The sequence below is a fragment of the Holdemania filiformis DSM 12042 genome (genome assembly GCF_000157995.1).
Lineage (GTDB): Bacteria > Bacillota_I > Bacilli_A > Erysipelotrichales > Erysipelotrichaceae > Holdemania > Holdemania filiformis.
The window spans coordinates 268,576-324,211 of record NZ_GG657557.1; the positions used below are offsets into that span (position 1 = coordinate 268,576).

General features: G+C 51.1%; 57 protein-coding genes and 1 tRNA gene. 54 read left to right on the plus strand and 4 right to left on the minus strand.

Features of this window, described 5'->3' with window-relative positions:
• The first annotated feature begins 329 nt into the window (after positions 1–329).
• From HOLDEFILI_RS10165 to HOLDEFILI_RS10220, 12 genes are all read left to right on the plus strand, one after another.
• Complete coding sequence (locus tag HOLDEFILI_RS10165; protein ID WP_002589060.1) at positions 330–875, plus strand: MT-A70 family methyltransferase; 546 nt, start codon at positions 330–332, stop codon at positions 873–875.
• Positions 876–889: 14 nt separating this feature from the next.
• Positions 890–1,345 carry a PrgI family protein gene (locus HOLDEFILI_RS10170; protein ID WP_002589059.1) on the plus strand — a complete coding sequence of 152 codons (456 nt, stop codon included), beginning with the start codon at positions 890–892 and terminating at the stop codon, positions 1,343–1,345.
• Positions 1,302–3,701 (plus strand): VirB4-like conjugal transfer ATPase, CD1110 family, encoded by a 2,400-nt coding sequence (locus HOLDEFILI_RS10175; protein WP_006059580.1) that lies wholly within the window; start codon positions 1,302–1,304, stop codon positions 3,699–3,701. Before HOLDEFILI_RS10170 ends, HOLDEFILI_RS10175 begins: the two co-directional genes overlap by 44 nt.
• A 2-nt stretch (positions 3,702–3,703) precedes the next feature.
• Positions 3,704–4,078 carry a DUF3851 family protein gene (locus HOLDEFILI_RS10180; protein WP_002569211.1) on the plus strand — a complete coding sequence of 125 codons (375 nt, stop codon included), beginning with the start codon at positions 3,704–3,706 and terminating at the stop codon, positions 4,076–4,078.
• A complete protein-coding gene (locus HOLDEFILI_RS10185; protein WP_039864656.1) occupies positions 4,071–5,780 on the plus strand; it encodes a CHAP domain-containing protein in 1,710 nt (569 codons plus the stop codon). Before HOLDEFILI_RS10180 ends, HOLDEFILI_RS10185 begins: the two co-directional genes overlap by 8 nt.
• A gap of 29 nt (positions 5,781–5,809) precedes the next feature.
• Positions 5,810–6,061 carry a DUF4315 family protein gene (locus tag HOLDEFILI_RS10190; protein ID WP_006059582.1) on the plus strand — a complete coding sequence of 84 codons (252 nt, stop codon included), beginning with the start codon at positions 5,810–5,812 and terminating at the stop codon, positions 6,059–6,061.
• Positions 6,051–6,803, plus strand: a complete 753-nt coding sequence (locus HOLDEFILI_RS10195) for a DUF4366 domain-containing protein (RefSeq protein WP_006059583.1) — start codon at positions 6,051–6,053, stop codon at positions 6,801–6,803. The genes HOLDEFILI_RS10190 and HOLDEFILI_RS10195 overlap by 11 nt, the downstream gene beginning before the upstream one ends.
• Before the next feature lie 147 nt (positions 6,804–6,950).
• Positions 6,951–7,658, plus strand: a complete 708-nt coding sequence (locus tag HOLDEFILI_RS10200) for a hypothetical protein (RefSeq protein WP_006059584.1) — start codon at positions 6,951–6,953, stop codon at positions 7,656–7,658.
• Positions 7,639–9,738, plus strand: coding sequence for a type IA DNA topoisomerase (locus HOLDEFILI_RS10205; protein WP_006059585.1), 2,100 nt, complete (start codon positions 7,639–7,641; stop codon positions 9,736–9,738). Before HOLDEFILI_RS10200 ends, HOLDEFILI_RS10205 begins: the two co-directional genes overlap by 20 nt.
• Positions 9,735–10,013, plus strand: coding sequence for a hypothetical protein (locus HOLDEFILI_RS10210; RefSeq protein ID WP_006059586.1), 279 nt, complete (start codon positions 9,735–9,737; stop codon positions 10,011–10,013). The genes HOLDEFILI_RS10205 and HOLDEFILI_RS10210 overlap by 4 nt, the downstream gene beginning before the upstream one ends.
• Before the next feature lie 6 nt (positions 10,014–10,019).
• Entirely contained in the window at positions 10,020–13,070 is a 3,051-nt protein-coding gene (locus HOLDEFILI_RS10215) for an LPD28 domain-containing protein (RefSeq protein ID WP_006059587.1), read from the plus strand.
• Between the two features lies 1 nt (position 13,071).
• Complete coding sequence (locus HOLDEFILI_RS10220) at positions 13,072–13,287, plus strand: transposon-transfer assisting family protein (RefSeq protein ID WP_002576226.1); 216 nt, start codon at positions 13,072–13,074, stop codon at positions 13,285–13,287.
• Between the two features lie 96 nt (positions 13,288–13,383).
• Here the strand turns inward: HOLDEFILI_RS10220 and HOLDEFILI_RS20255 are convergent, their stop codons facing one another.
• Complete coding sequence (locus HOLDEFILI_RS20255; protein ID WP_244264320.1) at positions 13,384–14,151, minus strand: hypothetical protein; 768 nt, start codon at positions 14,149–14,151, stop codon at positions 13,384–13,386.
• Here HOLDEFILI_RS20255 and HOLDEFILI_RS20260 point away from each other — a divergent pair.
• From HOLDEFILI_RS20260 to HOLDEFILI_RS10260, 9 genes are all read left to right on the plus strand, one after another.
• Positions 14,150–14,494 (plus strand): TnpV protein, encoded by a 345-nt coding sequence (locus tag HOLDEFILI_RS20260; RefSeq protein WP_425268578.1) that lies wholly within the window; start codon positions 14,150–14,152, stop codon positions 14,492–14,494. The genes HOLDEFILI_RS20255 and HOLDEFILI_RS20260 overlap by 2 nt on opposite strands.
• A gap of 1,496 nt (positions 14,495–15,990) precedes the next feature.
• Entirely contained in the window at positions 15,991–22,155 is a 6,165-nt protein-coding gene (locus HOLDEFILI_RS10225) for an SNF2-related protein (RefSeq protein WP_425268579.1), read from the plus strand.
• A gap of 1 nt (position 22,156) precedes the next feature.
• A complete protein-coding gene (locus tag HOLDEFILI_RS10230) occupies positions 22,157–22,975 on the plus strand; it encodes a DUF3848 domain-containing protein (RefSeq protein ID WP_039864661.1) in 819 nt (272 codons plus the stop codon).
• Positions 22,976–22,977: 2 nt separating this feature from the next.
• On the plus strand, positions 22,978–23,316 hold the full coding sequence (locus tag HOLDEFILI_RS10235; protein ID WP_006059590.1) for a plasmid mobilization protein: 339 nt from the start codon (positions 22,978–22,980) through the stop codon (positions 23,314–23,316).
• 155 nt (positions 23,317–23,471) lie between these two features.
• A complete protein-coding gene (locus HOLDEFILI_RS10240) occupies positions 23,472–23,771 on the plus strand; it encodes a CD1845 family protein (protein WP_002588980.1) in 300 nt (99 codons plus the stop codon).
• Between the two features lie 123 nt (positions 23,772–23,894).
• The gene (locus HOLDEFILI_RS10245; RefSeq protein WP_425268575.1) at positions 23,895–24,488 is read left to right on the plus strand and encodes a type IV toxin-antitoxin system AbiEi family antitoxin domain-containing protein; all 594 of its coding nucleotides are present in this window, start codon (positions 23,895–23,897) and stop codon (positions 24,486–24,488) included.
• Positions 24,485–25,339, plus strand: a complete 855-nt coding sequence (locus HOLDEFILI_RS10250) for a nucleotidyl transferase AbiEii/AbiGii toxin family protein (RefSeq protein WP_006059592.1) — start codon at positions 24,485–24,487, stop codon at positions 25,337–25,339. Before HOLDEFILI_RS10245 ends, HOLDEFILI_RS10250 begins: the two co-directional genes overlap by 4 nt.
• The gene (locus HOLDEFILI_RS10255) at positions 25,336–25,662 is read left to right on the plus strand and encodes a hypothetical protein (protein ID WP_006059593.1); all 327 of its coding nucleotides are present in this window, start codon (positions 25,336–25,338) and stop codon (positions 25,660–25,662) included. Before HOLDEFILI_RS10250 ends, HOLDEFILI_RS10255 begins: the two co-directional genes overlap by 4 nt.
• Positions 25,663–25,716: 54 nt before the next feature.
• Positions 25,717–27,129: a relaxase/mobilization nuclease domain-containing protein gene (locus HOLDEFILI_RS10260; RefSeq protein ID WP_006059595.1), complete on the plus strand. Its 1,413-nt coding sequence runs from the start codon at positions 25,717–25,719 to the stop codon at positions 27,127–27,129.
• A gap of 188 nt (positions 27,130–27,317) precedes the next feature.
• Here HOLDEFILI_RS10260 and HOLDEFILI_RS10265 read toward each other — a convergent pair whose 3' ends face one another.
• Positions 27,318–27,632 carry a helix-turn-helix domain-containing protein gene (locus tag HOLDEFILI_RS10265; RefSeq protein WP_002576937.1) on the minus strand — a complete coding sequence of 105 codons (315 nt, stop codon included), beginning with the start codon at positions 27,630–27,632 and terminating at the stop codon, positions 27,318–27,320.
• A gap of 157 nt (positions 27,633–27,789) precedes the next feature.
• Here HOLDEFILI_RS10265 and HOLDEFILI_RS10270 point away from each other — a divergent pair, with 157 nt between their 5' ends.
• The 33 genes from HOLDEFILI_RS10270 to HOLDEFILI_RS10420 all read left to right on the plus strand — a co-directional run bounded on the left by HOLDEFILI_RS10270 (position 27,790) and on the right by HOLDEFILI_RS10420 (position 53,264).
• Complete coding sequence (locus tag HOLDEFILI_RS10270; protein WP_006059597.1) at positions 27,790–28,332, plus strand: SLOG family protein; 543 nt, start codon at positions 27,790–27,792, stop codon at positions 28,330–28,332.
• Positions 28,333–28,439: 107 nt separating this feature from the next.
• The gene (locus tag HOLDEFILI_RS19755; protein WP_166434156.1) at positions 28,440–28,610 is read left to right on the plus strand and encodes a hypothetical protein; all 171 of its coding nucleotides are present in this window, start codon (positions 28,440–28,442) and stop codon (positions 28,608–28,610) included.
• Positions 28,611–28,663: 53 nt separating this feature from the next.
• Positions 28,664–28,897, plus strand: a complete 234-nt coding sequence (locus HOLDEFILI_RS10275) for an immunity 17 family protein (protein ID WP_002576934.1) — start codon at positions 28,664–28,666, stop codon at positions 28,895–28,897.
• Between the two features lie 11 nt (positions 28,898–28,908).
• A complete protein-coding gene (locus HOLDEFILI_RS10280) occupies positions 28,909–29,412 on the plus strand; it encodes a DUF2004 domain-containing protein (protein WP_006059600.1) in 504 nt (167 codons plus the stop codon).
• Positions 29,413–29,448: 36 nt separating this feature from the next.
• Positions 29,449–29,775, plus strand: a complete 327-nt coding sequence (locus HOLDEFILI_RS10285) for a DUF5713 family protein (RefSeq protein WP_002588986.1) — start codon at positions 29,449–29,451, stop codon at positions 29,773–29,775.
• A gap of 5 nt (positions 29,776–29,780) precedes the next feature.
• On the plus strand, positions 29,781–29,930 hold the full coding sequence (locus HOLDEFILI_RS19760; RefSeq protein WP_006059601.1) for a hypothetical protein: 150 nt from the start codon (positions 29,781–29,783) through the stop codon (positions 29,928–29,930).
• A 65-nt stretch (positions 29,931–29,995) separates the two neighbouring features.
• Complete coding sequence (locus tag HOLDEFILI_RS10290) at positions 29,996–30,727, plus strand: DUF4241 domain-containing protein (protein WP_039864666.1); 732 nt, start codon at positions 29,996–29,998, stop codon at positions 30,725–30,727.
• A gap of 27 nt (positions 30,728–30,754) precedes the next feature.
• Positions 30,755–31,195, plus strand: coding sequence for an immunity 51 family protein (locus tag HOLDEFILI_RS10295; protein ID WP_006059603.1), 441 nt, complete (start codon positions 30,755–30,757; stop codon positions 31,193–31,195).
• Positions 31,192–31,455 (plus strand): hypothetical protein, encoded by a 264-nt coding sequence (locus HOLDEFILI_RS10300; RefSeq protein ID WP_006059604.1) that lies wholly within the window; start codon positions 31,192–31,194, stop codon positions 31,453–31,455. Before HOLDEFILI_RS10295 ends, HOLDEFILI_RS10300 begins: the two co-directional genes overlap by 4 nt.
• A 10-nt stretch (positions 31,456–31,465) precedes the next feature.
• On the plus strand, positions 31,466–31,765 hold the full coding sequence (locus tag HOLDEFILI_RS10305) for a DUF6881 domain-containing protein (protein ID WP_006059605.1): 300 nt from the start codon (positions 31,466–31,468) through the stop codon (positions 31,763–31,765).
• A 15-nt stretch (positions 31,766–31,780) separates the two neighbouring features.
• A complete protein-coding gene (locus tag HOLDEFILI_RS10310; RefSeq protein WP_006059606.1) occupies positions 31,781–32,731 on the plus strand; it encodes a hypothetical protein in 951 nt (316 codons plus the stop codon).
• Entirely contained in the window at positions 32,728–33,138 is a 411-nt protein-coding gene (locus HOLDEFILI_RS10315; protein ID WP_002588992.1) for a DUF6966 domain-containing protein, read from the plus strand. The genes HOLDEFILI_RS10310 and HOLDEFILI_RS10315 overlap by 4 nt, the downstream gene beginning before the upstream one ends.
• Positions 33,139–33,149: 11 nt before the next feature.
• A complete protein-coding gene (locus HOLDEFILI_RS10320) occupies positions 33,150–34,127 on the plus strand; it encodes a hypothetical protein (protein WP_006059607.1) in 978 nt (325 codons plus the stop codon).
• A gap of 42 nt (positions 34,128–34,169) precedes the next feature.
• A complete protein-coding gene (locus tag HOLDEFILI_RS10325) occupies positions 34,170–34,640 on the plus strand; it encodes a DUF4259 domain-containing protein (protein ID WP_006059608.1) in 471 nt (156 codons plus the stop codon).
• Positions 34,641–34,643: 3 nt separating this feature from the next.
• Complete coding sequence (locus HOLDEFILI_RS10330) at positions 34,644–40,862, plus strand: immunity protein Imm33 domain-containing protein (RefSeq protein ID WP_006059609.1); 6,219 nt, start codon at positions 34,644–34,646, stop codon at positions 40,860–40,862.
• Positions 40,863–40,877: 15 nt separating this feature from the next.
• Complete coding sequence (locus HOLDEFILI_RS10335) at positions 40,878–41,741, plus strand: CbrC family protein (protein ID WP_006059610.1); 864 nt, start codon at positions 40,878–40,880, stop codon at positions 41,739–41,741.
• A gap of 9 nt (positions 41,742–41,750) precedes the next feature.
• Positions 41,751–42,302, plus strand: coding sequence for a DUF4304 domain-containing protein (locus HOLDEFILI_RS10340; protein ID WP_006059611.1), 552 nt, complete (start codon positions 41,751–41,753; stop codon positions 42,300–42,302).
• A 26-nt stretch (positions 42,303–42,328) separates the two neighbouring features.
• Positions 42,329–42,865: an SF0329 family protein gene (locus HOLDEFILI_RS10345; protein WP_006059612.1), complete on the plus strand. Its 537-nt coding sequence runs from the start codon at positions 42,329–42,331 to the stop codon at positions 42,863–42,865.
• Between the two features lie 11 nt (positions 42,866–42,876).
• On the plus strand, positions 42,877–43,236 hold the full coding sequence (locus tag HOLDEFILI_RS10350; protein ID WP_006059613.1) for a hypothetical protein: 360 nt from the start codon (positions 42,877–42,879) through the stop codon (positions 43,234–43,236).
• A 15-nt stretch (positions 43,237–43,251) separates the two neighbouring features.
• Positions 43,252–43,896, plus strand: coding sequence for a DUF3885 domain-containing protein (locus HOLDEFILI_RS10355; protein WP_006059614.1), 645 nt, complete (start codon positions 43,252–43,254; stop codon positions 43,894–43,896).
• Positions 43,897–43,923: 27 nt separating this feature from the next.
• The gene (locus tag HOLDEFILI_RS10360; RefSeq protein WP_006059615.1) at positions 43,924–44,703 is read left to right on the plus strand and encodes a hypothetical protein; all 780 of its coding nucleotides are present in this window, start codon (positions 43,924–43,926) and stop codon (positions 44,701–44,703) included.
• 26 nt (positions 44,704–44,729) lie between these two features.
• Positions 44,730–45,611 (plus strand): spondin, encoded by an 882-nt coding sequence (locus tag HOLDEFILI_RS10365; RefSeq protein WP_244264322.1) that lies wholly within the window; start codon positions 44,730–44,732, stop codon positions 45,609–45,611.
• Positions 45,601–46,479: a DUF4261 domain-containing protein gene (locus HOLDEFILI_RS10370; RefSeq protein WP_006059617.1), complete on the plus strand. Its 879-nt coding sequence runs from the start codon at positions 45,601–45,603 to the stop codon at positions 46,477–46,479. Before HOLDEFILI_RS10365 ends, HOLDEFILI_RS10370 begins: the two co-directional genes overlap by 11 nt.
• Positions 46,480–46,620: a hypothetical protein gene (locus tag HOLDEFILI_RS19765; protein ID WP_006059618.1), complete on the plus strand. Its 141-nt coding sequence runs from the start codon at positions 46,480–46,482 to the stop codon at positions 46,618–46,620. It abuts the gene before it with no gap.
• Positions 46,621–46,648: 28 nt separating this feature from the next.
• Positions 46,649–47,611 (plus strand): helix-turn-helix transcriptional regulator, encoded by a 963-nt coding sequence (locus HOLDEFILI_RS10375; protein WP_006059619.1) that lies wholly within the window; start codon positions 46,649–46,651, stop codon positions 47,609–47,611.
• Between the two features lie 131 nt (positions 47,612–47,742).
• Positions 47,743–48,111 (plus strand): helix-turn-helix domain-containing protein, encoded by a 369-nt coding sequence (locus tag HOLDEFILI_RS10380; protein WP_002569119.1) that lies wholly within the window; start codon positions 47,743–47,745, stop codon positions 48,109–48,111.
• Positions 48,112–48,122: 11 nt separating this feature from the next.
• Complete coding sequence (locus tag HOLDEFILI_RS10385) at positions 48,123–48,737, plus strand: ImmA/IrrE family metallo-endopeptidase (protein ID WP_002592912.1); 615 nt, start codon at positions 48,123–48,125, stop codon at positions 48,735–48,737.
• A gap of 104 nt (positions 48,738–48,841) precedes the next feature.
• Entirely contained in the window at positions 48,842–49,378 is a 537-nt protein-coding gene (locus tag HOLDEFILI_RS10390) for a hypothetical protein (RefSeq protein WP_002592913.1), read from the plus strand.
• A 300-nt stretch (positions 49,379–49,678) separates the two neighbouring features.
• Positions 49,679–50,227 (plus strand): sigma-70 family RNA polymerase sigma factor, encoded by a 549-nt coding sequence (locus HOLDEFILI_RS10395; protein ID WP_006059623.1) that lies wholly within the window; start codon positions 49,679–49,681, stop codon positions 50,225–50,227.
• Positions 50,228–50,714: 487 nt separating this feature from the next.
• Complete coding sequence (locus HOLDEFILI_RS10405) at positions 50,715–51,095, plus strand: type II toxin-antitoxin system PemK/MazF family toxin (protein WP_002569115.1); 381 nt, start codon at positions 50,715–50,717, stop codon at positions 51,093–51,095.
• A gap of 30 nt (positions 51,096–51,125) precedes the next feature.
• Positions 51,126–51,353, plus strand: coding sequence for a helix-turn-helix domain-containing protein (locus HOLDEFILI_RS10410; RefSeq protein ID WP_002569114.1), 228 nt, complete (start codon positions 51,126–51,128; stop codon positions 51,351–51,353).
• Positions 51,354–51,457: 104 nt separating this feature from the next.
• On the plus strand, positions 51,458–51,895 hold the full coding sequence (locus HOLDEFILI_RS10415) for a helix-turn-helix domain-containing protein (RefSeq protein WP_002569113.1): 438 nt from the start codon (positions 51,458–51,460) through the stop codon (positions 51,893–51,895).
• Positions 51,873–53,264, plus strand: coding sequence for a tyrosine-type recombinase/integrase (locus tag HOLDEFILI_RS10420; RefSeq protein WP_007862346.1), 1,392 nt, complete (start codon positions 51,873–51,875; stop codon positions 53,262–53,264). Before HOLDEFILI_RS10415 ends, HOLDEFILI_RS10420 begins: the two co-directional genes overlap by 23 nt.
• Positions 53,265–53,612: 348 nt before the next feature.
• Here the strand turns inward: HOLDEFILI_RS10420 and HOLDEFILI_RS10425 are convergent.
• Together HOLDEFILI_RS10425 and HOLDEFILI_RS10430 are read right to left on the minus strand one after the other, a co-directional pair.
• Positions 53,613–53,689 (minus strand) — tRNA-Arg (locus HOLDEFILI_RS10425).
• Positions 53,690–53,949: 260 nt separating this feature from the next.
• Positions 53,950–55,636, minus strand: a 1,687-nt coding sequence (locus HOLDEFILI_RS10430; protein ID WP_006059628.1) for a gluzincin family metallopeptidase, incomplete at its 5' end; no start/stop codon positions are given.

Sequence of the window (55,636 nt, forward strand, 5' to 3'; positions counted from 1 at the left end):
CCAGTCAGCCTTTCTTGCTGGGGCTAACGGCTGGGGATGAAAATTCTGTGTCAGCGGAATGTGCCGCATGTGCCAGGCTGAATGCTTAAAAAGCAGTCTCGGACTAAGCCGGCTGAAAGGAGGGAGAGCAGTGCCTTCGGACATCAGACTTTACCTGATATCATACCACAGGATCTACCTATATTGAAATGTAACTTATCAACTGTATAGATGGGAATTGGGATGAGGGGAATTCCTCTTAGATGTCCTTACCATTTATACACAAAAAAGAATAAGTCTGTAAGCTGTTTTTTCTTGCTTACAAACTTATTATACGAGGAGGGTTCTGTATGAAAAAATATCAAATCATTTACGCAGACCCGCCATGGAACTACAAAGTATATTCCAAGAAAGGATTGGGACGCAGTGCAGAAAGTCACTATCCGACCATGAGTATCGAGGATATTTGTGCGCTGCCAGTAGGCAACTTGGCGGATAAAGACTGTGCCTTGTTTTTATGGGTCACGATTCCATGTTTACTGGAAGGTCTCTCAGTTCTGAAGGCATGGGGATTTACCTATAAAACCGTCGGCTTTGTTTGGGTAAAGCAAAATCGAAAGGCAGATAGCTTGTTCTGGGGAATGGGATATTGGACGCGCTCCAATGTGGAACTTTGTATCCTCGCAACGAAAGGACATCCCAAGCGTATAAACGCAGCTGTTCATCAGGTCATTGTCTCTCACATTGAAGAACATTCAAAAAAACCGCAGGAAGCCAGAGAACGCATTGTCTCATTGATGGGTGATCTCCCGCGCATAGAACTGTTTGCTCGTCAATCCACACCCGGTTGGGATGTGTGGGGAAATGAAGTGGACAGCTCTATTTCATTCCCATAAAGGAGGTGGATAATATGGCTTATGTACCCGTACCCAAAGATTTAACCAAAGTCAAAACCAAGGTCATGTTCAATCTGACACGAAGGCAGCTGGTCTGCTTTACCGCCGGGGCGCTTGTAGGTGTACCGCTGTTCTTGTGGCTCCGTGAGCCTGCGGGAAACAGCATGGCTGCCATGTGTATGATGCTGGTCATGATGCCCTTCTTCCTGCTGGCAATGTATGAAAAGCATGGACAGCCCCTGGAAAAGATCGTCGGCAACATCCTCAAAGTAGCTGTGATCCGTCCCAAGCAGCGTCCCTACCAGACCAATAACTTTTATGCCGTATTAAAGCGGCAGGAAATGCTCGATAAGGAGGTGTATGACATTGTTCACCGCAATGAAAAGCTGGCTGCGCCGTCTGCTGGGAAAACCGGAAGAAAAGACCGTGCATCCGGTAAAGACAAAGAAAAAGCTGTCCCGCGCCGATAAGAAGCAGATCGAAGCGGCCATTGCCCGCGCCAACCGCACGGACAAAAAAGGAAAATCGGCACAGGACAGTATCCCCTATGAACGAATGTGGCCGGACGGGATCTGCCGCGTATCGGACAGCCACTACACAAAGACCATTCAGTTTCAGGACATCAACTATCAGCTCTCCCAAAATGAAGATAAGACCGCGATCTTTGAGGGCTGGTGTGATTTCCTCAATTATTTCGACAGCTCGATTCACTTCCAGCTGTCTTTTTTGAACCTTGCGGCATCGGAGGAGACCTTTGCCAACTCCATTTCCATTCCGCCCCAGGGGGATGCCTTTGACAGTATCCGTGAGGAATATACCACGATGCTGCAAAATCAGCTGGTCAGAGGCAACAACGGTCTCATCAAGACCAAATACCTGACCTTTGGTATCAACGCTGACAGCATCAAAGCCGCCAAGCCCCGTCTGGAGCGTATTGAGACCGATATACTCAATAACTTCAAGCGTCTTGGTGTAGCCGCCAGAACATTGGACGGTAAGGAAAGGCTTTCCCAGCTTCATGCGGTATTCCACATGGATGAACAGCTCCCGTTTCAGTTTGAATGGGACTGGCTGGCTCCTTCCGGCCTGTCCACGAAAGATTTTATTGCACCAAGCTCCTTTGAGTTCCGCACCGGCAAGCAGTTCCGTATGGGCAAGAAATACGGGGCTGTTTCTTTTTTGCAGATTTTAGCCCCAGAGCTGAATGACCGTCTGCTGGCTGATTTTCTGGATATGGAAAGCTCGCTCATTGTGAGTATGCACATTCAGTCGGTGGATCAGGTGAAAGCCATCAAAACGGTAAAGCGTAAGATTACCGATCTGGACCGCAGTAAGATTGAGGAACAGAAAAAAGCAGTCCGCGCCGGATACGACATGGACATCATTCCTTCTGACCTTGCCACCTACGGCAGCGAAGCGAAAAAGCTGTTGCAGGATTTGCAGAGCCGAAACGAGAGAATGTTCCTGGTCTCCTTTTTGGTGCTGAACACAGCGGACACCCCCCGTCAGCTTGGCAACAACATCTTTCAGGCAGGCTCTATTGCCCAGAAGTATAACTGCCAGCTGACCAGACTGGACTTCCAGCAGGAAGAAGGGCTGATGAGCTGTCTGCCCCTGGGACTCAATCAGATCGAGATTCAGCGAGGGCTGACCACCAGTTCTACGGCTATCTTTGTACCATTCACCACACAGGAATTATTCCAGAACGGCAAGGAAGCCCTGTACTACGGCATCAATGCCCTGTCCAACAACCTCATCATGGTGGATAGAAAGCTGCTGAAAAACCCCAACGGCTTGATTTTGGGTACGCCGGGTTCCGGTAAGTCTTTCAGCGCCAAGCGTGAGATTGCCAACTGCTTTTTGCTTACCAATGATGATGTCATCATCTGTGACCCGGAAGCGGAGTACGCACCTCTGGTGGATCGTCTGCATGGGCAGGTCATCAAGATCTCGCCTACCTCAACCAACTACATCAATCCGATGGATCTGAACCTGGACTATTCGGATGATGAAAGCCCGCTGTCCCTCAAGTCTGACTTTATCCTCAGCTTGTGTGAGCTGATCGTGGGCGGTAAGGACGGATTGCAGCCGGTGCAGAAAACCATCATCGACCGTTGTGTGCGTCTGGTCTATCAGACCTACCTCAATGACCCGCGCCCGGAGAATATGCCCATACTGGAGGACCTATATAACCTGCTCCGTTCACAGGAGGAAAAGGAAGCCCAGTATATCGCCACGGCCCTTGAAATCTATGTAACCGGCTCCCTCAATGTGTTCAATCACCAGAGCAATGTGGACATCAATAACCGCATTGTCTGCTATGACATTAAGGAGCTGGGCAAGCAACTCAAGAAAATCGGTATGTTGGTGGTCCAGGATCAGGTGTGGAACCGCGTTACCATTAACCGCGCTGCCCACAAGTCCACCCGTTATTACATCGACGAGATGCACCTGCTTTTGAAGGAGGAGCAGACCGCCGCTTATACGGTGGAAATCTGGAAGCGATTCCGCAAATGGGGCGGTATTCCGACAGGTATCACCCAGAATGTCAAAGACCTTTTGAGCAGCCGCGAGGTGGAGAACATCTTTGAAAACTCCGACTTCGTGTATATGCTCAACCAGGCAGGCGGAGACCGTCAGATTCTCGCCAAGCAGCTGGGCATTTCCACGCACCAGCTTAGCTATGTGACCCACTCCGGTGAGGGCGAGGGCCTGCTGTTCTATGGCTCCACCATCCTGCCCTTCGTTGACCACTTCCCGAAGAATACTGAGCTTTACCGCATTATGACCACCAAACCCCAGGAACTGAAAAAGGAGGATGAATAACTATGAAACAGAATATTTGCGAACTTGATACCATGATTTTTTTCCGTGAGGCATTGGAGGCTCACGAATTCATGTTGCTTCCGGTAATGGCCTCCGCTGTTGTTGAGTGTCGTACCGCTGACAAAGAACTCAAAACCTTGAATGAGGATGGCGAAATTGGTCTTGCCCGTCTCTTTTCGATTTGGGCGAATATGATGTGTGCCCCTGGTGCAGCAACCATTGTAGGGTGCAGACCTATCACAATGCTCTCTGAGATTCTGGCGCAAGTCCATGCGTATCTCACCGTGCATCCGCTATATGATCCGGAAGGTTTGGCCCTCTATGTGGAGCTGCACCACATGATGGATGCTATCCTAATGGGTGATTGGTTTGAATAAAGAGCCGCGCCTGCGCTTTACTGATGAGGAACGGGCTGACCCTGCACTGGAAAAGCCGATCCGCAAAACGGAGAAAGCTACGGCCAGAGCAGATAAGGCGCAGGCCAATATTCCAAAGAAAAAAGTCAGACAGACGGTCATTGACCCGGACACCGGGAAAAAGACCTCGAAGCTGACCTTTGAGGACAAGAAAAAACCACCTTCCAAACTTTCTCAAGGGGTTAAGGAAGCTCCCGTCCATCTGGTCGCGGGCAAGTTTCACAAAGAGATCCGGGAAACAGAACAGGACAATGTGGGCGTGGAAAGCGCCCACAAGTCCGAGGAGGCGGTGGAGACCAGCGCTTATCTGGTGCGGGAGGGCTATCGCAGCCACAAGCTGAAGCCGTACCGCAAAGCAGCCCAGGCCGAGCAGAAGCTGGAAAAGGCAAATGTAAATGCCCTGTACCAGAAGTCCCTACGGGAAAATCCTCAGTTTACCAGCAACCCTCTCTCCCGCTGGCAGCAAAAACAGAGTATCAAAAAGCAGTATGCCGTCGCCAAGCGCACCGGTCAGACTGCCGGAAATACCGCCCAGGCTGCGTCCAAAACCGGAAAAGCCGCAAGGACGGTAAAAGAAAAGGCACAGCAGGCAGGGGCATTCGTCATGCGCCACAAGAAGGGCTTCCTGATGGCAGGGGTTTTTTTCCTCATCGCCTGTATGCTGATGAATACCATGTCCTCCTGCTCTATGATGGCACAGAGTATTGGTTCTGTAATTTCCGGCACTACCTATCCATCGGATGACCCGGAAATGCTGGCGGTGGAGGCAGATTATGCAGACAGAGAAGCTCGGTTGCAGGAGAAAATCGACAACATCGAAAGCAGCCACCCAGGGTATGACGAGTATCGCTATAACCTTGGCATGATCGGCCATGACCCCCATGAGCTTGCGGCGTTTCTCTCTGCTGTCTTGCAGGGCTATACACGCCACAGCGCACAGGCAGAGCTGGAGCGTGTGTTTGATGCACAGTATCAGCTCACGCTGAGAGAAGAAATTCAGATTCGCACTTACACTGACGAAGATGGGGATGAGCATGAATATGAATATCGTATTCTCCATGTAACTTTAACAAGCCGTTCCATTGCCTCTCTTGCGCCAGAACTACTGACTCCGGAGCAGATGGAGATGTACCAGGTCTACCGACAGACTATGGGCAATAAGCCGCTGTTGTTTGGTGGCGGTTCTCCCGATACAGGTGTTTCTGAAGATTTGACTGGTGTTGAATTTATCAATGGCACCCGCCCCGGCAATCCGCAGCTGGTGGAACTGGCGAAAAGTCAGGTGGGCAATGTGGGAGGACAACCTTATTGGAGCTGGTACGGCTTTGACTCCCGTGTGGAATGGTGTGCCTGCTTTGTATCATGGTGCTATGGTCAATCCGGTCGAACGGAACCACGCTTTGCTGGTTGTCAGTCTCAGGGTGTTCCGTGGTTCCAGTCTCATGGACAGTGGGGCGCACGAGGATATGAAAACATCGCCCCCGGTGATGCCATTTTCTTCGATTGGGATCTGGATGGTTCCGCAGACCATGTGGGAATTGTTATCGGCACCGATGGCAGCCGTGTTTATACCGTGGAGGGAAATTCCGGCGATGCCTGCAAGATCAAAAGTTATGACCTGAATTATCAGAGTATCAAGGGCTACGGCCTGATGAACTGGTAACAGAGATTTTTTAGAAGGAGTGATAGACGATGGCAAAGAACAAAATTGAACGCATTGACCAGGAGATTACTAAGGTCCGCGAGAAGATCGCAGAGTATCAGGAAAAGCTCAAGGCGCTGGAGACACAGAAAACCGAGGCAGAAAATCTGGAGATCGTCCAGATGGTGCGCGCACTGCGTATGACCCCGGCTCAGCTGAGCGCCATGCTGTCCGGAGGCACAGTTCCCGGCAGTTTGGCTGATGACAACAACGAACAGGAGGAAAACAGCTATGAGGAATAAACGATTGCTCCGAACACTTTCCGCCATTTGCCTGACGCTGGTTCTGGCATTGGGCTTTACCGTTCCCGCTTTTGCCCAGGGCGCAGCTCCGCCCCCGGCAGAGGATACCACCAATGACAGCAATGTGGTGGTGGAAGAAACGGAAAAAGCACCTCCGCTGACCCCGGATGGCAACGCCGCTCTGGTGGATGATTTTGGTGGCAACAAGCAGCTCATTACCGTTACCACCAAGGCAGGCAACTATTTTTATATCCTGATCGACAGGGCCAACGAGGATAAAAAGACTGCTGTTCACTTTCTGAACCAGGTGGATGAAGCGGACCTGATGGCACTGATGGAAGATGGAAATGCCAAAGAGGAGCCGCCAGCTGTGTGCAGCTGCACGAAGAAATGTGAAGCAGGGGCAGTTAATACGGCCTGCCCGGTCTGTGTAACTGATAAGAGTAAATGTACGGGAAAAGCACCGGAACCTCCGGCAGAAACACCGGAGCCGGAAAAAGAGAAGTCTGCCGGACTGAACCCGGCTGCCCTGATCCTTCTGCTGGCTCTGCTGGGCGGCGGTGGCGTATTTGCCTACTTGAAACTCGTTAAAAATAAGCCTAAGACCAAGGGCAATGACAGTCTGGACGATTATGATTATGGCGAGGAAGATTCCGAGGAATGGGAAACTGAGGATGAGGAAGTCCTTGAGGATGGTTTTGAGGGTTCTGACCCTAATGAGGAAAGTGATAGAACAGATTGAACCGTTTGAGCGTAGCATATTTCAAATCATTGCGGGATAAGGGACAGAGGACAGGGAGAAATTCCTGTCCTCTGCTGCTCTACTCACTCTCTTACTGCAAATCTACACCCAAAATCAGCACATGGTCAAAGAAAGGAGGACCTCACAATGAACACCTGGAACTTGTTATTACACTTTCTGATTATTTTTGATCTGGTCGCCTTCGGAATTTACTTTGGAGGAGACATTCTTTTCACTGCTATAAGCAAAGTTCAAAAAAAATCAAAGAAGGACGATGACTTGGATCTTTATGATTTTGAAATTGAGACCGCACCCCAAAAACGCTCTTTATGTGTGGACTCAATCCGAATGCTTTATTCTGGTGAGATAGATGAATTTGTGGAAAAGGAACTGTTGCCTGATGCAGCGGAGACCATGAACGCTTTATCTGAAGCTGAAAAAACAGCAGTTAGCCTGTTACTAAAAGCTTATATCGGTTTTTTGAGCGAAGAAGCAACGGTAGATGAACAAAGTTTTCCCATGGTTAAGGAACTGTTGTCTTATACACAGGGCAGCAAAGAAGATGGTGAAAAAGATGCCATAGATTGTCTGATGGAAGATACGGTCAGCAGAACCCACAGACATCGAGAATATTACAACAATTATCAACGCTATCAACTGATGCAGGTGGATAAAGAGCGTGTGATTATGGCCTGCAATATCATAATCAATGATTTGATTGGCAGGTTGTACCGATATGATTATCGCTTTGGCTATGACATTACACTTGCCTCAGAACACAGCATTGCAAAAAAACTGTCTGATAATTGGCAGAATGAATGGGAGGTTGAAGATTATGAAGCTGGTGATTGCTGAAAAACCATCGGTTGCACAAAGTCTGTCGGCGGTGATTGGTGCAACCGCCCGTAAGGACGGGTATCTGGAGGGAAACGGCTGGCGTGTCAGCTGGTGCGTGGGCCATCTGGCCGGGCTTGCAGATGCAGACAGCTATGACCCCAAGTATGCCAAGTGGCGATATGATGACCTGCCTATTCTGCCGGAGCATTGGCAGATGGTGGTGGGAAAGGATAAGAAAAAGCAGTTTGATATTCTCAAAAAGCTGATGAATGCCCCGGATGTGACGGAGGTGGTAAACGCTTGCGATGCCGGACGCGAGGGCGAGCTGATCTTCCGCAGTGTCTATGAGCTGGCAGGCTGCCAAAAGCCGATGAAAAGGCTTTGGATTTCTTCGATGGAGGACTCCGCCATCAGGGAGGGCTTTGCAAACCTCCGCCCCGGTGCGGACTATGACGGACTTCGGGATGCTGCTCTCTGTCGTGCCAAGGCCGACTGGCTGGTGGGGATCAATGCCACAAGGCTTTTTTCCGTGCTGTACCACCGCACCCTCAACATCGGGCGCGTGATGTCCCCTACGCTGGCACTCATTGTCCAGCGAGAAGCTGAGATCGACACCTTTAAGCCGGTTCCCTTTTATACCGTGGCACTGGAGCTACCCGGTCTTACCGTATCCGGGGAGCGCATGGCGGATAAGGCCGCTGCCGAGCAGCTGAAAGAAGTCTGCCAGGGTGCAGCCGTCACGATCAAAAAGGTGGAGTGCAAGGAAAAGTCCGAAAAGCCGCCCGCCCTCTATGACCTGACTACTCTGCAAAGAGATGCCAACCGCTTGCTTGGATTTACAGCCCAGCAGACCCTGGACTATCTGCAAAGCCTGTATGAAAAGAAGCTCTGCACCTATCCCCGTACTGACAGCCGCTATCTGACCGGTGATATGGCAGACAGCCTGCCGGTGCTGGTCAATCTGGTTGCCAATGCTATGCCGTTTCGCAAAGGGATCGCCATTACCTGTGATCCGCAGCCAGTCATCAACGATAAGAAAGTAACCGACCACCACGCAGTAATCCCTACCAGAAATCTCAAGGATGCAGACCTTTCTGCCCTTCCTGCGGGAGAAAAAGCGGTGCTGGAGCTGGTGGCCCTGCGTCTGCTGTGTGCCGTAGCCCAGCCCCATATCTATTCGGAAACCGTTGTGATTGCCGACTGTGCCGGTGGGGAGTTTACCGCCAAAGGAAAAACAGTGAAGCACCCCGGATGGAAAGCACTGGAGGACGCTTACCGTGCCAAAATGAAGGATGCGGAGCCAAAAAAAGAGGGCGCAGAGAAAGCCCTGCCGGAGCTGACCGAAGGACAGACCCTTTCGGTTTCTGCGGCAATCGTCAAAGAAGGCAAAAGCAGTCCGCCCCAGCACTTTACGGAGGACACCCTATTGTCCACGATGGAGACTGCCGGAAAAGAAGATATGCCGGAGGATGCCGAACGAAAAGGTCTGGGGACACCGGCCACCCGTGCCGGTATTTTGGAAAAGCTGGTATCTGCCGGTTTTCTGGAACGAAAAAAGAGCAGGAAAACGGTGCAGCTTCTCCCTTCCCACGATGCAGTTTCCCTTATCACCGTTCTGCCGGAACAGCTGCAATCGCCGCTTTTGACTGCCGAGTGGGAGTACCGCCTGGGCGAGATCGAGCGCGGGCAGCTTGCCCCGGAGGAGTTTTTGGACGGGATCAGCACCATGTTGGGAGACCTGGTGGGGACTTATCAGGTCATCAAGGGAACCGAGTACCTGTTCTCCCCGCCCCGTGAGGTGGTAGGCAAATGCCCCCGCTGCGGCGGTGAAGTTGCAGAACTGCAAAAAGGCTTCTTCTGTCAGAATGATTCTTGCAAATTTGCAATCTGGAAAAATAACAAATGGTGGGCTGCCAAGAAAAAACAGCCGACCAAGGCTGTGGTGTCTGCACTGCTGAAAGATGGCCGTGTCCGTGTAACGGGCCTATATTCGGAGAAAACCGGCAAGACCTACGATGCCACTGTGGTTTTGGAGGACGATGGACAGTACGCCAACTTCAAGCTGGAATTTGACCAGCGGAAAGGAGGCAGCCGATGAAGCTCTCTTTAGCGGAACGGGAAACCATTCTCCTCTATAACCAGGCAGAACCAATGGCTGAGGTCTACACCCACGATCCCCGTTTGATGGAGAAGCTGGAACTGCTGGCAAAAAAGCACCCCGACCAGATCACCCGAAAGGACGCCCATAACTTTACCGTCCCCAAGCGGTGTGTATCAGTCAGGGAGCCATACAGCGCCGAGCGTCGCAAAGCTGCCAGTGAGCGTGCGAAAGCTGCCGGATACCAGCCCCCTGTGAGAAAGTCCAGCAGTTAAAGGCACATGGCAGAGAATGTATTTGAAGCAGTCAAGCAGTCGGTCAGCACCAGAGAAGCGGCAGCGTTTTATGGGATCGAGGTCAAACGAAATGGTATGGCCTGCTGTCCCTTTCACGATGATAAGAACCCCAGCATGAAGGTAGATCAGCGGTTCCACTGCTTTGGCTGCGGTGCAGATGGGGATGTGATCGACTTTACCGCAAAGCTCTTTGACCTCTCCCCAAAAGAAGCGGCGGAGAAACTGGCACAGGACTTTGGCCTGATCTATGACAGTCAGGCCCCTCCCCGCAGGAGGTATGTCCGGCAGAAAACCGAGGCACAAAAGTTTCGGGAGGACCGGCAGCAGTGTTATCGCGTACTGTCCGATTACTACTATCTGCTGAAAAAATGGGAGGCCGACCATTCTCCCCGGACACCGGAGGAGAAACCGCACCCCCGCTTTGTGGAAGCAATCCATAAGAAAATCTATGTGGAGTACCTGCTGGATCTTTTTCTTTATGAAAGTGAAGAAGAACAAAAGGCATGGATTGCAGAACACACAGCAGAAATCACACACTTGGAAAGGAGATTGAAAATCATGGCTGAGAACAAACCCACCAACCGAGAGCGGCTAAGGGAAATCACAGACGGCATCGAGCAGGGCATCAAGGAACTGTTTGAGAGTGAAAAGTATATGCGCTATCTGTCCGTTATGTCCCGCTTCCACCGCTATTCGGTAAACAACACCATGCTCATCTATATGCAGAAGCCGGACGCCACTTTGGTAGCCGGATACAATAAGTGGAAAGACCAGTTTGAGCGTCATGTTAAAAAGGGAGAACATGGCATTACCATCATCGCCCCCACACCGTACAAGAAGAAAATCGAGGAGCAGAAACTGGACCCGGATACCAAGGCTCCGATTTTGGATAAAGACGGAAAGATCATCACAGAGGAAAAAGAAATCGAGATCCCCATGTTTCGCCCGGTCAAGGTCTTTGATGTGAGCCAGACCGATGGGAAACCTTTGCCGGAGCTTGCCTCCTCCCTTTCCGGCAATGTGCCCAATTATGAGGCATTCATGGAGGCCCTGCGCCGCAGTGCGCCGATGCCGATCACTTTTGAAGCAATGGCCGCCGATACGGACGGCTATTTTTCTGCCGATCATCAGAAAATCGCCATTCGTCAGGGCATGAGCGAGGTGCAGACGGTTTCGGCCACGGTTCACGAGATTGCCCACAGCAAGCTCCACAATCAGAAAAAGATTCAGATTGCCAATGACGAGCAATATCAGGAGATCGAGCTGTTTGATAAACCCGGTCTGTTCTCCAATGGGCGGATTGTCCGTGATAATCTGCCGGAGGGCGTTTATTGCTATGACCTGCGCGGTTCTGACTACGACCCCGGAGAGCCGGTCTGTGTAGAAGAACGAGTGGTTGTAAACCATGCAGGTTCCGTTCTGCTGACAGATCCGCTGGAGCTGGCGGAAAATGGACGCCTGATGCTGACCGAGGAAGAAGGACTGAATTTTGTTGGCGGCTTTTCTACTCTCGCCCAGTTTTTGCAGGAACAGAAGAAAGACCGTCACACGGAAGAAGTAGAGGCTGAAAGCATCTCCTATGCAGTCTGCAAATATTTTGGCATTGAAACCGGAGAAAACAGCTTCGGCTATATTGCCAGCTGGAGTCAGGGCAAGGAACTGAAAGAGCTGAGAGCCAGTTTGGAGACCATCAATAAGACCTCCGGCACTTTGATCTCTGACATTGAGCGCCACTATAAGGAAATCTGCAAAGAGCGTGGAATTGACCCCAATGCAAAAAAAGAGCCGGAAATGGCGGTTCTTGATGCGGAGGCAAACCAGCAGGAGGCTTTGTTTCTAATTGACGATGCCACCTATCTTCATATTCAGCCCTGTGACAGCGGCTGGGACTACACCCTTTACGATGCCGCGTCCATGAAAGAGCTGGATGGCGGTCAGCTGGATATGCCGGAGCTTTCCCGCATGAAGGCAGTTCTCCAGATTTGTGATGACAACGATCTGGACAGCACTTCACTTAGACACGCTCCCCTGTCTATGATCGAGACCTTGCAGGAAGCTGCCTATCAGCAGATGCAGGCAGAGGTCGGTCAGATGGCCGCTTCTTCCCAGCTGCCGGAGGCACAGGAGCAGGCGCTGGATGAATACCCAACGCCCGATGAGCAGGTCTCCACACCGGATATGCAGAAATACGGTTACTCTTATGACGGGATGCTCCCTGTTACAAGAGAACGGGCGCTGGAACTGGATGCTGCCGGTTTGACCGTCTATGTGCTGCATGAGGACAATACGGAGAGCATGGTGTTTGACCCGCAGGAAATCATGGAGCATGGCGGTCTTTTCGGTGTGGACCGCGAGGAATGGGAGAAAAGCCCTCAGTTCCACGAAAAGGTCATGGAGCGTCAGGAACATCAGCAGGAACGAGAACAGGCATTTCTCTCCCAGAACAGAAACTGCTTTGCCATCTACCAGGTGAGCCGTAACGATCCGCAAAATGTGCGCTTTATGAATCTGGACTGGTTAGAGTCCCATGATGTTTCCGTAGACCGCAGCAATTATGACCTCATTTACACCGCTCCGCTGAGTGAGTCTGGCACTGTGCCGGAGCAGCTGGAAAAACTCTATCAGCAATTCAATCTGGAAAAACCCGTAGACTTTCACAGTCCCTCCATGAGCGTCAGCGACATCGTTGCGATCAAACAGGACGGTAAGGTATCCTGTCATTACTGCGACAGCGTTGGTTTTACCCAGATCCCCGGATTCCTGCCGGAAAATCCGCTGAAAAATGCGGAAATGGCCCTGGAGGACGATTATGGCATGATCGACGGTATCATCAACAATGGCGCAAAAGAACCCACGGTGGCAGAGCTGGAACAGCAGGCCCGAAGCGGTCAGCCCATTTCCCTGATGGAGTTGGCAGCCGCCACCCATCGGGAGGAACGGGAAAAGAAAAAGTCCGTCATGGAGCAGCTGAAAGGCCAGCCCAAGACAGAACACAAAAAGACAGCACCAAAAAAGAGTGCGGAAAGGGAGATTTGATATGGGAAACTTTACTTTTGAGGAAATGAACCTGATGTGCATTTACAATACCGGCAGCCGCACCGGGCTGATTGACAGTTTGCGTGAGATGCGCGGCGAGCTGGCCCCGGAGGAAACCGAGCTGCGGGAGTTGACAGACAGCGCACTGGGCAAGCTCCAAGCCATGAGTGATGCCGAGTTTGCCGAGCTGGAATTGTACCCGGATTTTGACCAGTAAACACCATAATCGCAGGGATGGGGTGGCAATATGCCACCCCACCTCTTTACCCCAAAACTGAAAGGAGGACAGAACACTATGCCAACCAAAGCTGAACTATATGCACAGATGGCGGACAAGGTGGCAACGCAACTCACTGGAAGCTGGCAGGAATGGGCAGGGTTCCTTACTACGGCAGCCCGACTTTACAAGTACCCGTTCCATGAGCAGCTGATGATCTACGCCCAGCGACCGGACGCCACCGCCTGTGCGGAGTACGATTTGTGGAATGAAAAGATGGGCCGGTATGTAAGGCGCGGTTCCAAAGGGATCGCTCTGGTGGACGATTCCGGGGACAGACCTCGCCTGCGTTATGTCTTTGACATTTCCGATACCGGAACCCGTGAACATTCCCGAACTCCCTGGCTGTGGCAGCTGGAGGAGCGCCATCTGGATTCCGTGCAGGCCATGCTGGAGCGCACCTATGATGTTTCCGGTGAGAACCTTGCCGGACAGCTCACCGAAGTAGCCGGAAAACTGGCCGAGGAATACTGGGCAGAGCATCAGCAGGACTTCTTCTATATCGTTGACGGTTCCTTTTTGGAGGAATATGATGAGTTTAACATCGGAGTGCAGTTTAAGGCAGCCGCCACCGTCAGCATCACTTACGCTTTGATGTCCCGCTGCGGACTGGAGCCGGAACACTACTTCGACCACGAAGATTTCATGGCGATCTTTGATTTCAACACCCCGTCCACCATCGGGGCGCTGGGAACAGCGGTCAGCCAGATCAATCAGCAGGTGCTGCGGCAGATCGGCGTTACCGTCCGAAATGCAGAGCGCGAAGCCAACCAAGAAAGGAGCAAACAAGATGAACAATCCCATGACCTATATCCAGAACGGAGACTATCTGATTCCCGACCTGAAGCTGAGCCAGCAGCCGGAGAAACCCCTGGGCAAGTACGGCAGGATGAGGAAAACCTACCTGAAGGAACATCGTCCCATCCTCTACAACCAGATGTTGCTGAGCGAGAAGCTGTACCCGCACCTTCTGGAGATCGACGAGATCGCCCAGAGCAGACTGGAGCAGATGATGCCCCAGCTGGCGAAGGAAGCGGGAGCCACCGAGGAACTGAAAGCCAGCGATCCCATGAAGTGGGTGGGGCTGATGAACACCTGCAAAGCTCAGGCCGAAGAAATCCTGATGGCGGAGCTTATCAACAGCTGACCCTAAACCTGTTCCTCTCCGAAGCGGAACAGATCCAATCCATAGATGAAGCAGAGAATGTAGCGCATACATCCTCTGCTTTTTCTTTTGCCCAAAATGACATCGACCATGTGCTGCGTTTGGGCGGCAATACAGACCGTCAAAGGGAGCGTGTGGTTGCAGCCTTTGAAAAGCAGAAAACCACCGCTGAGATTGCCGAGATACTGAAAACGCTGTACCACGGCGGCAATGGTCTTGGCAGTGTGAGCGCATGGTATGCCGAGGATGGTATCCATCTTTCACATGGGAAGTCTGTCCGTTATGACAGGTCTGCCCAGGTCATTTCCTGGGAGAGCGCCGCAGAGCGTATCGGGGAGCTTTTGGAGAGCGGCCAGTTTGCCTCCAATGTGGAGCTTGCAGAAGCGGCAGGCTATGAACGATCCCTCCTTGCAGAAAAGCTCTGGTATCTGTATCACGATCTCAGTGAGGGTGCCAGAGAAGCCGGATATTTGTCCTGCCTGTCAGAGATCAAAGGCAATGGTTTCCCGGAGGAGACCCGCCGCCTGACGGAGCAGCTGAGTGACCCGGCTTTCCGCCAGACACTCAAGGAAGAATACGCCGCCTTCTGGACTGCCTATCAGCAGGACCGTGACCTGTTGCGTTTTCACTATCACAGACCGAGGGAGATCTGGGAGAACTTGAAGGACCTTGACCTGCCGCGCAGGACCTTTTCTTCAGACCTTTCCCAAGTGCCAACCGTTCAGCACTTCATTACCGAGGATGAGATCGACGCCGCCATGACCGGCGGAAGCAGTTTCGCCGGTGGAAAAGGCCGTATCTATGCGTTTTTCATGGCAAACCATACGGATAAGGGGAAAGTGAGATTCCTCAAAGACGAGTATGGCATTGGCGGACGCTCTCATGCCTTGTCCGGTGCAACACACAGCGGCGAAGATCACGATGGGAAAGGACTGCACTATAAAAAGCAGGACTGCCCGGATGTTCACTTGAACTGGGAAAAGGTTGCCAAGCGCATTACCTCACTTGTCCAGAAAGACCGCTATCTTACCGAACAGGAACAGGCGCAGTATGACAAAATCCAGTCTGAAAAGGAACTGGCCGAAGAAGATGCCATTCAAACACAGCAGCCGGAGGTGGAGAAAGAAACGCCAAAGCCTATCCTTCGGGAGCAGTTTGAGCAGTATAAGCCTGTGGTGACTGCCGCTATTTCCGAGGATGCCGCATACCGCAATGCCTGCGGGCATTCTGACCGTGAAAATGCTGTCATCGAGGGCAATGCCGCTGTGCGCCGTGCGGTTCTTGGTTCTAAGGATATGGAGCTGATCCGACTCTATTCGGATGTGCCGGAGTTCCGTCAGCGTCTGCACCGGGAAGTGATCGACGAGACCTATCCAAAGCTCCATGAGCTTCTGCGCCCTCTTTCTCAGGAAGATATTGATACTGTCCTTTGTGCATGGAACGGCAATATCGAGAGTAAACACGCTGTTGTCCGCTATATGAAAGACCATGCAAGAGAAAAAGATACCGCCGCATGGCTGGCTCAGGAATACGGCGGCAGTAACAGCAACAGCCTGTTCGTTGTCCGTGCCGGCAGCCCGGAGGAAACGCAGCTGCCCTGGCCGAAGGTACAGCGCAGGCTTGCCCAGCTCATTCAGGAGGAACGGTTCTATACCGAAGAAGAACAGGATCGTTTTGACAACATCGACCCAATCGCCATCCGGGAAGCTCTGGAGGAAAGAGGGATTGTCAACGGCCAGGTGGCAGACCCGGAAAAACTGGACAATGATCCGTTTATCCAACAGGTGAGGTCAGATGCAGAGCAGATTGCAGATGCCGAGACAGAGCAGACTTCCGAAGTTTCCATTTCCGATGAGGAATATGATGCAGTTCGCCGCCCAACTCCGCAAAGAACATCCTATGACCCAGCTGCCCCGGTCTATGCCGTGGGCGATACCGTGTATATCGAGGATGACGCCTATCAGATCACCGAGCTGCGGGAGGACACCGTACAGCTTCTGCCCACCGGGATGGTATATCCCATCTACCGGGCAGAGCGCAAAGAACAGTTCGAGCAGCTGCTTCGGGCAGACCGCCGCAATGCTTACTATACCGAGTTTCTTCCTACTGACCCGGACAAGGCAGATCAGGACTTGCGGGATGTATTGGCTCATGGACTGATGGATGAAGCGGATAAAAAGCAGATTTCCACGCTGCTGCAATCCGGCAGGAGCAACAGCGAGATCGCCTACTGGCTGAGCAGAGCCTATTCCGGTGAGATCGAGACACTGAATCTGGAGACCGGCGATATTGCCGATTACCGTACCACGGCACAGGGCATAGAACTGGAAGTCATGGATGCAGAGGAAAAGCGTCTGGCTATGCTGTATTTCCGCTGGGATGAGGTTGCGCCTTTGCTGCGCGGGATGTATGCCCGTCAGCAGGACGGTTTTGGACAGGAACAGCCCCAACCGGCTGCCGAATCCCCGGCCTTCCATTCCGAGACTGTGGCCGTCTATCCGGGCGATAAGAACAATCTGCCTTATGATGTGGTGGTGGAACGACTGCATATCGAGGAGCCGGAGCCACCAGCCCCTGTGACTGAACCGGAGAAAACCTTTGAGGAAGTGTTGGATGAACACCCGGTTTCCATTCAGGTCAATGGCCAGTGGCAGACCTTTCCCAATGCCAAAGCTGCCGAGGAAGCATCTTATGAGGAATACAAGGCTAACCTGCGCCGCAATGCAAAAAACTTCCGCATTACCGATGAGCATTTGGGCGAAGGCGGTCCGAAAGCCAAGTTCCAGGCAAATGTCAATGCGATTCGTTTGCTGAAAGAGCTGGAAGCTGCCGGACAGCAGGCAAGCCCCGAACAGCAGGAGGTTCTTTCTCGATACGTGGGCTGGGGCGGTCTCTCTGATGCGTTTGACCCGGAGAAACCGGCATGGGCTTTAGAGTATGCCCAGCTGAAAGAGTTGCTGACCCCGGAGGAATATGCCGCCGCCAGAAGCTCTACCCTCAATGCCCATTACACCAGCCCTACGGTTATCCAGGCAATCTATGAAGCGGTGGACCGTATGGGATTTGAGACCGGAAATATTCTGGAGCCGTCTATGGGTGTGGGCAATTTCTTTGGTATGCTGCCGGAGAAAATGCGAAACAGCCGTCTGTACGGCGTGGAGCTGGACCCGGTTTCCGGGCGCATCGCAAAGCAGCTCTATCCCAAGGCGGACATCACAGTAGGCGGCTTTGAGACCACTGACAGGCGGGACTTCTTTGACCTTGCCATCGGCAATGTGCCTTTTGGTCAGTATCAGGTCAATGACAAAGCCTACAACAAGCTGAATTTCAACATTCATAATTACTTTTTCGCCAAAGCATTGAATCAGGTGCGTCCCGGCGGTGTGGTAGCTTTTGTGACCTCCCGCTATACCATGGATGCCAAGGATTCCACCGTGCGCCGCTATCTTGCCCAGCGTGCTGAACTGCTGGGAGCTATCCGTCTGCCCAATGATGCGTTCAAAAAGAATGCCGGTGCCGAGGTGGTGTCAGACATCATCTTTCTCCAAAAGCGGGACCGTCCGCTGGACATCGTGCCGGAATGGACTCAGACCGGACAAACGGAGGATGGGTTTGCCATCAACCGGTATTTTATCGACCACCCGGAAATGGTGCTGGGCAGACAGGAGCCGGTAAGCACTGCTCATGGTATGGATTACACCGTGAACCCTATCGAGGGACTGGAGCTTTCCGACCAGCTGCATGATGCTGTGAAGTACATTCATGGCACTTATCAGGAGGCAGAGCTGCCGGAGCTGGGCGAAGGCGAAGCCATTGACACCTCCATTCCTGCCGACCCCAATGTGAAGAACTATTCCTATGCCATTGTAGACGGACAGGTGTACTACCGGGAAAACAGCCGCATGGTGCGCCCTGACCTCAACGCCACCGCCGAAGCCCGCGTGAAAGGTCTTGTGGGACTGCGTGATTGTGTGCAGGAACTGATCGACCTTCAGATGGATGCAGCGGTTCCAGACAGCACCATTACCCAAAAACAGGCGGAACTGAACCGGCTCTATGACAGCTTTTCTGCCAAATACGGTCTCATCAATGACCGTGCAAACCGCCTGGCCTATGCAGACGATTCTTCCTATTACCTGCTCTGTGCGCTGGAAGTTATTGACGAGGACGGAAAGCTGGAGCGCAAGGCGGATATGTTCACCAAACGGACCATCAAGCCCCATCAGGCAGTGGCTGCTGTGGATACGGCAAGCGAAGCACTGGCGGTGTCCATCTCGGAAAAAGCCTGCGTAGATATGGGCTATATGAGCCAGCTTAGCGGAAAAACAAAAGAAGAACTGGAGGGAGAACTGCAAGGTGTGATCTTCCGTGTACCGGGACAGCTGGAACAGGACGGATCGCCCCATTATGTGACTGCTGATGAATACCTTTCCGGCAATGTACGCCGCAAACTGCGTCAGGCACAGAGGGCGGCACAGCAGGACCCGGTTTATGCAGTCAATGTGGAAGCCCTTACCGCCGCCCAGCCCAAAGACCTGAATGCGTCGGAGATCGAGGTGCGTCTGGGCGCTACCTGGATTGACAAGGAGTACATCCAGCAGTTTATGTACGAGACCTTCAACACCCCGGTTTATCTCCAGCGCAGCATTGAGGTCAACTATTCCTCCTTTACTGCTGAATGGCAGATCAAGGGGAAATCTTCTGTATCCTACAACGATGTGGCAGCCTACACCACCTACGGAACCAGCCGTGCCAATGCCTACAAGATTTTGGAGGATAGCCTGAACCTGCGGGATGTCCGTATCTATGACACCATAGAGGACGCAGACGGAAAAGAGCGCCGCGTGCTGAATGCCAAGGAGACCACTCTGGCTGCCCAAAAACAGCAGGCTATCCGGGAAGCCTTTAGGGACTGGATCTGGAGAGACCCGGAGCGCCGCCAGACTTTGGTGCGCCAGTATAACGAAGAAATGAACTCTACCCGTCCCCGCGAGTATGATGGCAGCCATATCACTTTTGGCGGCATGAACCCGGCCATTACCCTGCGGGAACACCAAAAAAGCGCTATCGCCCATGTGCTGTATGGCGGAAATACCCTGCTGGCACACGAAGTAGGCGCGGGCAAAACCTTTGAGATGGTGGCCGCTGCGATGGAAGCCAAACGCCTGGGCTTGTGCCAGAAATCTCTCTTTGTGGTTCCCAACCACCTGACTGAGCAGTGGGCATCGGAGTTTCTGCGCCTCTATCCTTCTGCCAACATCTTAGTCACAACCAAAAAGGACTTTGAGACCCATAACCGCAAGAAGTTCTGCGCCCGTATTGCGACCGGTGACTACGACGCCATCATCATGGGACACAGTCAGTTTGAGCGTATCCCCATCAGCCGGGAGCGTCAGGAAAGGCTTCTCTATGAGCAGATCGACGAGATCACCGAGGGTATCGCAGAGGTGCAGGCCAGCGGCGGTGAGCGTTTTACCGTCAAGCAGCTGGAGCGTACCAGAAAGTCGCTGGAAGCCAGACTGGAAAAGCTGCAAGCCGAGGGGCGAAAAGACGATGTGGTAACTTTTGAGCAGCTGGGTGTAGACCGGTTGTTCGTAGACGAGGCCCACAACTACAAGAACCTGTTTTTATACACAAAAATGCGGAATGTGGCTGGTCTTTCCACATCGGACGCGCAGAAATCCTCCGATATGTTTGCCAAGTGCCGCTATATGGATGAGATCACTGGAAACCGTGGCGTGATCTTTGCCACCGGCACACCGGTCAGCAACTCCATGACCGAGCTTTACACCATGCAGCGTTATCTTCAATATGAACGCCTGCAAGAGCTGAACATGACCCACTTCGACTGCTGGGCTTCCCGATTTGGGGAGACCGTCACAGCATTGGAGCTGGCACCGGAGGGAACCGGCTACCGGGCAAGAACAAGATTCAGCAAGTTCTTTAACTTGCCTGAGCTGATGAACCTGTTCAAAGAAGTGGCGGACATCAAGACCGCCGACCAACTGAATCTGCCTACCCCGGAGGTGGAATACCACAATGTTGTGGCGCAGCCCACCGAACATCAGCAGGAAATGGTCAAGGCCCTTTCGGAGCGCGCATCGCTGGTACACAGCGGAACCGTTGATCCGTCCCAGGACAATATGCTCAAAATTACCTCGGATGGCCGCAAGCTGGGGCTGGACCAGAGGATCGTCAACCAGATGCTGCCGGATGAACCTGGCACAAAGGTCAATCAGTGTGTGGAGAACATCATGCAGATCTGGCGGGATGGCGAAGCTGACAAGCTGACCCAGCTGGTGTTCTGTGATATTTCTACCCCGCAGGCAAAAGCTCCTGCAAGCAAGGCGGCGAAAACGCTGGATAATCCACTGCTTCACGCACTGGAAGGCGCTGTACCTCTGCCGGAGCAGGAACCGGCCTTTACGGTGTATGACGATATTCGTCAGAAGCTCATTGCCCAGGGGATGCCTGCCGACCAGATCGCTTTTATCCATGAAGCTAACACCGAAGTGCGGAAAAAGGAGCTGTTCTCTAAAGTCCGTACCGGTCAGGTGCGTGTGCTTATGGGCAGCACCGCCAAGATGGGCGCAGGCACCAATGTGCAGGACCGTCTGGTGGCACTTCATGACCTGGACTGTCCGTGGAGACCGGGAGACCTTGCCCAGAGAAAGGGCCGTATCGAGCGCCAAGGCAACCAGAATCCCCTTGTCCATGTGTACCGCTATGTGACCGAAGGAACCTTTGACGCATATCTCTGGCAGACGGTCGAGAATAAGCAGAAATTCATCAGCCAGATCATGACTTCTAAATCGCCGGTGCGCTCCTGCGATGATGTGGATGAAACCGCCCTCAGTTTTGCCGAGATCAAGGCTCTGTGCGCCGGAGACCCCCGTATCAAAGAGCGTATGGATTTGGATGTGGAAGTATCCCGCCTGAAGCTGATGAAAGCCGACCACCAGAGCAAGCAGTATCGTCTGGAGGACCAGCTGCTCAAATACTTCCCGGAGGAGATTGAAAAGCACAAGGGCTTTATCAAGGGCTTTGAATCTGATCTGGAGGTTTTGGCAGCGCACCCGCACCCGGAGGACGGCTTTGCCGGTATGGAGATCCGTGGAGATCTGCTGACCGATAAGGAGAACGCCGGTGCTGCCCTTTTGGATGCCTGCAAGGAGGTCAAAACCTCCGATCCGGTACAGATCGGCAGCTACCGGGGCTATGCCATGTCTGTGGAATTTTCCGCTTGGAAACAGGAATATACGCTCCTGTTGAAAGGCCAGATGACCCACAGGGCAACCCTTGGTACAGACCCTCGCGGAAATCTTACCCGTATCGACAATGCCCTCGCCCAGATGCCCCAGCGTCTGGAGGCGGCAAAGGCCCAGCTGGATAACCTCTATCAGCAGCAGGCTGCCGCAAAGGAGGAAGTTGGAAAGCCATTCCTTTATGAAGAAGAACTGAGAGGCAAAAACGCCCGTCTGGTGGAGCTGGATACCCTGCTCAACATCGACGGAAAGGGACCGGCACACACCGAATCCGCTGTTGCCAAAAGTACACGGCCTTCGGTGCTGGATCATCTGAAACGCCCGGTGCCACCCCGCAGTACTGACAAGAAACCAAAACAACATGAGGAGGTGCGATAACATGAATACCAACGATCTGAATACAGCTCTTTATGAAAAGATGGCCGCTGAGCAGGACAAATACAGGGACTGGCTGAAAAGCCAGCCCCCGGAAGAAATCCTGCACCACACTTATGAGTACACCATCCGTGAGGACATCGTGATGGCGATGGAGGAACTGGAGCTGACCGACGCCCAGGCCAAGGCGCTTTTGGAATCTCCTTCGCCGCTGGAAGATGTGTACCGTTATTTTGAAAAGCTGGAGACCGGCTATATGGATGTGATCCGGGACAGTATTGAGAACCGTGCCGACGATGTGTGCAGAGCTAAAGAGGAACTGCGAACAACACCGGTCTATCCCCACTCTGCCGCCTATGCGAGAGAACATGGGGAGCTGGAGCAGTACCGGGCTTCCAACAATGCAAATCTCCAATGCAAGGAGTCCATTGAAGCGGCGGTGCGGGAACACTTCGACGGAATGTATCTCAGTCACGATGCGGCAAAGGGTGTGATCGAGACCTATGGCATGGAGCGTGTGGCTATGGTTCTGGCTAACACCGTTCAGCTTCAGGACTGGGATGGGCGCTACTCCCGACGCAATAAGGAATGGGCTAAGACCATTCCCAACGAGAACCCCGAAACCGTCCGTTGTGGTTATGTCCTGAACAGCCACCCTGCTGTGCTGGATGGCTTTATTGATCTGGTGCGAGAAGAACAGCAGCGTAGCCGTACTCAGGGAGAAAAACTGCAACCGTCCCGCCCCTCAGTACGGGATAAGCTCAAACAGGAGCTGCCTGCCCATAAGCCTGCCGCCCCGAAGAAACGGGAGCCGGAGCGATAACTATGGCAAAGCGTAAGCGGGATATGCAATTAAACTTTAGAGTTTCAGCGGAGGAGCTTGCTGTGATTGAGCAAAAAATGTCTCAGTTTGGAACCTCCAACCGTGAAGCCTATCTAAGAAAAATGGCGCTGGATGGGTATGTAGTCAAGCTGGAGCTGCCGGAGCTGAAGGAGCTTGTTTCCCTGATGCGCCGAAGCAGCAACAACTTAAACCAGCTGACCCGTAAAGTGCATGAGACTGGGCGGGTTTATGATGCTGACTTGGAGGATATATCCCAGCGGCAGGAACAGTTATGGGAGGGCGTAGAGGAAATCCTTACCCAGCTTTCCGAACTTTTATAACAGGGATAGATACTCCATTTGCGGAGGGAGGAACGGCATTACTTCGCTGCTCCTCTCTCCGCTTTTTCTTTTTATCGGTATCCTTGTCTTTTGCCTGCCCATGCCGGATAATATGATTAGAAAAGATACCAAGAACGCTGCAAGGAGGAAATGACATGAAGATTTTGAAAGGGCTTTTGATGATTATAACTGCACCGGTCATTTTGGTTCTGACACTTTTTGTCTGGCTCTGCACGGGGCTGATCTACATATCCGGTCTGGTGCTCGGCCTGTTCAGTACCGTGATTGCTCTGCTTGGTGTGGCTGTGCTGCTTACCTATTCCCCGCAGAATGGTGTGATTCTGCTGGTCATGGCATTTTTGATTAGCCCGATGGGGCTGCCACTGGCTGCAATCTGGCTGATGGGTAAGGTGCAGAGTTTGAAATTTGCAATTCAGGAGTTGGTTTATGGATAAAAATACGCAAAACCATAAAATGCCAGACACCGTCTGTTAAATTTGGGAAAAGGAATTTTATATCCACGACTTTACTTTTGAACTAATATTGAATATAATATTAGTACGAAAGGAAGTGACATGATGGGACAATTTGAACAGCTGGATCAGATGCTAACAGAACAAGAAGGAATGCTGCGAACATCACAGGTCGTATCTTCTGGAATTTCAAAGCCGGTATTTTATGATTATGTGCGTTCACGAGATTTGTATAGAGTCGCACATGGGATTTATCTGTCCAAAGATTCCTGGGTGGATGCCATGTATCTGCTTCATTTGCGATTTGAACAAGCAGTATTTTCACATGAAACAGCTTTATTTTTTCACGATCTGACAGACCGTGAACCAATAGAATATACAGTTACGGTCAAAACTGGATGCAATCCAAGCAAAATGAAAGCAGAAGGCATTCAAGTTTTTACGATTAAAGCAGACTTACATGATGTAGGACTTACAACAGCGAAAACTCCGTTCGGGCATACTGTGCCGGTTTATGATATGGAGCGAACGATCTGTGATTTGCTCAGAAGCCGTAGCAGAATTGAAATTCAGACCTTTCAGGGAGCACTGAAAGCATATGCCCGTAGAAAAGATAAGAACCTGCGAGCTTTAATGCAATATGCTGGGATGTTCAAGGTGGAAAAAATTTTACGACAGTATTTGGAGGTACTTTTATGATAAAAACAGCAAGGCAGCTTAAAGATTTAATACGAAACCTTTCCAGAGAAAAATCCGCAGATGCTCAGATTTTAATGAGGAACTACATGATGGAGCGTTTTTTGGAGCGTATTTCTCTTTCTGAGTATCGTGATAAGTTTATCTTGAAGGGTGGTATGTTGGTAGCGGCTATGGTTGGATTGGATGCCCGCTCTACGATGGATTTGGATGCAACCATAAAAGGAGCTAATGTTAATGTGGAGGATATTGAGAATCTAATTTCATCAATCGTAACTGTTCCGATTGATGATGGTGTTAAATTTCAGCTGAAAAGTATTTCGGAGATTATGGATGAAGCAGAGTATCCGGGGATTCGTGTCAGCATGAGTACAACATTCGATGGTGTAGTGACCCCTTTGAAAATTGATATTTCTACGGGAGATGCAATCACTCCAAGAGAGGTTCGGTATTCATTCAAACTTATGCTGGAAGATCGCTCCATTGATATTTGGGCTTATAATTTAGAAACTGTGCTGGCAGAAAAACTGGAAACCATTATTACCAGAACCACAACCAATACCCGCATGAGAGATTTCTACGATATTTACATTTTAGAACAGCTGCATGGAACCACGCTGAACCCGAAAATTTTACATGATGCGCTTCTGGCAACTGCTCATAAACGGGGATCGGAGAAGTATCTTAACCAGGCTGAAGAAGTTTTTGACGAAGTGGAAAATGATTCGGTTATGCAAAAACTTTGGGAGGCATACCGTAAAAAGTTTTCTTATGCTTCTGATTTGGAATGGGATGTGATTATGAAAGTAATTCGCAGGTTATATGTTCTTTGCGAGAAGGGCATCAGCTTATGAAAAAGCATGGACACTATTGTAAAGTTTGTGGTGAATACAAAGCCAACGAAAAATTTTCAGGCAAAGGTCATGCATCCCACATTTGTAAATCCTGTGCTTCGCTACCAGCAGAAACGCAGGCTGAACTGATGACACTGAATCGTCTTTTGAATCTTCCATGGAGGCTATCGAAAGAGCAGTTGTCCTGGCTGAAAAATCGACTAAAGGATAGGCGGCCTGATGTCCGTGCATTGGCGCAAGAGCAATATGAAATGAGATTTCCACCAAGACACTTAGAAGATGATGAGTTCAATTTTTTCGATGAAGAAAGTTTTATAGAATAGTGAAAGCGGTCTGCTATGGCAGGCCGTTTTCTTTTCGGGAAGGAGGTCTGACCTATGGCAACCACAAGAATCATGCCGCTTCATGTCGGCAAGGGCCGCACAGAAAGTCGGGCGATCAGTGACATCATCGACTATGTGGCCAACCCAAAGAAAACAGATGACGGCAGACTCATTACCGGCTATGCGTGTGACAGCCGGACTGTGGATGCGGAGTTCCTTCTGGCAAAGCGGCAGTACATTGCCGCTACCGGACGAGTGCGAGGTGCGGATGATGTGATTGCCTATCATGTGCGCCAGTCGTTCCGCCCCGGTGAGATCACTCCGGAAGAAGCGAACCGGCTGGGTGTGGAATTTGCCAAGCGATTCACCAAGGGCAATCATGCCTTTGTGGTCTGCACCCACATAGACAAGTCGCACATTCACAATCACATTATCTGGTCATCGGTCAGCTTAGAATATGACCGGAAATTCCGAAACTTTTGGGGCAGCACCAAGGCAGTCCGACAGTTAAGTGACACCATCTGCGTCGAAAACGGACTGTCCATTGTGGAGAATCCGAAACCTCACGGAAAGAGCTATAACAAGTGGCTGGGCGATCAGGCAAAGCCCTCTCACCGAGAGCTGCTGCGTGTAGCGATTGACAACGCATTATCACAAAGTCCTGCTAATTTTGAGGAACTGCTGAAGCTGCTGCAAGAGTCCGGCTGTGAAGTATCAAAGCGCGGAAAATCGTATCGTTTGAAACTCCCCGGCTGGGAGAAAGCCGCCCGAATGGACAGCCTGGGCGAAGGATATGGATTAGATGATTTGCAGGCGGTTCTCTCCGGGAAGAAAACGCATACCCCACGAAAGAAAATAGTTACACAGGCAGAGACGCAGAAGGTCAATCTGCTGGTGGACATTCAGGCAAAATTGCAGGCAGGAAAAGGTGCTGGCTATGCGCGATGGGCTAAAGTTTTCAATCTGAAGCAAATGGCGCAGACCATGAACTACCTATCAGAGCATAACCTGCTGGAGTATGCGGTTTTGGAAGAAAAGGCTGCGGCCGCCACGGCACATCACAATGAGCTTTCGGCGCAAATTAAGGAGGCTGAAAAGCGTATGGCAGAGATCGCTGTTTTGCGTACTCACATCGTAAATTATGCCAAGACCCGTGAGGTCTATGTGGACTACCGCAAGGCCGGCTACTCTAAGAAATTCCGGGAGGAACATGAGGAAGAAATTCTGCTCCACCAGGCTGCTAAGAATGCCTTTGATGAGATGGGCGTCAAGAAGCTGCCCAAGGTCAAAGAGTTGCAGACGGAGTACGCGAAATTGCTGGAAGAAAAGAAAAAGACCTATGCCGAGTACCGGCGTTCCCGTGAAGAAATGCGGGAGCTTTTAACGGCAAAGGCTAATGTAGACCGAGTGCTGAAAATGGAGGTAGAACAGGATGTTGAAAAAGAAAAAGACCACGGCCAGCGGTAAGCTGGTCCTGGTCAAAAGCGTTCGCAGAACGCGCAGCCACAGAATGAAATTCTGTGTTCAAAGGGGCTTGGGGGCGCTGCCCTCAACAAGCAGCTTGTGGCGAAATGGATAGCCACAAGCATTGCTTGCCACAATATGCTGCGCATAAAATGAAAAACTAACGACGGGACGCTTACTGCCTCCTATCGTTAGTTTTCTGTGTTTAAGCGACTTATAAAACCAATCAGCATAATCAAATCGTCATCTGACATCTTTCTCATTCCGTCCAAAGCCTTCTTGATAAGCTGAGGGTTATTTTCCTGTGCATCAAAAAATTGAAGCGGTGTGATTTCAAAATACTCACAGATGTTGAGGAACTGCTTCATAGACGGCATAGAACGCCCAGAGGAAATCGCCTGAATATAGCTTCTGTTCTGCCCTAACTCCATGCTCATCTGATATTCTGAAACACCTTTTTTCAATCGCAATTCTGTGATCCGATTGCGGATAAATTCTTCGTCCATACGCTCACCTCTCTGCACTTTTAGCATAGCAGAAAGCAATTCTTGATACTTCGTATGTATTGTGTTATAATTTTATAATACAACCTTTATACGCATTATTATTTGCGTTATTTTTGCTTTATATGCGTAATCAAGGCAGTTATCAAGGGTGATTTATATGAATCAGTATGCCTGCGCCATTACCGGCCACCGACCAACAAGATTTTGCTTTGGATATAATGAGGAAGATCCCCTATGCCAAAAATTAAAAGAATGTCTCCTGGAGCAGTTTCGGATACTTCATGACGAGAAATTTGTCCGTACTTTTTTTGTCGGCGGTGCTCTTGGTGTGGATATGTGGGCTGGAGAACAGCTGCTGACATTGAGGGCACAAACGGGATACGAAGATATTAAAATTGTCGTTGTAGTTCCCTTCATCGGTTATGACTCTAAATGGCCGGATCAGAGTAGACATAGATTGAAAAAGCTGATCCAAAACGCAAACGATTCCATTGTTATTTCACATTCTGCGGATGTTTCCAGTTATAAAAAAAGGAATTACTATATGGTCGATCATGCAGAGTACCTTATCGGTGTGTTTGATAATCAGAAAAAGCTGCGCTCAGGTACAGCACAGACAGTCAACTATGCCTTGCATCAGGGAAAAGTAATCACTCTGATCCATCCAGACACTATGGAGATAACAGCCCCTGCGCCTTAACAAATTCACAAAAATTTTTCATTAGCATTTCCAACAAAATATTTTCATTGAAGGGGTGCTGTGATATAATAAGATATAAAACTACGCTCAGAACAAATGGTGCCGCTATGAACAAATATATTGGACAGCAATTTGCTGCTTTAAGATACGAAAAAAATATTTTGGTTGTTGAAGAAACTACATCTGCTGGTGGATGCGGCTCCTTCAACGCGGCTTCTTCATGTCCTGCGTCAGCCTGTCTTTATGACAGTGCGGCGTGGGGCTTTTTTATTGTTTGAAAAGAGTATGAAAAGAGAAATACCAGCAGGTATTTGCGTGAGGAGGAAGTAGAATGAACAGTGAACAGATCACAGCATTTTTGCAAGAGCATTGGTACATTGCCTCGGTGCTCATCGGGGCCGTGATTTTAATTGGGGCGATCCGCAACTGGAACTGGCTCTGCGACCCCACTGGTACGCGGGATGCCCACCGCCACAGCAGAGGATACCGGCGGGTGGTGTTCTTCCTGCTGGGCGTCCTTTTGATCGTGGTGAGCATCTGGGGATTTGTGCTGAAATTGAAATAAGAGGTATATCTATGAAACTGAATTGTAAACGCATTGATTTTACATATACACCCGGTGAGGAAATCTTCAACTTTCCCGAGGAATCGGGACTACCCTTTATCTTCGATGTAGAGGAAGAACTGACCGGCGATCCTGCTGTCATGGATGCGGTGGGAGAAATGCTGGATGAGGCGGAGGAATTGGCGGAGAAGGCCAAAGCCGCCATCAAAGCGGCGCTGGCAGACGAGGACAGCCGCTACCATAGCGTTGTGACATTTTTCATGGAGTTCCATCGGGACGATGTAGGCCCGGATATTGTGGCGGAACTTTTTCCGGGAACCGACCCAGCCAAACTGTCCTTTGCTGAGATGGTTGACTTTTTGAAGCTCAAGCGGTTCGGCAGTCTGGTGGATAGCGAGATGAACCAGCAAGTTTTCATTCTGGATCTGTCCTTTAACCCGGAGATTACCGACGAACTGATGGTAATCTACTTTGATTTGAACAAGGAGATTTTCTGTATCACACATGAGAGCTGAGCGTGACTGACATACACGAGGAAAGGAGCAATCCCTATGAAAGCATTTGACCCCAATTACAAGCTGCTGGACGAGATGTATCAGGACGATTACTATCCTGCTTTTCTGGTGGACAAGGTAAAGGACGAGCTTCAGAAGGTCATCGCCCTGCTGGAGAGTGGCGAAACCGACACCGAAGTGGTGCAGGAAACGCTGGACGAGGCGGTCTGCGGCATCAATGATCTCCAGGAGGAGTTTGATGAGAACGACAGCGAGATCGAAACGGTGGCGCGGGAATGTATTGCGGCAACCGTGGCCTACATTCTGGAGTGGTTTGGCATCCCCATTGACACCGAGGAGGCCATCCGGGAACGGGACTGGTGAACCCTATGGCAGAAAAAGAACTGGCCCTTTGTGATGAGTGCGGAAGCCTGTTTTTCAAAGGCTCCTCACAGATGATGGGGCTGTGCCAGAATGTGCCCATGTTCTCTATGGCTACCCGAATTGTGACCATCATTTTCAGGATGGCCGGTGTGTGAACTGCTATTGGGACGGCTCAAAGAGTGTGTACATCAAGAAGCAGAATCAACAGGAGGAAACTGATATGCCTACAACTGAATGGCTGAACAAATACGAAGCAATCAAGGATAAATTGACCTGTAAAGATGACTTGGAGGCCCATTTCACAGAGAAAGTGATTGGGAACATGGCGGTGGATGTGCTGGACATCGGCACCGTCCATTTCCCCACCGGGCAGATTTTCGCCTGTGATCCGCTGGTGGAACTGGAGGACACTCTGCCGTTCCTTCAAACGATCCCCGCCGGAACTTATCCCGTAAAAATCTGCGTGGTGCCCAGCGAACAATACGGCGACCGCTATGCCTGCGTCAAGGTGGAGGTTTCTCAGGAAAAGCCTGTCCGCTATGAGCTGGGCATGGTGGGCAACGAGGATCTGGACGAGGAACTGGGAGAGGACGAGTATTTTGGCTTTGGCGTAGACGCCGGGATGGGCTGTGTCGCGGACATCCAGACCCAGGCGGCCTTCAAGGCATACTGGGCCAAGCGTTTAGAAGAAGACCCGGACATCGACCCCTACAACGACCTGTTCTGCGATCTTCTGGAAGAAAACGCCAAAGCCTACCCCAAATATCAGGGGGACTGCGGCGACTGGCTCAACTGGACAGTGCCGGGCACGGACTGCAACCTGCCCATCTTTGCCTCCGGCTGGGGGGATGGTTACTATCCTGTCTACTTCGGGTATGACGCCAAGGGCAAAATCTGCGCCGTGTATGTGCGGTTCATTGACATTGAAGCCAGTTATCGAGAGCAGGATTAAAAATGTGACAGAACAAAGGAGAACACTATGAAAGACCTTTGCCAATACGGAAACCGGCCGGAGGACGAATGGGAAATCTTGCCCTGGATACCTGATCCGCGCCCGCCCTTCAAAATCTGGGTGAAGCCGGAGCAGATCGCGCCATTCTTTCTCATTCCCCACCACCCCTATGCCATCTCCCTTCTGCTGAAGATCAGTGACGGGTTCCGGACAGAAGAATTCTGCCGGCTGGGACTGACCGGCAGCAGCGGAGACTGGGAACGGCTGGTCCGGGGCGTGATCCGGGAGTTTGAGGAAAGCAATAGTGGTGAGGATCTGTTTCACTTTGACTCTGACGAGGATGTGTTCTGCGTGTACTCCCAATACATCGACGATTTGATGCTGCTGTCAAAAATGATCCGGGCGGCCTGTGCCGATGAAAAAACGATGGGGATGTATCTGAACATGAGCGAGGCAGCGGAAGCATGAGAGAGTTAACTACTCAAACAGGGATAGTAGTAAAATGCAGTAAAACGGCCATTGAATTTTTCCAAAATGCTCAGTCAGTGGATTTCTTTTCTGTGCTGGAGATCCCAGAGGAATTCCAAGGTATAGCGGTTGAGTTTTATGATTTGATTATGGAAAATGATCATCTTGCGGCCTTGCTGGGCTGTCGCGGCAATTATGATATTGCAATACAGATAGATGAGGTAACCGGCACCATGACGGGGTGGCATTGGTTCAAATGAGGGAAATGGAATGATCGAGTATATCAAGCTCTTTTGGGAGGGCGCACCGGAGGGTGAACCATCGGTCATCCTCTATGAAGTGGATACCGAAAATGAGCGGTTGGCCCTCCGCTCCATTGACATCTTTGCGGATGGCCGCACCCGCAACATCCCTGCCCTTTACGACGGCGCCATCGAGATCACACCAATCCTCACCGTGGAGGAATTGAACGCCCATGTCTGGGGCGAGGAGTTCCACGCCTGCATCATAGAGAAGGCGGAATTTGAGGCCATCTGGGAAACTCACACCTATGATGGAGCGTTAAAGTAGCCAGGAGGAGACACTATGAACAAACCTATAAAAGCCAAAAATCTGCCGTTGTTCTCCATCATTGACCTGAACCAACTGCGCCGGGAAAACCATCTGGAGGGCACAGAAGTGACAGACTTTTTCACGGCAAGGGATGGAAAAGTCTATCTTCTCATGGAACAGCCGTCCGAAACACAGGGTAAGGACTGGCTCAGCACTCCTTCCACCTATACCGCAGTGGAAATCCAGCTGGATTGGGCGGAACAGCGGGTGCTGGAAACGACGCTGTTTCCTCTTGGCCTCTTGAAGTTCCAGTTCCATTATTTGCGGCCCGCAGGTGACCACTTCCTCCTGCTGGGGGCAAGATGCGCCTATCGGGAAAACGGCCCCGACCAGAACGCTTGGATCGTCAGCCGGGACGGAGCTGTGCTGTCCCGTTTCTGCCTGGGGGATGGCATTCAAGACTGTGTGGTAAAAAAAGATGGCACCATCATTACCAGCTACTTTGACGAAGGTGTATTTGGTAATTACGGTTGGGATGAACCTCTGGGTGCTTGCGGCCTGATTGCATGGACATCGGAGGGAACTCCTCTCTGGAAGAATGAGAACTATTCCATCTATGACTGCTACGCCATCAGCCTGGACGAAGAAGAAGACCTGTGGTTTTATTATTACGATGAATTCCGGCTGGTGCGGACGAACTTCAAAGAGGACTTTGTAGTTGAACTGCCAATCGAAGGAAGCGGAGCTTTTTCTGTTGCCCCGTCCGGCAATACCTTCCTGTTTCAAGGCGGATACCAGCAACGGGATAAATTCTACTTCCTTACCGCTCATGGTGATCACCTTGGGAAAAAACAGGAGGCTATTCCCACCTGTGACGGAAACAAGGTCGCTGTGGAGCAGTGCAGCCTGCTTCGCAGCCGGATGTTGTTCCTTGGAAAAGATGGTGTGCTCTATGGAGGTATTTGGGGGAGCGATGGCCAATGAAACAGTCTGATATTTATACCGAGGCTCTGACCTGTCTGCGCTCCATCCTTCTGGCAGACCATCCAGAGTTCCAAAACTGGATCGACTGGTTGGAGCGGGACATTCAGGACTGGAACCAGCGGCGGGAGGTTGCCCACCATCTTCGGGCATACGGAGGTATGGGCTCGTTCAACGACCTGCCCAGTATGCGTGGAAATCACGACTATATTTTCGACTTTCTCAAGTCCGTGTGCTATGCCTTCGGCCATCTTTATGGCAAACGGGAAGGCATTTCTCCGGAGGCATTGATGGAGGAGTGCCTGCACGATGTAGAGCAGGCAGCCTATCACCCCCATAAGGCACTGAACCAAGCCATTGCCCAGCACTTGATGCAGGGCGATTTACAGGAAAACCTGGATAGGCTGTAGGAGGACTTGTTATGAACAAAAGACTATTCCGCACCCAATTCAATCAAATGGAAAACATCGAGAAGCAGGTGCTGATGGAGAGCCTGGCTACCCGTTATGATATGACCTTTCTCGGTCTACATACTTTTGACCGCTGGGGCCAGAGCTGCACCACCGGCATCTTCAAGAAAGATGGTCGGGAGTTCGTCTTTGTCCCCGGCGATACCGTCACCCTGGGCTGGGAGCAGTTTGCCGTGGGATTGAATCAGGAGAGCCGGGAGGAATTGGAGTATCTGTTCCGAGAATGGGAAATGGAACCGCAGAACCCGGAGGAGATGATCCGGGAAAGCATGGCTCCCGTCCGGCAGGCGGCCATTGGCCCCATGCTGGTGGGCCGGGAGCTGGAGGAACTCTGCTGGGAGCCAGTCAAGATGGACGATCCCAGGCTGACCGCCCACCCTGACTGGCTGAAGGAATTTCGTGATTTTGCCTGGAGTGACAGCAGCAGTCTTACCTTGCATCAGTCGGCCCGCATTGAGCGGACGGAAAAGGGCTTTCAGATCTGCATCTATAACCGCACAGACTACGATGCGCTTCTTGCCGGGCTGGAAAAGCAGGGGCTTTCGCTGCCTACGGCGGACGAGTGGTCCTACCTGTGTGGCGACGGGTGTCGGACCCTGTTCCCGTGGGGAGATGGGTTAGACTACTCCATGCGTCTGCGCTGGTTTGAGGACATGGATGAGGATGAGAACCGGCCCTATGACATGGAGGAACCCAACTTCTTCGGCCTGTCCATCGCCTACGATCCCTATATGCGGGAAGTGGTGCAGGCTGATAGACTTACCACCTGTGGCGGCGATGGCGGATGCAATATCTGCGGTGGGCTGGGCCCATTTCTCGGTTTCCTACCCTGTTCGCCCCACTGTAAGCCGGAAGTGCAGGAGGACAATGAACTAAACGGAGATTATGACTTTTATCGGCCTATCATTCGGCTGGAGAACCATGATTGACAATAGAAGCTTGATACAAAATAAAGAAAGAGAGGTGCCGACATGGGAGCATGGGGCATAAAAGCATTAGAGCGTGACGAAGGGCTGGATGTACTGGACATCCTCAAAAATGAATATGTACCGGAGCATCCGGTAATGGATCTGGGCGAGATGATCGAACTGATGAAAGAGGAAGTCATGCTGGGAGCTGACTTCTCACAAATCGACTTCCTCTTTGACAATACTGCGATGGCTCTGGCGGAGCTGTATTTCCAATGGAAGGATAATGGCAAGCTGGACTACGATTATGAAGAAGCTATATGGGATAAAGTCACCGGTTTCACAGCATCCAAAGAAGCCCTTGCTTTCCTGCTGCGGCAGCTCACCGACATCAAAAACGAGGTGCCGGACGAGGACGGCATCCGTGAGATTGTGGATCTTTGGAAGAACGAGGACAGCGGTGAGATCGCTCCTGTGTGGTCAGAGCATTTGGACTGGCTCATCAAGCGGCTGATCTCGGAACAGGAGGCATGACGCATGTATATCAAAAAATACTGGGGCAACTTTATTGGCGGTTCCGATGACAGTCTGAACCTTGTGGCATTTTTAGAGGATCAGAAAAAGGAGGAGATCCCCCTCAGCGAGATTTTCGCCAAGATTGGTCTGGACAAGCAGAACTGGGACTTCCGCCAGACCGTGGAGTATCTGGAGTTCACCCATTCGGACGGCGTGGAGATGGACTTCCACTTCGCCATTGATGTGGTCACCGACCTGGCCGCCATCCTGCTGGAGTGCAGCGTCAGTGGCAGTGTAAACCTTCAGGATCTGGACGAGTACAACACCCCCGCCCGCCGTATCCGCATCACTGCTACGCCGGAGGAGCACGAGGCCATGGACAAGGCCCTGGCGGACTTTGTCCATGCCCCGCTGGAATACGACATCAGCGAGATGATGGGCGAGGATGAGATCACGGATATGGCTTCTCAGGTGGAGATGCTGCGGAAGGAGCTGTACGAAGCCTCTGGCCGCAACCGGAACTACCATGTAAAGGCGGAAGATGTAAAAGATCTGCTCCCTGACTGGGAGGGTGCCGATGGCTGTATCGCCACCAACCGCATCACAGTGGAGGGCTGCAAGGTTGGCTACTGCTACAGGGAGAAGCCGGACGGCGGCTGGGACAGTGGCTGGCGCTTCACCGCTGGTGACGAGAGCGAGGCGTACATGGACGACCCTAACAACGCCGGGATTTACAAGCTGAACACAATTTGCAACGACGATCCCGACATCATTCCTCTGCTGAACACCCCCGCCCCCTGCGCCTTTGAGCGGGATGAGAACGGCGTGTTCCAGCAGATCAAAGACTGGAAACCAGATGAGGACGAGGAGGACCCTGATATGGATATTTTGAAGCAGTGCCAGAAGTGGCATGAGGAGGACAAACACCAGAAAATCGTTGACGCACTGGAGGCAATCTCTGCCGAGGAGCGTACCCCGGAAATGGATATGGAGCTGGCCCGCGCCTACAACAATCCGGCGGACTCCAGCGAGCCGGAGGGAAGGAAGCTGCTTCACCAGGCACTGGAACTGATGCAGTCCCATGAGGAGGAACTGGGAGATACTTATTCCTGGAATTTCCGTATGGGGTATGCCTATTATTATCTGGATCAGGAGGGCCGCGCTCTGCGGCATTTTGAAAAAGCTCTGGAACTGCATCCCGGTGATGATCCTAAGCTCAACACCCGACAGGACATGGAGGAACTAATTGACTCGTGCAAAAAGGGTATTTCTCTGCCGCAGTTCTGGGAGTGCTTCCGGGAACGGACAGAGAACTGGTGGGAAACCTTTGCCGAGATGGAAGCAGAGCTGCGCCAGATGATGGACGAGGACAAAGATCACACCCGCGGTGCGGAGATCGTGGCCCAAATGGAGGAAACCCTGAATTTGGTTTTTGACGAGATTTCCTTCGAGATGGGCTTCAACGGCGAAAAGCATGAGCTGATCCTCACCCCGGAGGGGGATAAGGTCAAGCTGTTTGAGCTGGTCTACTTCCAGAAGCACGCCCCCAAGGAGGTGCTGGAGCACTGGAATATCCTTGTGGGCCGTCAGCCTCTCCAGAACATCGGCCTGCGTACTGAGGATGGCTTGGACATCTCCGGGGAGGATGTGCAGATCTGGCTGGAGGAGCAGGGTGAAAACAGCTTCGCCATCTCCGCCTACTGCGAAAAGCTGCTGCCTATGCTCCGGGAGGAAGAAGGCCGGGCCTGGTGGATGCTCACTACCTTCACCGACCAAGTGCTGGGCGAGATCTCCCACATGAGATACATAGACAGCTTTGATGTGCTGGAGGAACCCAAGGCAGAGCCGTCCTTCCTCCTGTCCCAGCTGCCCGACAAACTGCGGGAGCAGGGCCTGGAGCTCTCCACCGACCCGGAAGCCTATCTGGAGAGCTACCTTGGTTACAAAATGGAACCCAAACAGGACCCGGACGCCGATTGGCGGCTGGATGTAATGGCCGGTTCCACCTGCTGTGTGCCGCTCATCAACGGCTATCTGAATGCCGACAATGATTTTATGGACGATCTCCATGCCGACGGCGCGGTGGCGGGCTTCTTCTGCTATCCCCTGGATACCCTGCGGGAGGAGGGAGGCAGTCAGAAAATTTTCGACTTCCGGGACAAACTGGAGGAAGTGCTCACCGGCGGGGATGGATCGGAAGTGCTCACTCTCACCGGCGGGGCTACCGGCCTCTACTGTGGCTATGTGGACTTCATCGCCTGGGACATCCAAGAGGCGCTGAACATGGCGAAAGAGTTCTTTGAAGGCACGGACATCCCATGGGCCATCTTCCACACCTTCCGCCGTGAAGCCGGTTCTGTATCCCTAAAGCAACAAGATGATGGGACAGAAACTGAGAATCAGGATGACGAGTTGGACGAAACGCTGACGGGCATGGACTATATTCCTTACACCCAACAGAACGCCGAAGCATTCTTCGCTCAGCTGGAGCAGTGGAACGACGAAGACGAGTACACCCGCTGTATCCAGGCACTGAATGCCATCCCGGAGAACTGGAGGAACTACCGCACCGCCTACGCCCTGGCCCGTGCACTGGAGAACTACGCCATCATCGGGGACCATGACGAAGGTACTTTGAAATCCAAGGGAGACAAAGCCCTTCTGAGGGCCATTGAGGTGCTGGAGTCCGTCCGGGAGGAAGGCCAGGACAAGGCGGAGTGGAATATGCGGATGGCCTATGGCTATCAGTATCTCTATGGTCAGGAGGAAAAGGCCATCCCCTACGCCGAGCGGTGGGCGGAGCTGGACCCCGAGGACGAAAATGCCCCGGCAGTAATTCGGGAGTGTAAGGCGGAGATCCGGAAACGCCAGCGCAGCCGGAAGAAGAAGGCCAAATTCGTGCCCGGTGATACTCCATTTGAGGGCTTCGACCTCACCAACTTCTGGGATGATAATTGGTATGCACTGAAAGAATATGTCAGTGATCCGCCTTCCGATGAGCTGATCGCCAGCGTGGAGGAGGAACTGGGCTATAAGCTGCCCGCCGCCTACATCTGGCTGATGAAGCAGCACAACGGCGGCATTCCGGTGAATACCTGCTATCCCTGCGATGAGCCGACCTGTTGGGCAGAAGACCATGTGGCCATCACCGGCATTTTCGGCATCGGACGAGAAAAGAGCTGCTCCCTCTGCGGAGAGCTGGGCAGCCAGTTTATGATCGATGAGTGGGAGTATCCTGCCATCGGTGTGGCCATCTGTGACTGTCCAAGCGCCGGACACGATATGATTTTCCTGGACTACCGAGCTTGCGGCCCCCAGGGAGAGCCTGCGGTAGTCCATGTGGATCAGGAAAACGACTACAAGATTACCCATCTGGCAGACAGCTTTGAGGAATTTGTCCGCGGACTGGAGCATGAATCCCTCTATGATCCGGATGAAGATGTAGAGGATCTTGAGGATGACGCCGACGAGGAGAAAACTGACCGTAAGGGCTCCTTTGCCGGGTCTGTGCTCCTCTCCAAAGCGGAATGGGACAAGGAGCAGTTGATCCGGAATCTACGGGAAGAATGGGGCATCGTAGATGAGGAGCCGGATGAGGGCGACGAAGATGATGAGAACAGCGATGACGCTGTGGTAATGCGGGTCGGCGGCATGATGCTGATCGTGACACTCTTCCACGGTCACATCCCGGACAATGAAGCGGAGATCAACGCCGAAAACAACTATATGTGGCCAGAGGCCGTAGAGGTGGCCAAAGCGCACAAGGCCCATATCGTGGTGGCTGTATTGGGCGAGGAGGAAAAACTGCTGGAACGGGGTAAGCTGTTCACTAAGGCGATGGCAGTGTGCTGCAAGCAGAAATATGCCACCGGTGTCTACACCAGCGGCGTGGTATTTGAGCCTCGTTTCTATGAGGGCCTTGCCGATATGCTCAAAGAGGACGAACTGCCCATCTTCAACTGGGTTTGGTTCGGCCTGTACCGGAGCGAGGGGGGCCTAAACGGCTACACCTACGGCATGGATGTGTTTGGCAAGGAGGAAATGGAGGTGTTGAACACCGACGCTGAGCCGGAGGAACTGCGGGACTTTTTGGCCAGCCTTGCCTCCTATGTGCTGGCGTGTGATGTGACACTGCAAGACGGCGAGACCATCGGTTTTTCTGCGGACGATAAGCACACCATCACCCGCAGCCCCGGCGTCTCCCTGCCGGAGGAACAGATGACCCTGAAGATCGGTTACGAGCCTATAAAGGGAGATCCGGAGGATGACAGCTGCGACCACTCAGACAATGATGACACGCAGGATGAGGAAGAATTCAGTAATCCCGAAGTCTACACCGAGGAGGAGATGGAAGCCGTCGAGGGGCACATTGAGCAGTATTTCGGCAAGTTCGAGAATGTGTTCCATGAGCTGGTTTCTCCCGATATCCATGTGGACATCTGCGTGGTGCCGCCCTCTGAGGAGCGGGACTACTGCACCCTGGTCACCATGGGCATGGGCGCTCACCGGATGAATGTGCCGGAGGAACTGGCGGAATATAAGCTGGAGCGGGCGGAGCTGGCCATTGCCCTGCCTGCGGACTGGAAGCTGGATCAGGAGTCCATGAAAGACGAAAAGTGGTACTGGCCCATCCGCCTGCTGAAATCCTTGGCCCGCCTTCCCATTGCCAGCGATACCTGGCTGGGCTTCGGCCATACCATGGACAATGAGGAGGATTTTGCAAAGGACACAAAGCTGTGCGCCGCCATTCTGACTGGTCCCCAGGATACCGAAGATGGCAGCGAGGTCTGCATCCTGCCGAGTGGCGAGGAGGTCAACTTCTATCAGGTGATTCCTCTCTACCGGGATGAATTGGAATATAAGCTGGCCCATGACGCGGACGCCCTGCTGGGCAAAATGAACGGCATCAGCTTTGTGGTGGAGCCTGATCGTCAGGATGCTATCACCCGTGGCACCCTTTCCAATGATGATTTTGACGGTGAGATGGACGATGCCTCCTATCATATCGAGAGCATTGAGGAGAAGGGACTGCCAATTGACCCCATCAACGCTTATAACCACATGGCCATCTACCTGCGCTGGTGCATGGAGCACGACCTGATGGGTGAGGACTTCCTGAAAGAATACAGCGAAGTGGCCAAACAGGTCAAAGCTGATCCTGCCAGCGTGGATCTGCGGGAGTTTATCCGGGATGAGCTGGACGGCTGTCTGTTCTCTGTGCTATTCAATCAGCAAGGCCGTGCCTTTGCAGGCTATTACTACGGAGAGGGCGACAGCCCCTACTATTCTGCCGATGTTGACGACAACGCCCTCCGCTTCTTCGGCCCGGAGCGGTATCACTCTGATGAGTTCCAGGATGAAGCCTACCTGTTCATCCCCTTTGACGAGGACTACTATCAGGCTATGGCAGAGGTGATCGGGGAACGGTTTGAAAACTGGCAGGGACAGGACTTCGACGAGGACACGCTGGAGCCTTCCGAGGTTGCTCAGGCCATCATGGAGTATCTGGACTGCGAGTGTACCTATTTCCCATCCATGGCAGATGATGACCCCATCATGTCGGCATACAGCTACGCCCAGCGGCTGGGGGTACGGGAGGGCTTTGTTCCCGTACTTATCCAGGCGGATGATGAAACGCTGTTGGAATGTCTGGTAATGAACGCCGACCCGGAGCATGATGCGGACTGCTATGAATTTGACCTCAAAACGGTAGAGGAGTACCGGAAGAAGATGCTCTCCGCTCCCATCAAGGACGGAAAGGCGGTTCTGGAGGAATTGACCGGCCAGCGCAAGGAAGAAGCCGAGGACGATGACATGGACTGGGAGGCGGAAGTCCTGGGCGAGATGGAGGGCGGCTATGACAATGACCGCTTCTCCTGCTATTGGGATTCGGATAGCCACATGACCTATCCGCTCATTCTGGCCAAAATTCCGGTCAAGAACCCCTGGGAGATCTTCGCCTATCTGCCCTTTGGAAATTGGAATGAGTGCCCCGACACGCCGGACCTGATGGCAGTGGCGAAATACTGGTTCGAGCAGCATGGTGCCATCCCTGCCGCCATGAGCCACGATGAATTGGAGTTTGAACTTCCGACTCCGATCTCCAAGGAAAGAGCTATGGAAGTGGCTGTGGAGCAATATGGCTTCTGCCCAGATCTGGATCAGAATGAGGATGGAAGCATTGGCTCCTTGGCAGATGTCCTGTGGCAGTCCACTGTCTGGTATTTCTGGTGGGATTGATGGGAGGTGCGACCAATGACAGAATATCAGAAAACCTATATCGAACTAAAAAAACAGTTTGTTGCGACCAATGAAGGTCCGGACAGTGTCCGCGCTCTATATACCTTCAAGGAAGAACTTGAGCAGAGTGAGGATCAGCAGGCCAAGGAAGTGCTGGTGGATATGTATGATCTACTGGACTTCAAGAAGGATGCCTATGAACTGCTCTGCCAAATCGGAAATCGTTCCGATAAAAAGACCCTCAAGCGGCTGGGCACGCTGAAGGACTATGCGGAAAACTGGGGCAATCATTATGCTCTCCCCAAGCCCAAAACGCCGGAGGAAAAGCAGAAAGAAAAGGAACGGCAGGCCCAGCTGGGCCTGCCCGCCTTCCGGTATCACCCAAACCCTCTGGAAACTGGGGCTTTTGAGGAATCCGCAGACGGCGTTGTCTGCGACTGCTGCGGCAAGACGACCCATATTTTCTATACAGGCCCCTTTTACGCTGTGGAGGATATTGAGTATCTGTGCCCGGAGTGTATCTCCAGTGGCGAAGCAGCCCGGAAATATGACGGCTGCTTCCAGGACGATTGCTCTCTGGATAATGGTGTAGACGATCCAGAGAAGCTGGACGAGCTCATCCACCGAACTCCCGGCTACTCCGGTTGGCAGCAGGAATACTGGCGCGCCCACTGTGGCGACTACTGCGCCTACCTGGGCCATGTGGGTGCCAGAGAACTGCGGGCGCTGGGTGTGCTCGAGGAAGTGTTGGACGATCCCATGTGGGATGACGAACAGAAGAAAATGATTCAGGAATCCGTCAATGGCGGGCATCTGCAATGCTATCTGTTCCAGTGCCTCCACTGCGGAAAACACCTGGTCTGGATGGATTTTGATTGAGGTGGCAACATGGAGAAGAAGGATTTTCCCAAGGGAACCAAGCCCCGTGAGATCTTCGTCTATACCTGTGAGCGGATCGCGGAGCCTTTGAACCCGCTGGGCTACAAATACCGCAAGAGCAAAAATGACATCTACAAAAAAGACGGCATCTTTGTGTTCTCCTTTTACTTTTCCCCCTCCATCCGCTTTGGCTCCACCACTTTTACTGCCTTCTTCGATGTGAGTTCCCCGGTGATTGCCCAGTGGCGCAGTGAGCAGGAAGGGACGGAGGAAACCTATGATGGTATCGTGGGTACCTCCATCGCCCGGCTGACCCACCGGTATGATGACTTCCCCCGCTATGAGGTATCTACTCTGCTGGAGCGGGAACGCTCTATCCAGGAAATTTCCGGGCAGATCCAGGACTATGCACTACCATTCTTTGCCCGGTTTTCCAATCTGCCCAAGCTGCTGGACGATGTGGAACAGGAGGGGTTCTTCCCCCATCGGAAGGGGTTCGATGTCCCTAAGCGGAATCGGGAGTTCATCGAATGCTTCCGGGAGTATCTCCAAAAGCAGTAGGAATCAGCAGAAAGGAAACAACACCTATGTCAAACAGTAGAGTATCCACTTGGAGTGGAATCCGGAACAAATTGGAGAATGACTACCTGTGCCCGGCACTCCGGGGCCACATCCAGTATTTTGCCACCAGTTACAGCAAAAGCGCCGACCATGAGGGCCGGGCCGCCATTCGTGTGGACGGCGTGGAAGTGCTGCGGAGCAACTACTACACCTATTTTGAAAATGTGTGGACGAAATTTCATCACTTGCGCTCCACCACGCTGAAAGATCACGACTCCGCAAAAGAGGCCATCAATCAGGCTCATGCCTATGCGCTGGAGCAGGGCACCTTTGACCAAAAGGTGTTCTATGAGGCGTTTGGAATCTTTGACAACCAGAGCATCGAGAAAAGCCTTGTCAGCGAGAATCCCCTTGTCCGTATCTTTGCCCTTCTGGATCGCAGGCTTGGCAAGCGCCGCCTGCTGGCTTTGGAGGACTCCATGGAGCAGGAACTGGACTGGGTGCGGGCTTTCTATGTGATCCGGTTGCAGGCCGAAGGGCTGATGGAAGCGAATAACATTTAGGAGGAACCACCATGTCACAGATCGCGTCCTTTTATCTGATAAAAAATAACCAGCGGCAGGAGTTGTCCGACGGTGACTGCTCCGGCGCGGTCTATATGGCCATCTGGGACTGGTGTGAGAGCGAACTGGATCTGGATGTCCGTTTTCCTGCTCCCCAGACGGAAGACACCCTGGACTGCGCTCTGCTGGAGGGAGAGCTGGCGTCTCAACTGCTGGCAGCTCTGCGGGAGCAGGATCTCCCGGAGCTGGCCGCTGAAATTGCCCCGGACTGGGATCTGCCCACCGAGGCGGTGCAAAGCGGGCTTAATACGCTGCGCTCCCATCTGGAACTGGTGCAGGGCGATGCTGCTCTGCTGTATGAAATGACATGAGAACGGAGGGATACCATGCTGGCAAAGCGGTTTGAACACATTTTACATGATCTGGGCATGGCTGGGCTGGAACACCCTCTGTTCTACCATGCACCGGTGGGCATTCGTTTTAAGATCGGCGGGGAGGAACCAATCTATCTGGATAGGCGTGCGGCGAAGCTGAAAACCAACCCCGCTTATGTTCAGGGGGCGCTGGACCGAGCCGCCGCGATCTATCGGGCACTTCCGGCGGTGCCGGACCTTCTGCGGATCGACGGGTATCCCGATGAAGAACCCGCCGAGTCCCTGCTGACCGTTATCCGGCAGCGAGTGGGCCTCCCAGTTCCCGATGAACAACTTTCGGCCACAGAGCAGGATGAAGATGGGGATACCCATGCACAAGTGCAGTTTTACTGGGATCTCAGCAAGATCAGCTTTCAACCAGAGCTGCTTCTTCGGGAAATCATTCTGGGGGACATCGGCGGCTGGAACGGCTTTGTGTCCAGCGTCTATCTGGCTGGGCCGGGGCCGTTCCTCTACCATTTGTACGATGACCGTGGGCTGGATGTGCTGGGCGGCTCACAGAAGCTGCTATTGCCTCTCTATCATCAATTTCATGACTGGATTTTGGAATACGATCTGGAGAAGATTGACCAGATGTTCGCTCTAGCAAAAGAATGACTGCATAACAGAAAAGGAGACATTGCTATGGGACTTGATATTTACGCCGGGCCGCTGACCCGGTACTATTCTCACAACTGGAAAACTGTTGTTCAGCAGTGGGCGGAGGAAAACGGATACACCTTTAACCGGATCACCCCGGATGGAGAACCCGCCGACAACGAGGAGGAGCTGTCCCCGGCTGAGATCCAGGCGGCAGTGGAGGACTGGCGGGATCAGATCTTAGCCGCCATTTCCCAGCCGAACCAGCCGCACTACACTCCATGGCCGGAGGACAACGAGCGGCCCTATTACACCGATAAGCCGGATTGGGATGCCTTTGGCGCTATGCTGCTGGTGGCTGCCTGTCATACATACGAGGAACCGGTGCCTCTCACCGTGGAGAAGGACTGGGACTTCGGGGAGCATCCCCTGATTGCCCGCCTTGCATCGGACGAGGAGCGGGTGTGGTCCCTGCTTCGGGGCGCGACTTGGTGGCTTCCCCTCACCGACAGCTTTCTATTCCAAGGCCCTCTGCCCACCGATGATCAGACGATGATCGCCACCTTGGGCGGACTGCGGAAGGAGCTGGAAAAGCTGAACCAGCTGGCATGGCAGGCCGATGAGGACACTATCCTTGGTTGGGCAGACACGGAGGGATACCCGGTAGACGGAACCGTAGACTCAGATGGACAGTACAGCAAGGCAGACATCCCGGAACACACCCAGTATGACACCCAATCCTTGGCCAAGTTTGCCTTCTCCGTGTTCTGGCGGGCCATGCGGTTTGCCGAGGAGCAGCAGGTGCCTATCCTGCTTGACTATTAAAGAGAATTCGTCAGGGGGTGGAGACCGTGGAACAAAAACGGCCGGCAGATATATTTCAGGAGCTTCTGGACTACCTATGGAACGGCCTGGGCCTGGAGGAAAAGGGCTGGAAGCGGCTGAAAAAGGGCGACTTCAAAAAGAGAACAAAAAACGGCCTGACCTACCTGATCTGGTTTGATCGGAGGCGCTACAACTACATAGACTACGAAATCGGCCATGGAAATGTTGAGGTGGGCTTCACCTGTATCATAAAGCAGGGAGATGATTGTCTCTACTCTTTCAAAATAGAACCGACAACAGGCGGTTCGTTCTTTCGGATGCTGACAGAGGATCTGCGGTTGGACACCGGGCTGCTGGACACCTTCCTGCCCCTGATCCAAGCCCACTACCTTGACTTTATCTCTCACTTTGAGGTGGACCCAGCAGAGGCGCTCCAGCCGGTCTGCGCCCCCTTTATCCAGCCGGAGGATTACAGCTGGTGCATTCATGTGGATGAGCAGATGGTGGAACGGTACGGAACATCGGAGCAGCTGGCGGAGTACCGCCATCAGGCGGAATTGCGCGGAACGCCTGAACACAAGGCAAAGAACTGGATGGGTTCGATGTTGTTCCACCTCTCCCACGCCAATGATGTGGATCAAGCCTGGGCCTCAAGCCGCACCAGAGAGGAACTGGACCAGGTGGTGGAACCCTTGTGCAGGCCAAGCGGCAGACAGGACAGTGGACACAGGAGGATGAGGCGGGCTATCAGCTCTACCGGCAGGAAACAGATCCGAAGAAGCGCACCTTTCGGGTATGGTATCTCATCGCCAACCCCCGCGGCCTGCCGAAAGAGTTTGTCCAGAAAGAGCTGGAGTTTCGGTGGAAACTGTTCCCAGAAAAGAAGGAGGAAACCAAATGAGCAATAAAGCTTTCCAGCAAAATCTGGACGACAAAAAAGGCCCCCAGCCCGGTGGCCCCTATCTCATTCAGATGCTGTTCAAAGAGCCGGTAGAAATGCCGGATAAAGAAAAAATGACTGCTGTAATGGAGAAGCACATCGGATCAACAGAGTGCTTCTGTTATGATAAGAAAATGGCTGGCTTTGCCGCACAGGAGCATATTGCAGAGTTCAAGGACGGAAAATGCCCGGTGCAGCTGATGGTGATGAAATGCGACAAGTTCAAGGGCAAAGGCTTTGATGCCTTCCTGATGAGCCAGATGTGGGACTGCCAGGAGGACCGGGAGCGGATCTTCCGGGAGTGCAAATATCAGGTGGTAGCCACCGATATGCTGGCTGCGACACTTCCGGCGCTGGAGCGTGCCAACCTGGATGCCGACTTTTTGGAGGCTCTTGCGGAGCTGTACCCCACCTGTGAGGCATTCTATTTCCAGAACTGCGGCAAGCTGTTTCTGGCAGAGGATGTACGCTCCCACCAGATTGAGGGTCCGGATCGGTTCATCCGCTTTGGGGTCAATGTCCGCTTCTTTAACATTGAGGGCACTGAGGATATGCTCATCGACACGGTGGGCATGAGTACCCTGTTTCTGCCCGACCTCCAGTACCACTTCCACGACATGGACCCAAACTGGGTGGTAAACCACGCCTATAATGTTGCGTCCTATATTCTGGAGCATGATAATCCCATTGGGGATGGTGAAACCATAGACGGCGTGGCGGATGGCCAGATGTGTCGGGAGATCCAGTGGAAGTGCCAGTATGAGGACGCCCTGATCCAGCCGCCCAGAGGGGTGCTGGACATCAACATGGGAAACTATGCTTCGGGAGGACGCTGAATGAATGGCGTTGTGCTCCTGGTAGGCGGACTTCTGCTTGTGGCGGTGATCAAGCTGATTATAGATCGAAATTGGATCGGCCTGCTTCTCTGTGCTGTCGCCCTGCTTCTGGTCTTTGGGGCTGGACACCATACAAAATAGGCCATTTTAAGAATCGAGGAGGTGAAGTATGCAGAATTCAACAAATATGCGGATACTGGAATTACTCCGGTTTCTCTATGAGCGGACCGATGAAAACCATCCCGCCACAGTATCTGACATCATTGCCCATCTGAATGGAAAAGGAATTCAGGCAGTGCGGCAGACTGTTTACGCAGATACCAATGCGCTGATCGATGCGGGGATTGATATTGTGGTGGTTAAGAGTACCCAAAACCAATATTTTATGGGAAACCGCCTGTTTGAGCATCCAGAACTGAAAATGCTGACAGACGCAGTAGCATCCTCGAAGATCATTTCTGCCAAGAAGTCTGAGGAGCTGGTGCAGAAATTATGCCGTCTGACCAGTCTACATCAGGCAAAGCAGCTTCAAAAATTTGCTGCTTTATCCAGCCGTGTCAAACCGCATAATGAAAAGGTTTACTACATCATTGACAATATCCAAACAGCGATTGGAAACCATCAGCAAATTCGGTTCCAATACTATGAATATACTCAAGAAAAAAAGAAAATCTTAAAGCATGATGGATATTATTATGTCGTAAATCCTTATGCGCTTGAATGGAAAAATGACCATTACTATTTGATTGGATTTTCTCTGAAGCATCAGAAAATTGCTCACTTCCGTGTAGATCGGCTAACAAGTGTAGAAAATCTGGAAACTTACTTTATGCCGATAGAGGGATTTGATGTAGCCTCCTATACAAATAAAATGGTTGATATGTTTACATCGGAGTCATCGAAGGAAGTAACCCTTCTATGTGAAAACGAATTGATGAGAGTAATCATAGATCATTATGGAGAAGATGCTGCTGTTGATAGGTATGATGATACACACTTCACAGCCAAAATTGAAGTGAACCCCAGTGGAACTTTTTATGGCTGGATATTCAAATTCAAAGGGAAAATAAAAATTCTCTCTCCCAAAGAGTGCATTACGGAAATGCAGCAAATCGCTCAGGAATTTATATAGCGCAAAAGAGGTGTTATTGATTTTTAACACCTCTTTTCAAATGAAATTTTTATCCTTGAAGTGAACAGATGTTCGATATACAATATAAGCAAGATGTTCGCAGTTCGTCGAACAAATGAGAGGTGAATGCTGTGGGCAATATAACTTTTGGATCATTTATAGCCGAGAAACGCAAGGCGCACAAATTCAATTTACGCGATACAGCCAAGCATTTGAATATTGCTTACGGTTATCTGTGTGATATTGAGCAAAGCCGCCGTCCTGCACCCAATGGAGATTTTGTGGAACGCATCTCTGCCTTTCTGAATTTGGATAAATCAGAACATGAGTTGCTTTTGGATCTGGCTGCAAAATCACGCAATACAGTATCTGCTGATTTGCCAGACTATATCATGGAAAAAGATATTGTTCGGGCAGCCTTGCGTGTGGCAAAAGAAGTAGATGCTACCGATGAAGAATGGCAGACATTTATGAAAATGCTAAAGGAGCGTAAACGATAGGGGGGAGAGCTTTGTCAATTCCACAAATCCGTACAGAAGCAATCGAGGCAGTAGGGCGAAAAATCCTGATGGAATATGATCCCTCTCTGCTATCCGGGCAACCATGTCCTGTGCCAATCGAAACCATTATCGAGACAAAGTTTGATCTAATCCTGGAGTTTCATACACTAAGAAAAAACCCCAAGATATTAGGGGAAACAATTTTCGATGACGGTGCTGTTGTCTTATATGACCAGATACAGAGACAGTATCGAATGATTGCAGTAAGAGCCGGTACAATCTTAATTGATGAACGGCTTTGTGATCCGTCAAAATTAGGGCGGCTCCGTTTTACCTGTGCCCATGAGCTGGCTCATTGGGTACTACATAAGAAGTTGTACTCTGGTACTGGAGATGTTGCTGCTTATAACGGAAATGTTTCTTCCGACGAAAGTCATGGCATAATTGAGCGTCAGGCGGATACTCTGGCTTCTGCTCTGCTGATGCCTTTACCGCAGATCAAAAAATGTTTTTACCGGCTTAAAATAGGCCGGACAGATGAACAGCTCATTGCTGAAATGGCAAATATTTTTGAGGTTTCCAAGCAAGCAATGCAGATTCGTCTAAAATCCAGAAACCTGATATAACCAAATGGGGGAATAGAGAGAGGCACTGCCCTCTCTCACGCTCCTCTGCTATGCTATTTTGTACCTAATATGTTCGCAATATTGCGAACAAGGAGGGATGTTCTATGAGAAAAGAAAGCACAACAATCCAAAAATGTAACAGCAGGCTAACAGCTTTGGGGCTTAACAGCGACGCTGCGTTTCATAGAAGTAAGCTGATTCTAAAGATTTACCGTGATGTAGTCTGGGTTCTGAGTGAACGGGCAGAAGAATTACAAGAAACTGCTTGGATTATGGGAGAACAAGATATAGAGTCTGGCCTCTGCTATCTTGAAAATTTTGCACCAGATATTGAACTGCAAGCCTTTGAAGAAAAAGTTTGCTGCCTTGTTCAAAATCAAATGCTAGTCAATATTATTGACCGTGCACTCCTTCGTCTGAAACGGTATCCGGATCGAGGAGAACTTTACTATGAAATTTTGACTAAGCAATTTATCTATCGGTTCAACAGTACAGAGAAAGAATTGCTGGAAGAACTAAATATAGAGCGCAGTGTCTTTTATGACCGAAAACGAGAAGCCATCTATTTATTTTCTGTTTGCTTGTTTGGATATTCTATTCCAGAAGTCCTGGAGGAGCTGCCCCGACTAAATCCCGACTAAATCCCGACAAATCCCCGACCTAATCCCTACTCCCTTCCGACTTCCGACCTGCTATACTTGTTATAGTGGCAGGAATGCGCTAAATTGAATACTTTTCTACATAAGGCCCGGCATTAACCGGGCTTTTTTCATTCCTGCTGCAATATGGCGGCAGGAACATGGCTGGAGGTGAAAACACTTCCGGCCTTTTTCTTTGCCCGGTATTAGGAGGCCGGTATGCGCTGGGAGGCGTACATAGCAAAATATCCATGACACCGTTCAAATTCGCTGACTACCAAGAATTTGAACGGAGGAAAGGATATGACGAGAGTATTCATTTGGAAAAATAACAGCCCACAGGAATGGGAGGAAATCAGTTTTTCAGCGTTCAGTAAGGCACGCCGCAATGGTTGCTTTACTGGGCGCTTTTTTGTTGAAACAGTCAAAATGTTCCGTGATGAAGATGACCGCATTATCATGGAATGTTCTCGCAAAGATTTTGAAAAATACCAACAGGAGGACCGCCACAGCCGCTATCTCCAGGAACATGAGAAAAGTCGCTCTATATTCCCGGCTTCTCATGTGGGAGATCGTGACGGCACAGAGGAAGGTTATCAGGATACAGATTTGTTTGTGGATGAATCTGTTGATACTGCGGAACAAGCTATTCAGAATTTACTTCTTGAGGATTTACACCAAGCTCTATTGAAACTGAGTCCAGCAGAACGAGATTTTATATTGTCCTATTATGAAATGAAAATACCAAATGCAACTTGTTTAGCCCAACGATATGGTATTACTCGGCAAGCCGCAGATAAGCGATTGAAAAAAATTGAAGAAAAAATAAAAAAGTTGGTTGCGATTTTCTAAAAAAGTGGCAGTAGCAAGTGAGAGGGAAATCCTTTCACTTGCACCTTGACAACCTCATATACGAATCATTAAGTTTGATCCTCTTTGGGCGTAATAGCCGCTACATCAGCGGTATATTTTCTGAGAGCTGCCACTCGCATAACAGGCCAACCCATTTTTGCTGTATAGATGAGTTTTCGGTTTATCAGAAATATATCAGGCTGGAATACATCGGATGGCATCCGGTCATGGCATAACAAGGAGGAAAGCTCTCTTACAGCCATAGTCCGAGCGTGATAATAACCGTCGCAGGCCATGGGTAAGACCAAACGAAGTGGAGGTGAAACTCCTGAGAAGCAGGCCAGCCACCTGCGGCTTAATGATTACCCAAATCCCTGGGGTGTCGTGGACAAGTAAGGGATAAAACAGGCGCTAAATTGAAGGAGACTCTGTAATTTGCAGAGCCTCCTTCTTACATAATCAAATCTCAAAACATAGGAGGATGAACATGAAAGAAGATTGGATTTATAAGCGTGGGGATTTATATTATGCCAATTTGAACCCTTATTTTGGATCAGAGCAAGGCGGCACCCGTCCTGTCCTGGTTCTTCAAAACAATGTGGGGAATTTTTTCTGCCCCACTTTGATCGTAGCTCCACTCACCAGTAAATGGATTAAGAAAAAGGAGCTGCCCACACACTATGCACTGGAGAGCGTTCCAGAGCTTGGACTGAAATCTGTTGTTCTGCTGGAGCAAATTAAAACGATTGATAAAAGGCGTGTTTTATCGTACATTGGGCGCGTATCTCGCGAAGAAATGAGAGCGATTGATGATGCTCTGCAAGTTAGTTTAGATATTCATATTCCGGAGGAAATGGAGGCTCCGTAAGGCCACTTACCGGATAAAGGAGGCGTTTTTATGTTTGAAGCAAGAATTGCGGAATTGAACCGCTTTAATGAACAAAATCCTGTCAGCTATGACAAAAGAACCTATACGGTCGATGAGATTCAGGACATTCTGGGTATCAGTCGTCCCACAGCATATAATCTGGTAAAACAGGGTGTATTCCACAGCGTCAGAGTCGGCGGTCATATCCGCATTTCCAAAAAGAGCTTTGATGACTGGCTGGATCACGCAGATGAATGATTTGTCAAGGATGCCGATCTCCAAATCGACATCCTTAACTTTTTTTCTGCTTTCTCTTACAATGAGGCCATAGCAAGAAAAACTTTATAGAGGAGGCAAAAGCCATGCAAAAACAAAGAGTAAAGACCAGTATGTCTGTACCAGAGATGGGCAAAATGCTTGGGCTTGGTAAAGTAGAATCCTACTGGTTGGTTAAAAAGAACTATTTCAAAACAATTCAAGTGGCCGGACGAATGAGAGTTATGCTGGATAGCTTTGAAGATTGGTATGCCGGCCAGTTCCACTATAAAAAAGTGGATGGTACACCGCCCGGAGAGAAATGGAGGCATACTACGATGTCAGTTCCGGAAATGGCGGATCTTTTGGGGCTGAAATCTGGCACAGCTTATGACCTTGTTAAAAGGGGCTATTTTGAGACGACCTTGATTGATCGAAGAATTCGTATCATTACCAGCAGTTTTGAAGCCTGGTATCAAAAGCAAACTCATTATGTGAAAATCTCAGAAAGGAGCAATGAAAATGGCATCTATCGTGAAGCGTAAAAGCAAATATTCTGTGGTGTATGATTACACAGATGAAAACGGAAAACGCAGACAGCGTTGGGAAACCTTCAGCACAAATGCAGAAGCAAAAAAACGAAAAAAGCAAATTGAGTATGAGCAGGACTCTGGAACCTTCTTTATTCCTACGGCAAAGACCCTGAACGATCTGCTCGATGAATATATGTCCATCTATGGTGTAAATACCTGGGCAATGTCAACATATGAAAGCCGCCGTGGTCTGGCGAGAAACTACATAACTCCTATTATCGGAGATATGTTACTATCCGACATCACTCCAAGGATGATGGATAAGTATTACCGTGATCTGCTCTCTGTGAAAACGGTAAGCGTCAACAACCGCAAACCCACAAGCGAATATCTGACCCCGCATACAGTAAGAGAAATTCACAAGCTACTTCGCAGTGCCTTTAATCAGGCGGTGCGTTGGGAACTAATCAGCCGTAACCCTGTCCTGAATGCGACACTTCCCAAAGAAGAACATAAAGAACGGGATATATGGACTGCCGAAACGCTGAGCAAGGCTATGGAAGTCTGTGATGATCCTATCCTCTCCCTTGCCTTAAATCTGGCGTTCTCCTGCTCTTTACGCATTGGTGAAATGCTGGGCCTTACCTGGGACTGCATTGATATTGCACCACAGAGCATAGAAAATGGTTCAGCTTATATATTCGTCAACAAAGAGCTGCAACGGGTTACACGAGGTGCATTGGACGATTTGAGCGACAAAGGTGTTATTAAGAAGTTTCCACCTTGCATAGCCAGTACCCATACTGCTCTGGTCCTGAAAGAGCCTAAAACCAAAACCAGTATTCGCCGCGTGTACCTGCCGAAAACAGTTGCCTATATGCTGGTAGAGAGAAAAAAAGAAATTGATGAGCTGATGGATCTGTTTGGAGATGAATACATCGACAATAACCTGGTCTTTTGCTCCAGCAATGGCCGTCCGATGGAAAGCCAGGTGATTAACCGTGCTTTCAATAAACTTATCAAAGAAAACGGACTGCCTCATGTTGTATTCCATTCTCTCCGTCACTCCAGTATCACCTACAAGCTGAAACTCAATGGTGGCGATATGAAATCCGTCCAGGGCGACTCTGGTCATGCTCAGGTAAAAATGGTTGCAGATGTCTACTCTCACATCATCGACGAGGATCGCTGCATAAACGCTCAGCGATTGGAGGAAGCATTTTACTCATCCAAGACTCCTGACCCTGTTGAAGATACAGAGCCTAAAACTGCGGATACTGCCGTCACTGAAAGTGATGAAAGTGATGCAGCGAAGATACTGGAACTGCTTAAAAATCCCGAAACTGCCGCACTGCTCAAGCAGCTGGCAAAAGCTTTATAAAGTCCCTCCCTCAGAAGAACGCCTCTCACTTTGTGAGAGGTTTTCTTCGTTTGAACCACTTTGCACAGTGACCAAACACTTTTTTTGTTAGCAAGGTTCTGAAAGCATTTTTGAGCGATGTTAGCAAATTCGCGATTTTGTTTGCAACTTCCTCTAATTTCTGCTAACAAATGTTTGCAAGTTCCTTTGGTAAAAATCGAACCTCTGACTTACCGCCTTTCTTAGCAAAAGGCCAAATCTCGTTAGCAAATGTTAGCAAACCAAGGTTTTTTGCAAAAAAGCCACAAAAGCCGCAGAAATAAGAAAAGCCGAAAACCCTGATAAATCAAAGGTTTTCGGCGTGTTTGCTGGCGTCCCTGGCGGGATTCGAACCCACGGCCTTTCGCTTAGGAGGCGAACGCTCTATCCTGCTGAGCTACAGAGACTTATATTAAATTGAGACTGGCAACGATCACTTTTCCCCGTAAGGCAGCTGGTAGAGCACAACCTTAGGAGGGCGGTGCTCTATCCAGCTGAGCTACGGAAACAGGACATGGCATTTGGCGCTAACGACTCCTTATCCTCAGCGCTAATGCATGTCTTATTATAGCGGACTCCCCTCCGCTTTTCCAGTCCTATTTTAAACCTTCACTGCTTCCTGACCTAAAAATGAAGCAGAGTTTCCCCTGCTTCGCTTGTTTCTATTTTACAGACCTTTAACCTTTTCAGCAATCTCACTGACACAATCCGACGTGAACGGATCCTTCAATCCGCTGCTGGTCAGAGCATCGCGGTATTTGAAATTCGTTGTGAACTGGGTGATCTGGTTGTAAGTGGATAACGCCTGATTCCGATCATCCAGACTCTGCGCCCAGATTTCCAGAGCAGAAATCGCCGAGGTCGCGTAGCTGACATAATAGAACGGCGTTTCAAAATGATGATGAATTTCTACCCATTCATAATACAGCTCGCTGCCGGTAAACTGGTAGAAAATCTCAGAATGCAGCTCGTTAACTTCTTCCAGCGTCAGATCCGGATTGGCAAATACCGCCTGCTGGAATTCATCTTCCGCACAGCCCTGCAGAATCGAGCTGATCATGTTGTAAATCGAATAGATCTTCTGGCCTTCCGCCTGATCTGCACCGAAGAACTGATCATAATACGGCTGCATCAACAGCTCCAGCGCCTGCGAGTGAATTTCCGCAGCATCCAGATTGTTGTTATCATTCCACTTCAATTCCGGCATCAGATAGAAGTTGTAGTAATGCCCGAATTCATGGACAACCGTGTCCGGCTGACGATAATCCGAGGAATTGATAAACATGAACGGCGCGGAATATTCATTAAGAATCGTCGTATAGCCCGCGTGCATTTTATTCGGTTCCGCACTGAAATCATACAGTTTATTGCTCTGCATATAATCCAGAGCTTCGCTCATCTTGCTTGGAAATTCTTTCTGCAGCGCCGTTTTCAGGATCGGCAGCGCCGCTTCCAGATCGCCGTCGCCCGCCTGCATGCCGTTGATCGCATTCACCAGTTCATCATAATGATTGTTAATCATCTGACCAAACGCCGGCAGCATTTCCGTTCTGATTTTCTCGCTGAAATTGTGCGCGTCTTCCGGCGTATAATCGCGACCTAAGACATCATAAGCATAATCCGTATAGTTATCATAACCCAGCTTTTCTGCGATCTGAATGCGCAGGTCGCGCAGCTGCAGATAGATGCCGCCCAGTTCCGCGTTCTTCTTTTCATAAATCTCGCTGTACGCCTGAATTCCCTCATCGGTGGTCAGGTCCAGATCGTCGATTGTAACGGTCTGACCATTCAGCTCCGTGGTGTATTCAGAAGCCAGCAGTTTTGTGTACTGCGTGACCAGATCGTTTTCCTGTTCGCTCAGTTCTTCAATCTCCGGCGAATTCAGCTTGGAATTGATCTCATAGCGTTCGATAAACTCTTCGCCCCAGGCTGCTTTTGCGGCTTCCTGATAGCTGGATTCCAGAATCGTGCCGGTCAGCTCGTTCATCCTGTTGTCCAGACGCGTATAATAGTTATCCAGCGTTGTCATTTCTTCTTCATAGAAGGCGTCGGTCGTATCAAGGTTGTAGTGAATCGTAGCCAAGGAATCCATCGTATCTAAATGCCGGATATCCTCCAGAATCTCATCATACAAGGCCAGCAGTTCGCTCTCCCTGTCCGCTTCCGCGGCCATCGCCTGACAGTCGGCGATCTTCTGATCCAATCCCTCCAGATCCGGCCGGACATACTCCATGCCGCCAAACGGATGCGGCTGATGCTCGACCGAAACGGCTTCTACCCACGGTGTCGGCGTTGCGGAAGGCGCCGGCGCCGGCGTGGATCCACAGCCGCTGAGCAGCAGGCTGAAGGCCGCC

Coding starts and splice junctions, on each gene's coding strand:
- HOLDEFILI_RS10235 (WP_006059590.1), top strand. CDS start 22,978: ATGGCAAAGCGTAAGCGGGATATGCAATTAAACTTTAGAGTTTCAGCG.
- HOLDEFILI_RS10330 (WP_006059609.1), top strand. CDS start 34,644: ATGTATATCAAAAAATACTGGGGCAACTTTATTGGCGGTTCCGATGAC.
- HOLDEFILI_RS10275 (WP_002576934.1), top strand. CDS start 28,664: ATGAACAGTGAACAGATCACAGCATTTTTGCAAGAGCATTGGTACATT.
- HOLDEFILI_RS10195 (WP_006059583.1), top strand. CDS start 6,051: ATGAGGAATAAACGATTGCTCCGAACACTTTCCGCCATTTGCCTGACG.
- HOLDEFILI_RS10225 (WP_425268579.1), top strand. CDS start 15,991: ATGAAAGACCATGCAAGAGAAAAAGATACCGCCGCATGGCTGGCTCAG.
- HOLDEFILI_RS10350 (WP_006059613.1), top strand. CDS start 42,877: ATGTCACAGATCGCGTCCTTTTATCTGATAAAAAATAACCAGCGGCAG.
- HOLDEFILI_RS10220 (WP_002576226.1), top strand. CDS start 13,072: ATGGGAAACTTTACTTTTGAGGAAATGAACCTGATGTGCATTTACAAT.
- HOLDEFILI_RS10260 (WP_006059595.1), top strand. CDS start 25,717: ATGGCAACCACAAGAATCATGCCGCTTCATGTCGGCAAGGGCCGCACA.
- HOLDEFILI_RS10340 (WP_006059611.1), top strand. CDS start 41,751: ATGGAGAAGAAGGATTTTCCCAAGGGAACCAAGCCCCGTGAGATCTTC.
- HOLDEFILI_RS10190 (WP_006059582.1), top strand. CDS start 5,810: ATGGCAAAGAACAAAATTGAACGCATTGACCAGGAGATTACTAAGGTC.
- HOLDEFILI_RS10255 (WP_006059593.1), top strand. CDS start 25,336: ATGAAAAAGCATGGACACTATTGTAAAGTTTGTGGTGAATACAAAGCC.
- HOLDEFILI_RS10370 (WP_006059617.1), top strand. CDS start 45,601: ATGAGCAATAAAGCTTTCCAGCAAAATCTGGACGACAAAAAAGGCCCC.
- HOLDEFILI_RS10200 (WP_006059584.1), top strand. CDS start 6,951: ATGAACACCTGGAACTTGTTATTACACTTTCTGATTATTTTTGATCTG.
- HOLDEFILI_RS10325 (WP_006059608.1), top strand. CDS start 34,170: ATGGGAGCATGGGGCATAAAAGCATTAGAGCGTGACGAAGGGCTGGAT.
- HOLDEFILI_RS10205 (WP_006059585.1), top strand. CDS start 7,639: ATGAAGCTGGTGATTGCTGAAAAACCATCGGTTGCACAAAGTCTGTCG.
- HOLDEFILI_RS10170 (WP_002589059.1), top strand. CDS start 890: ATGGCTTATGTACCCGTACCCAAAGATTTAACCAAAGTCAAAACCAAG.
- HOLDEFILI_RS20260 (WP_425268578.1), top strand. CDS start 14,150: ATGACCTATATCCAGAACGGAGACTATCTGATTCCCGACCTGAAGCTG.
- HOLDEFILI_RS10295 (WP_006059603.1), top strand. CDS start 30,755: ATGAAAGACCTTTGCCAATACGGAAACCGGCCGGAGGACGAATGGGAA.
- HOLDEFILI_RS10245 (WP_425268575.1), top strand. CDS start 23,895: ATGGGACAATTTGAACAGCTGGATCAGATGCTAACAGAACAAGAAGGA.
- HOLDEFILI_RS10270 (WP_006059597.1), top strand. CDS start 27,790: ATGAATCAGTATGCCTGCGCCATTACCGGCCACCGACCAACAAGATTT.
- HOLDEFILI_RS10415 (WP_002569113.1), top strand. CDS start 51,458: ATGCAAAAACAAAGAGTAAAGACCAGTATGTCTGTACCAGAGATGGGC.
- HOLDEFILI_RS10345 (WP_006059612.1), top strand. CDS start 42,329: ATGTCAAACAGTAGAGTATCCACTTGGAGTGGAATCCGGAACAAATTG.
- HOLDEFILI_RS10240 (WP_002588980.1), top strand. CDS start 23,472: ATGAAGATTTTGAAAGGGCTTTTGATGATTATAACTGCACCGGTCATT.
- HOLDEFILI_RS10305 (WP_006059605.1), top strand. CDS start 31,466: ATGATCGAGTATATCAAGCTCTTTTGGGAGGGCGCACCGGAGGGTGAA.
- HOLDEFILI_RS10210 (WP_006059586.1), top strand. CDS start 9,735: ATGAAGCTCTCTTTAGCGGAACGGGAAACCATTCTCCTCTATAACCAG.
- HOLDEFILI_RS10420 (WP_007862346.1), top strand. CDS start 51,873: ATGGCATCTATCGTGAAGCGTAAAAGCAAATATTCTGTGGTGTATGAT.
- HOLDEFILI_RS10265 (WP_002576937.1), bottom strand. CDS start 27,632: ATGGACGAAGAATTTATCCGCAATCGGATCACAGAATTGCGATTGAAA.
- HOLDEFILI_RS10165 (WP_002589060.1), top strand. CDS start 330: ATGAAAAAATATCAAATCATTTACGCAGACCCGCCATGGAACTACAAA.
- HOLDEFILI_RS10300 (WP_006059604.1), top strand. CDS start 31,192: ATGAGAGAGTTAACTACTCAAACAGGGATAGTAGTAAAATGCAGTAAA.
- HOLDEFILI_RS10230 (WP_039864661.1), top strand. CDS start 22,157: ATGAATACCAACGATCTGAATACAGCTCTTTATGAAAAGATGGCCGCT.
- HOLDEFILI_RS10355 (WP_006059614.1), top strand. CDS start 43,252: ATGCTGGCAAAGCGGTTTGAACACATTTTACATGATCTGGGCATGGCT.
- HOLDEFILI_RS10395 (WP_006059623.1), top strand. CDS start 49,679: ATGACGAGAGTATTCATTTGGAAAAATAACAGCCCACAGGAATGGGAG.
- HOLDEFILI_RS19765 (WP_006059618.1), top strand. CDS start 46,480: ATGAATGGCGTTGTGCTCCTGGTAGGCGGACTTCTGCTTGTGGCGGTG.
- HOLDEFILI_RS10290 (WP_039864666.1), top strand. CDS start 29,996: ATGCCTACAACTGAATGGCTGAACAAATACGAAGCAATCAAGGATAAA.
- HOLDEFILI_RS10335 (WP_006059610.1), top strand. CDS start 40,878: ATGACAGAATATCAGAAAACCTATATCGAACTAAAAAAACAGTTTGTT.
- HOLDEFILI_RS20255 (WP_244264320.1), bottom strand. CDS start 14,151: ATGGGATTGTTCATCTTGTTTGCTCCTTTCTTGGTTGGCTTCGCGCTC.
- HOLDEFILI_RS10215 (WP_006059587.1), top strand. CDS start 10,020: ATGGCAGAGAATGTATTTGAAGCAGTCAAGCAGTCGGTCAGCACCAGA.
- HOLDEFILI_RS19760 (WP_006059601.1), top strand. CDS start 29,781: ATGGCAGAAAAAGAACTGGCCCTTTGTGATGAGTGCGGAAGCCTGTTT.
- HOLDEFILI_RS10375 (WP_006059619.1), top strand. CDS start 46,649: ATGCAGAATTCAACAAATATGCGGATACTGGAATTACTCCGGTTTCTC.
- HOLDEFILI_RS10360 (WP_006059615.1), top strand. CDS start 43,924: ATGGGACTTGATATTTACGCCGGGCCGCTGACCCGGTACTATTCTCAC.
- HOLDEFILI_RS10390 (WP_002592913.1), top strand. CDS start 48,842: ATGAGAAAAGAAAGCACAACAATCCAAAAATGTAACAGCAGGCTAACA.
- HOLDEFILI_RS10180 (WP_002569211.1), top strand. CDS start 3,704: ATGAAACAGAATATTTGCGAACTTGATACCATGATTTTTTTCCGTGAG.
- HOLDEFILI_RS10285 (WP_002588986.1), top strand. CDS start 29,449: ATGAAAGCATTTGACCCCAATTACAAGCTGCTGGACGAGATGTATCAG.
- HOLDEFILI_RS10310 (WP_006059606.1), top strand. CDS start 31,781: ATGAACAAACCTATAAAAGCCAAAAATCTGCCGTTGTTCTCCATCATT.
- HOLDEFILI_RS19755 (WP_166434156.1), top strand. CDS start 28,440: ATGAACAAATATATTGGACAGCAATTTGCTGCTTTAAGATACGAAAAA.
- HOLDEFILI_RS10250 (WP_006059592.1), top strand. CDS start 24,485: ATGATAAAAACAGCAAGGCAGCTTAAAGATTTAATACGAAACCTTTCC.
- HOLDEFILI_RS10280 (WP_006059600.1), top strand. CDS start 28,909: ATGAAACTGAATTGTAAACGCATTGATTTTACATATACACCCGGTGAG.
- HOLDEFILI_RS10405 (WP_002569115.1), top strand. CDS start 50,715: ATGAAAGAAGATTGGATTTATAAGCGTGGGGATTTATATTATGCCAAT.
- HOLDEFILI_RS10315 (WP_002588992.1), top strand. CDS start 32,728: ATGAAACAGTCTGATATTTATACCGAGGCTCTGACCTGTCTGCGCTCC.
- HOLDEFILI_RS10320 (WP_006059607.1), top strand. CDS start 33,150: ATGAACAAAAGACTATTCCGCACCCAATTCAATCAAATGGAAAACATC.
- HOLDEFILI_RS10410 (WP_002569114.1), top strand. CDS start 51,126: ATGTTTGAAGCAAGAATTGCGGAATTGAACCGCTTTAATGAACAAAAT.